This is a genomic window from Streptomyces sp. NPDC018045, from assembly GCF_044327445.1.
GTDB lineage: Bacteria > Actinomycetota > Actinomycetes > Streptomycetales > Streptomycetaceae > Streptomyces.
Genome location: NZ_JBIRFL010000013.1, coordinates 1 through 56298, shown reverse-complemented (window position 1 = coordinate 56298; position 56298 = coordinate 1). Strand labels below are relative to the sequence as shown.

The 56298-nt window shown below is 71.8% G+C and carries 50 protein-coding genes, 2 tRNA genes and 1 riboswitch (1 of these 53 only partly in view); of the genes, 24 read left to right on the top strand and 28 right to left on the bottom strand.

The window, feature by feature from the left end:
• Window positions 1-3, bottom strand: partial view of an SIS domain-containing protein gene (locus tag ACH4EB_RS25580; protein WP_398350013.1) — the 5' portion only. It extends 1107 nt beyond the left edge of the window; only the first 3 of its 1110 coding nucleotides appear in the window; the start codon lies at window positions 1-3; its stop codon lies off the left edge, out of view.
• A gap of 807 nt (window positions 4-810) precedes the next feature.
• On the opposite strand from ACH4EB_RS25580, the gene nagB reads away from it, so the two are divergent.
• On the top strand, window positions 811-1593 hold the full coding sequence (nagB, locus tag ACH4EB_RS25575) for a glucosamine-6-phosphate deaminase (protein ID WP_398350012.1): 783 nt from the start codon (window positions 811-813) through the stop codon (window positions 1591-1593).
• A 159-nt stretch (window positions 1594-1752) separates the two neighbouring features.
• Here nagB and ACH4EB_RS25570 read toward each other — a convergent pair whose 3' ends face one another.
• The 4 genes from ACH4EB_RS25570 to ACH4EB_RS25555 form a co-directional block, all read right to left on the bottom strand.
• Complete coding sequence (locus ACH4EB_RS25570) at window positions 1753-3300, bottom strand: glycoside hydrolase family 3 protein (RefSeq protein ID WP_398350011.1); 1548 nt, start codon at window positions 3298-3300, stop codon at window positions 1753-1755.
• An 8-nt stretch (window positions 3301-3308) separates the two neighbouring features.
• On the bottom strand, window positions 3309-4139 hold the full coding sequence (locus ACH4EB_RS25565) for a carbohydrate ABC transporter permease (RefSeq protein ID WP_398350010.1): 831 nt from the start codon (window positions 4137-4139) through the stop codon (window positions 3309-3311).
• Window positions 4136-5119, bottom strand: a complete 984-nt coding sequence (locus ACH4EB_RS25560) for a carbohydrate ABC transporter permease (RefSeq protein WP_398350009.1) — start codon at window positions 5117-5119, stop codon at window positions 4136-4138. Before ACH4EB_RS25560 ends, ACH4EB_RS25565 begins: the two co-directional genes overlap by 4 nt.
• 190 nt (window positions 5120-5309) lie before the next feature.
• Window positions 5310-6581: an extracellular solute-binding protein gene (locus ACH4EB_RS25555; protein ID WP_398350008.1), complete on the bottom strand. Its 1272-nt coding sequence runs from the start codon at window positions 6579-6581 to the stop codon at window positions 5310-5312.
• A 470-nt stretch (window positions 6582-7051) separates the two neighbouring features.
• On the opposite strand from ACH4EB_RS25555, the gene ACH4EB_RS25550 reads away from it, so the two are divergent.
• The 6 genes from ACH4EB_RS25550 (at window position 7052) to ACH4EB_RS25525 (ending at window position 13099) form a co-directional block, all read left to right on the top strand.
• Entirely contained in the window at window positions 7052-7810 is a 759-nt protein-coding gene (locus tag ACH4EB_RS25550; protein WP_398350134.1) for a GntR family transcriptional regulator, read from the top strand.
• A 291-nt stretch (window positions 7811-8101) separates the two neighbouring features.
• Window positions 8102-10258, top strand: a complete 2157-nt coding sequence (locus ACH4EB_RS25545) for a carbon starvation CstA family protein (protein ID WP_398350007.1) — start codon at window positions 8102-8104, stop codon at window positions 10256-10258.
• Entirely contained in the window at window positions 10255-10470 is a 216-nt protein-coding gene (locus tag ACH4EB_RS25540) for a YbdD/YjiX family protein (protein WP_398350005.1), read from the top strand. Before ACH4EB_RS25545 ends, ACH4EB_RS25540 begins: the two co-directional genes overlap by 4 nt.
• A 158-nt stretch (window positions 10471-10628) precedes the next feature.
• The gene (locus ACH4EB_RS25535) at window positions 10629-10904 is read left to right on the top strand and encodes a DUF3311 domain-containing protein (protein ID WP_398350003.1); all 276 of its coding nucleotides are present in this window, start codon (window positions 10629-10631) and stop codon (window positions 10902-10904) included.
• Window positions 10901-12535 (top strand): monocarboxylate uptake permease MctP, encoded by a 1635-nt coding sequence (gene mctP / locus ACH4EB_RS25530; RefSeq protein ID WP_398350001.1) that lies wholly within the window; start codon window positions 10901-10903, stop codon window positions 12533-12535. Before ACH4EB_RS25535 ends, mctP begins: the two co-directional genes overlap by 4 nt.
• A gap of 54 nt (window positions 12536-12589) precedes the next feature.
• A complete protein-coding gene (locus ACH4EB_RS25525) occupies window positions 12590-13099 on the top strand; it encodes a GNAT family N-acetyltransferase (RefSeq protein WP_398350000.1) in 510 nt (169 codons plus the stop codon).
• A gap of 24 nt (window positions 13100-13123) precedes the next feature.
• Here ACH4EB_RS25525 and ACH4EB_RS25520 read toward each other — a convergent pair whose 3' ends face one another.
• Together ACH4EB_RS25520 and ACH4EB_RS25515 are read right to left on the bottom strand one after the other, a co-directional pair.
• Window positions 13124-14482: a TolB family protein gene (locus ACH4EB_RS25520; RefSeq protein ID WP_398349998.1), complete on the bottom strand. Its 1359-nt coding sequence runs from the start codon at window positions 14480-14482 to the stop codon at window positions 13124-13126.
• 90 nt (window positions 14483-14572) lie between these two features.
• Window positions 14573-15715, bottom strand: coding sequence for a TolB family protein (locus ACH4EB_RS25515; RefSeq protein ID WP_398349996.1), 1143 nt, complete (start codon window positions 15713-15715; stop codon window positions 14573-14575).
• 524 nt (window positions 15716-16239) lie between these two features.
• Window positions 16240-16380: riboswitch (cobalamin riboswitch) on the top strand.
• Between the two features lie 157 nt (window positions 16381-16537).
• Between ACH4EB_RS25515 and ACH4EB_RS25510 the strand changes: the two genes are divergently transcribed.
• The 3 genes from ACH4EB_RS25510 (at window position 16538) to ACH4EB_RS25500 (ending at window position 22078) form a co-directional block, all read left to right on the top strand.
• Window positions 16538-18976 carry a ribonucleoside-diphosphate reductase subunit alpha gene (locus ACH4EB_RS25510; protein WP_398349995.1) on the top strand — a complete coding sequence of 813 codons (2439 nt, stop codon included), beginning with the start codon at window positions 16538-16540 and terminating at the stop codon, window positions 18974-18976.
• A gap of 2 nt (window positions 18977-18978) precedes the next feature.
• Window positions 18979-20052, top strand: a complete 1074-nt coding sequence (locus ACH4EB_RS25505) for a ribonucleotide-diphosphate reductase subunit beta (RefSeq protein ID WP_398349994.1) — start codon at window positions 18979-18981, stop codon at window positions 20050-20052.
• 139 nt (window positions 20053-20191) lie between these two features.
• The gene (locus tag ACH4EB_RS25500) at window positions 20192-22078 is read left to right on the top strand and encodes a transglycosylase domain-containing protein (RefSeq protein WP_398349993.1); all 1887 of its coding nucleotides are present in this window, start codon (window positions 20192-20194) and stop codon (window positions 22076-22078) included.
• 22 nt (window positions 22079-22100) lie between these two features.
• On the opposite strand, the gene def is transcribed toward ACH4EB_RS25500, so the two are convergent.
• From def to ACH4EB_RS25480, 4 genes are all read right to left on the bottom strand, one after another.
• Window positions 22101-22742, bottom strand: coding sequence for a peptide deformylase (gene def / locus ACH4EB_RS25495; RefSeq protein WP_398349991.1), 642 nt, complete (start codon window positions 22740-22742; stop codon window positions 22101-22103).
• Between the two features lie 192 nt (window positions 22743-22934).
• Entirely contained in the window at window positions 22935-23921 is a 987-nt protein-coding gene (locus tag ACH4EB_RS25490) for a tetratricopeptide repeat protein (RefSeq protein ID WP_398349990.1), read from the bottom strand.
• Between the two features lie 832 nt (window positions 23922-24753).
• Window positions 24754-25161 (bottom strand): mycothiol system anti-sigma-R factor, encoded by a 408-nt coding sequence (gene rsrA / locus ACH4EB_RS25485; protein WP_398349989.1) that lies wholly within the window; start codon window positions 25159-25161, stop codon window positions 24754-24756.
• Window positions 25158-25856: a sigma-70 family RNA polymerase sigma factor gene (locus tag ACH4EB_RS25480; RefSeq protein ID WP_398350133.1), complete on the bottom strand. Its 699-nt coding sequence runs from the start codon at window positions 25854-25856 to the stop codon at window positions 25158-25160. The genes rsrA and ACH4EB_RS25480 overlap by 4 nt, the downstream gene beginning before the upstream one ends.
• Before the next feature lie 345 nt (window positions 25857-26201).
• Here ACH4EB_RS25480 and ACH4EB_RS25475 point away from each other — a divergent pair, with 345 nt between their 5' ends.
• Window positions 26202-26795, top strand: a complete 594-nt coding sequence (locus tag ACH4EB_RS25475; RefSeq protein WP_398349988.1) for a helix-turn-helix domain-containing protein — start codon at window positions 26202-26204, stop codon at window positions 26793-26795.
• A 145-nt stretch (window positions 26796-26940) separates the two neighbouring features.
• Here the strand turns inward: ACH4EB_RS25475 and ACH4EB_RS25470 are convergent, their stop codons facing one another.
• Together ACH4EB_RS25470 and ACH4EB_RS25465 are read right to left on the bottom strand one after the other, a co-directional pair.
• The gene (locus tag ACH4EB_RS25470; RefSeq protein WP_398349987.1) at window positions 26941-27567 is read right to left on the bottom strand and encodes an alpha/beta family hydrolase; all 627 of its coding nucleotides are present in this window, start codon (window positions 27565-27567) and stop codon (window positions 26941-26943) included.
• Window positions 27568-27658: 91 nt separating this feature from the next.
• Window positions 27659-28477: an SOS response-associated peptidase gene (locus ACH4EB_RS25465; protein WP_398349986.1), complete on the bottom strand. Its 819-nt coding sequence runs from the start codon at window positions 28475-28477 to the stop codon at window positions 27659-27661.
• Between the two features lie 35 nt (window positions 28478-28512).
• Between ACH4EB_RS25465 and ACH4EB_RS25460 the strand changes: the two genes are divergently transcribed.
• From ACH4EB_RS25460 to ACH4EB_RS25445, 4 genes are all read left to right on the top strand, one after another.
• A complete protein-coding gene (locus tag ACH4EB_RS25460) occupies window positions 28513-29226 on the top strand; it encodes a M50 family metallopeptidase (RefSeq protein ID WP_398349985.1) in 714 nt (237 codons plus the stop codon).
• A gap of 266 nt (window positions 29227-29492) precedes the next feature.
• On the top strand, window positions 29493-30860 hold the full coding sequence (aroA, locus tag ACH4EB_RS25455; protein ID WP_398349984.1) for a 3-phosphoshikimate 1-carboxyvinyltransferase: 1368 nt from the start codon (window positions 29493-29495) through the stop codon (window positions 30858-30860).
• Between the two features lie 13 nt (window positions 30861-30873).
• The gene (gene rsgA, locus ACH4EB_RS25450) at window positions 30874-31881 is read left to right on the top strand and encodes a ribosome small subunit-dependent GTPase A (RefSeq protein WP_398349983.1); all 1008 of its coding nucleotides are present in this window, start codon (window positions 30874-30876) and stop codon (window positions 31879-31881) included.
• Between the two features lie 90 nt (window positions 31882-31971).
• Window positions 31972-32295 carry a DMT family transporter gene (locus tag ACH4EB_RS25445; RefSeq protein ID WP_398349981.1) on the top strand — a complete coding sequence of 108 codons (324 nt, stop codon included), beginning with the start codon at window positions 31972-31974 and terminating at the stop codon, window positions 32293-32295.
• Between the two features lie 46 nt (window positions 32296-32341).
• On the opposite strand, the gene ACH4EB_RS25440 is transcribed toward ACH4EB_RS25445, so the two are convergent.
• Complete coding sequence (locus ACH4EB_RS25440; protein ID WP_398349980.1) at window positions 32342-32992, bottom strand: TetR/AcrR family transcriptional regulator; 651 nt, start codon at window positions 32990-32992, stop codon at window positions 32342-32344.
• Window positions 32993-33133: 141 nt separating this feature from the next.
• On the opposite strand from ACH4EB_RS25440, the gene hisN reads away from it, so the two are divergent.
• Window positions 33134-33937, top strand: coding sequence for a histidinol-phosphatase (gene hisN / locus ACH4EB_RS25435; RefSeq protein WP_398349979.1), 804 nt, complete (start codon window positions 33134-33136; stop codon window positions 33935-33937).
• Window positions 33938-34125: 188 nt separating this feature from the next.
• A complete protein-coding gene (locus tag ACH4EB_RS25430; protein ID WP_398350132.1) occupies window positions 34126-34539 on the top strand; it encodes a cyclic nucleotide-binding/CBS domain-containing protein in 414 nt (137 codons plus the stop codon).
• 232 nt (window positions 34540-34771) lie between these two features.
• Here ACH4EB_RS25430 and ACH4EB_RS25425 read toward each other — a convergent pair whose 3' ends face one another.
• Window positions 34772-36235: a catalase gene (locus tag ACH4EB_RS25425; protein ID WP_398349977.1), complete on the bottom strand. Its 1464-nt coding sequence runs from the start codon at window positions 36233-36235 to the stop codon at window positions 34772-34774.
• A 155-nt stretch (window positions 36236-36390) separates the two neighbouring features.
• Between ACH4EB_RS25425 and ACH4EB_RS25420 the strand changes: the two genes are divergently transcribed.
• Both ACH4EB_RS25420 and ACH4EB_RS25415 read left to right on the top strand, forming a co-directional pair.
• Entirely contained in the window at window positions 36391-36810 is a 420-nt protein-coding gene (locus ACH4EB_RS25420) for a Fur family transcriptional regulator (protein WP_398349975.1), read from the top strand.
• 168 nt (window positions 36811-36978) lie between these two features.
• Window positions 36979-37173: a hypothetical protein gene (locus ACH4EB_RS25415; protein ID WP_398349974.1), complete on the top strand. Its 195-nt coding sequence runs from the start codon at window positions 36979-36981 to the stop codon at window positions 37171-37173.
• A gap of 76 nt (window positions 37174-37249) precedes the next feature.
• Here the strand turns inward: ACH4EB_RS25415 and ACH4EB_RS25410 are convergent.
• The 4 genes from ACH4EB_RS25410 to ACH4EB_RS25395 all read right to left on the bottom strand — a co-directional run bounded on the left by ACH4EB_RS25410 (window position 37250) and on the right by ACH4EB_RS25395 (window position 42592).
• Window positions 37250-37323 (bottom strand) — tRNA-Met (locus ACH4EB_RS25410).
• A gap of 121 nt (window positions 37324-37444) precedes the next feature.
• Window positions 37445-39307: a tetratricopeptide repeat protein gene (locus ACH4EB_RS25405; RefSeq protein WP_398349972.1), complete on the bottom strand. Its 1863-nt coding sequence runs from the start codon at window positions 39305-39307 to the stop codon at window positions 37445-37447.
• 208 nt (window positions 39308-39515) lie between these two features.
• A tRNA-Met gene (locus ACH4EB_RS25400) sits at window positions 39516-39589 on the bottom strand.
• 78 nt (window positions 39590-39667) lie between these two features.
• Window positions 39668-42592 (bottom strand): UPF0182 family protein, encoded by a 2925-nt coding sequence (locus tag ACH4EB_RS25395; RefSeq protein ID WP_398350130.1) that lies wholly within the window; start codon window positions 42590-42592, stop codon window positions 39668-39670.
• A 136-nt stretch (window positions 42593-42728) separates the two neighbouring features.
• Here ACH4EB_RS25395 and ACH4EB_RS25390 point away from each other — a divergent pair, with 136 nt between their 5' ends.
• Entirely contained in the window at window positions 42729-43283 is a 555-nt protein-coding gene (locus ACH4EB_RS25390) for a PPA1309 family protein (RefSeq protein WP_398349970.1), read from the top strand.
• Between the two features lie 223 nt (window positions 43284-43506).
• On the opposite strand, the gene ACH4EB_RS25385 is transcribed toward ACH4EB_RS25390, so the two are convergent.
• The 4 genes from ACH4EB_RS25385 to ACH4EB_RS25370 all read right to left on the bottom strand — a co-directional run bounded on the left by ACH4EB_RS25385 (window position 43507) and on the right by ACH4EB_RS25370 (window position 46859).
• Window positions 43507-44598: a PDZ domain-containing protein gene (locus ACH4EB_RS25385; RefSeq protein WP_398349968.1), complete on the bottom strand. Its 1092-nt coding sequence runs from the start codon at window positions 44596-44598 to the stop codon at window positions 43507-43509.
• A gap of 152 nt (window positions 44599-44750) precedes the next feature.
• Window positions 44751-44930: a hypothetical protein gene (locus ACH4EB_RS25380; RefSeq protein WP_365836013.1), complete on the bottom strand. Its 180-nt coding sequence runs from the start codon at window positions 44928-44930 to the stop codon at window positions 44751-44753.
• Window positions 44931-45099: 169 nt separating this feature from the next.
• A complete protein-coding gene (locus ACH4EB_RS25375) occupies window positions 45100-45561 on the bottom strand; it encodes a molybdenum cofactor biosynthesis protein MoaE (protein ID WP_398349966.1) in 462 nt (153 codons plus the stop codon).
• 146 nt (window positions 45562-45707) lie between these two features.
• Window positions 45708-46859: an SDR family oxidoreductase gene (locus tag ACH4EB_RS25370; RefSeq protein ID WP_398349965.1), complete on the bottom strand. Its 1152-nt coding sequence runs from the start codon at window positions 46857-46859 to the stop codon at window positions 45708-45710.
• A 192-nt stretch (window positions 46860-47051) separates the two neighbouring features.
• On the opposite strand from ACH4EB_RS25370, the gene ACH4EB_RS25365 reads away from it, so the two are divergent.
• Complete coding sequence (locus ACH4EB_RS25365) at window positions 47052-48539, top strand: zinc-dependent metalloprotease (protein WP_398349963.1); 1488 nt, start codon at window positions 47052-47054, stop codon at window positions 48537-48539.
• A complete protein-coding gene (locus ACH4EB_RS25360; RefSeq protein WP_398349962.1) occupies window positions 48536-49063 on the top strand; it encodes an NUDIX hydrolase in 528 nt (175 codons plus the stop codon). The genes ACH4EB_RS25365 and ACH4EB_RS25360 overlap by 4 nt, the downstream gene beginning before the upstream one ends.
• A 66-nt stretch (window positions 49064-49129) precedes the next feature.
• On the opposite strand, the gene ACH4EB_RS25355 is transcribed toward ACH4EB_RS25360, so the two are convergent.
• The 4 genes from ACH4EB_RS25355 to ACH4EB_RS25340 all read right to left on the bottom strand — a co-directional run bounded on the left by ACH4EB_RS25355 (window position 49130) and on the right by ACH4EB_RS25340 (window position 52992).
• Window positions 49130-49888: an AIM24 family protein gene (locus ACH4EB_RS25355; RefSeq protein WP_398349961.1), complete on the bottom strand. Its 759-nt coding sequence runs from the start codon at window positions 49886-49888 to the stop codon at window positions 49130-49132.
• A gap of 21 nt (window positions 49889-49909) precedes the next feature.
• Window positions 49910-50593, bottom strand: a complete 684-nt coding sequence (locus ACH4EB_RS25350; protein WP_398349959.1) for an AIM24 family protein — start codon at window positions 50591-50593, stop codon at window positions 49910-49912.
• A gap of 11 nt (window positions 50594-50604) precedes the next feature.
• Complete coding sequence (locus tag ACH4EB_RS25345) at window positions 50605-52278, bottom strand: TerD family protein (protein ID WP_398349958.1); 1674 nt, start codon at window positions 52276-52278, stop codon at window positions 50605-50607.
• 114 nt (window positions 52279-52392) lie between these two features.
• Window positions 52393-52992: a M48 family metallopeptidase gene (locus ACH4EB_RS25340; RefSeq protein ID WP_398349957.1), complete on the bottom strand. Its 600-nt coding sequence runs from the start codon at window positions 52990-52992 to the stop codon at window positions 52393-52395.
• 190 nt (window positions 52993-53182) lie between these two features.
• On the opposite strand from ACH4EB_RS25340, the gene ACH4EB_RS25335 reads away from it, so the two are divergent.
• Both ACH4EB_RS25335 and ACH4EB_RS25330 read left to right on the top strand, forming a co-directional pair.
• On the top strand, window positions 53183-54319 hold the full coding sequence (locus tag ACH4EB_RS25335; RefSeq protein WP_398349956.1) for a TOMM precursor leader peptide-binding protein: 1137 nt from the start codon (window positions 53183-53185) through the stop codon (window positions 54317-54319).
• Between the two features lie 34 nt (window positions 54320-54353).
• Window positions 54354-55754 carry an ABC1 kinase family protein gene (locus tag ACH4EB_RS25330; protein WP_398349955.1) on the top strand — a complete coding sequence of 467 codons (1401 nt, stop codon included), beginning with the start codon at window positions 54354-54356 and terminating at the stop codon, window positions 55752-55754.
• Window positions 55755-55869: 115 nt separating this feature from the next.
• On the opposite strand, the gene ACH4EB_RS25325 is transcribed toward ACH4EB_RS25330, so the two are convergent.
• On the bottom strand, window positions 55870-56070 hold the full coding sequence (locus ACH4EB_RS25325) for a hypothetical protein (protein WP_398349954.1): 201 nt from the start codon (window positions 56068-56070) through the stop codon (window positions 55870-55872).
• Window positions 56071-56298: the final 228 nt, after the last annotated feature.

Genomic DNA, 56298 nt, shown 5'->3' with positions numbered 1-56298 from the left:
CATCCTGACCGCCTTTCGAGGACCTGCCGTGCCCGCGTACCGTGCCCGCGACGCCCGGCGGAACACCGATCGGTGCGCGTCCGTCGCGCACCCGTCACGTAGTACCCGTAACAGCCGAAGTAGCCGCGGGGCCGAAACGGCCGCGCAGCCACACATCCGTACAGCCGCGGTAGCCGTGCGGCCCTGAGCCCGTGGCGCCCGCGCCGTGCTCCGCCGCCCCTCGTGGCGCCCATGCGAGCCCCGCCGCACCCCCGTGGCGCCCCGTGCGGCCCCGTCGTACGGCAGCAGACGGCGAGATATCTCCGCGCGCCCGCACTCCGGGGACATCCGGTCGCCGCCGGGCCTCCCCCAGTCGACCACGCGTGCCCCCGCCCTCGCCACCGCGCCCAACCGAGCACTGAGCCGAAGAGCCGAGGACCCGGCCGAGGACCGGCCGAGCCGAAAACCCCGGCCGAGCCAAGCCCCGGCCAACCCGAGCACCCGGCCGAGCCAAGCCCCGGCCAACCCGAGCGCCGGTCCAACCGAGGACCCGAACCAACCGAGCGCCCATCCAACCGAGGATCCGGACCAGCCGAGCACCCGGCCAGCCGAGCCCTCGGCCAAGCCGAGCCCCCCTCCCCGCCGAGCCCCCTCCCCGCCGAGCGCCCCACCCCGTCCAGCCCCGCTTCAGTCCCAGCCCCTCCCCCACCCCGCCCCGATTTACCGCCCTGTTCAGCCCCGGGTCACCTGATGTCACCGGGGGCAATGGGGCGGGCTCTGGTAGATTGGTCTATACCACACGGGTCCATTCTCCAGATCGGCAGGCAAAGCGTGGAAGTTGTCATCGTCCCGGACGCCAAGGCAGGCGGCGAGCTGATCGCGGAGGCCATGGCCGCCCTGGTGCGCCGCAAGCCCGAGGCGCTGTTGGGTGTGGCCACTGGATCGACTCCGCTGCCCGTCTACGAAGCGCTGGCGGCCACGGTCCGCGGCGGGGGCGTGGACGTCTCGCGTGCCCGCATCTGCCAGCTCGACGAGTACGTGGGGCTGCCGGCCGGGCACCCCGAGTCGTACCGCTCCGTGGTGCTGCGCGAGGTCGTCGAGCCGCTGGGGCTCGGCGAGGACGCCTTCATGGGCCCCGACGGCACCGCCGAGGACGTGCAGGCGGCCTGCGAGGCGTACGACCGTGCGCTGAGCGAGGCCGGCGGCGTGGACCTCCAGTTGCTGGGCATCGGCACCGACGGGCACATCGGCTTCAACGAGCCGTGCTCCTCGCTCGCGTCCCGTACCCGCATCAAGACGCTGACGCGGCAGACCCGGGAGGACAACGCCCGGTTCTTCGACAGCCTGGACGAGGTGCCCCACCACGTCATCACCCAGGGCATCGGCACCATCCTGGAGGCCCGCCACCTGGTGCTGCTGGCCACCGGCGAGGGCAAGGCGGACGCCGTCGCGCAGTCCGTCGAGGGCCCGGTCTCGGCGCTGGTCCCGGCCTCCGCGCTCCAGTTGCACCCGCACGCCACGGTCGTGGTGGACGAGGCCGCCGCGTCCAAGCTCAAGCTGGCCGACTACTTCCGCGCCACGTACGCGGCCAAGCCGGAGTGGCAGGGCCTGTAGGCGGACCGCTGCCGTGCGCTGCGCGACTCGGCCGGGGCGCCCCGTGAGGGTGCCCCGGCCGAGTCGTGCCGATTCGTGCCAGGTCGTGCCGGGTCGTGTCATCGGCAGGACAGGTGTGCCCGCCGGGCCGCGGCTCCCCTTCCGCGGCCCGGCGGGGGCTCAGCGGCCACCCGCGATGACCTCCGCGGCGGCGCGGCCGCAGACGCGGGCGGCGCCGTGGGTGGCGATGTGCAGGGCCCCGCGCGGGGGCGCCTGCGGGAGGCCCATCTCGACGACGATCGTGTCCGGCCGGGCGTCGAGCAGGGCGTCGAGGGCGCCGGCCATCCAGGCGTGCCGGTGCGCGTCACGGACGACGGCGACGATCCGCCGCTCCCCCGCCGCCCGCAGGATCTCCGCGGCCTGGCCGGGCGTGCCCGTCCCGGTCGCGAGGGCGTTGCCGTACGTGCCGGTCTCGGTGCCGGGGACGAGGCGGGCCAGCTCCGCGGCGACGCCCCAGGGGGTCTCGTCGCCGACGGCGATGTTGGCGACGGGGGTGAAGGCCGCGACGTAGGCGGGCGCGGTGAGCGGCTCGTACGGGCCGTTGCGGGTGACGCGCAGCGCGCGGCGGGCCGCGACGAGGCCGGCCTCGGGTGCGGGCGCGACCCCTCGCTCCCCAGGGAGGGCCCCCGGTGTCGCGCCCGCACTCCGGGTCCACCGCGCCAGCGCGCGGACCCGCGCCGCCGCGTCGGCGAGCCGCTTCTCCGACAGCTCTCCGTCGCGTACCGCCCGCACCAGGGCGTCGCGCAGCCGCAGCACGGTGGCTTCGTCGGCCAGTCCCCCGCCGACGCAGATGGCGTCCGCGCCGGCGGCGATGGCCAGGACGCTGCCCCGCTCGATGCCGTACGTCGCGGAGATGGCCCGCATCTCCATGCCGTCGGTGACGATCAGGCCGTCGAAGCCGAGGCCTCCTTCGGAGGCGGGGGCGCGCAGCAGTCCGGTGAGCACGTTGCGGCTCAGGGTGGCGGGCAGGGTGTTGTCCAGGGCCGGGAGCAGGATGTGCGCGCTCATGACGGCCTTGGTGCCGGCGGCGATGGCGGCCCGGAAGGGCACCAGTTCGCGTTCCTGGAGGGTGCGCAGTCCGGCGGCGATGTGCGGCACGTCGTGGTGGGAGTCGACGGCGGTGTCGCCGTGGCCGGGGAAGTGTTTGGCGCAGGCGGCGACGCCGGCGGACTGGAGTCCTTCGACGTACGCGGCGGTGTGCCGGGCGACCAGGTGGGGGTCGGCGCCGAAGGAGCGTACGCCGATGACCGGGTTGGACGGGTTGGAGTTGACGTCGGCGGACGGCGCCCAGTTCAGGTTGACGCCGCACTCGGCGAGCCGGCGGCCCAGTTCGCGGGCCACGTCGTGGGTGAGCCGGGGGTCGTCGACCGCGCCCAGGGCGAGGTTGCCGGGGAAGGAGGAGCCGCCGTGTACTTCGAGGCGGGTGACGTCGCCGCCCTCCTCGTCGATGGCGACGAGGATGTCCGCGCGCTCGGCCCGCAGCTCGGCGGTGAGCGCGGCGAGCTGGTCGGGCGAGGCGACGTTGCGTCCGAACAGGCCCACCGAGGCGAGGCCCTCGCCGAGGCGGCGCAGCAGCCAGTCGGGCGCCGAGGTGCCGGTGAAGCCGGGCTGGAGGACGGTGAGCGCGTCGCGGGTGAGGGTGTCGGCCGGGTGCAGGAGTGTCGTCATGGCGCGCGTCATCCCTTCACTGCGCCGGCGGTCAGTCCGCCGACCGCCTTGCGCTGCAGGAACAGGAACAGGACCAGGATCGGTACGGCGAAAATGGAGGCGGCGGCCATCGTGGCGCCCCAGTCGTCGCCGAACTGGCTCTGGAACTGCGAGAGCCACAGCGGCAGGGTGCCCTTGTCCGGCTCCTTGTTGAGAACCAGCACCATCGGGAATTCGTTCCACGCGGTGATGAAGCCGAACAGCGAGGTGGCCATCAGGCCGGGCGCCAGCAGCGGGAAGATGACCTTCACGAACGCCTGCCGGCGGGTGCAGCCGTCGACCATCGCCGACTCCTCCAGCTCCTTGGGTACGGCGGCGACGTAGCCGCGCAGCGTCAGGAGGGTGAAGGGCAGCACCATGAGCATGTAGAAGAAGGTCAGCGGCACCAGGCTGTTGAGCATGTCGGCGTCGCGCACGATCATGTAGACCGAGATGACCAGGACCTCCCAGGGCGCCATCTGGGCGACCATGAAGGTCAGGATGATCCCCTTGCGGCCCTTGAAGCGCATCCGGGCGATGGCGAAGGAGCCGCACAGGGCGATCAGCAGCGAGAGCCCGACCGCCAGCACGGTGACGGTGACGGAGTTGCCCACCAGCGTCCAGAAGTTCGGGGCGTTCACGGCGGTCGAGAAGTGTTCGAAGGTGCCGTGGAACGGGAACCACACCGGGTCCTCGGTGATGATGTCGCTGTTCGGCTTGAAGGCCGTGGTGAACATCCAGTACACGGGGAAGACGAATCCGAGGGCGAGCACGATCGCCGTCGCGTTGGGCCAGACGCGGCCGAGCAGTGCGCGGTTCACAGCTCGTCCTCCTCTTGCTTCAGGGTCAGTCGCAGGTAGTACGCGGTCATGGCGAGCAGCACGGCGATGGTCAGCAGCGAGATGGCCGCGCCCATGCCGAAGTGGAGGTTGCCGACGCCTTCGGTGAAGGCGTAGATCGGCAGGGTCTCGGTGAGCCGGTCGGGGCCGCCCTCGTTGATCGCGAAGATCTGCGGGAACGCCTTGAAGACCCAGATGACCTCAAGGAACGTCGTCGCCAGGAAAAACGGCTTGAGGAAGGGGAAGGTGACGCTGGTGAAGACCTTCCAGGTGCCGGCACCGTCCATCCGGGCGGCTTCGTACAGCTCCTTGGGGATGGTCGTGGTCGCGGCGTAGAGATTCAGGGCCACGAACGGCAGCGACTGCCACACGATCAGTACGGTGATGACGAAGAAGGTGGAGAGCTGGGTGCCGACCCAGTCGTAGTGCGCCATCGCATGCCAGCCCAGCGCGTCCAGCACCCAGTTGACGACGCCGTAGCGGGAGTCGAACAGCCACTGGAAGACGGTGGTGGCGGCGATGGCGGGCATGGCCCAGGTCAGGACGAGCGCGATGGACAGCACCAGGCGCATCTTCTTGCCGAGCCGGGCCAGCAGGAGGCCGATCAGCACGCCGAGCACCATGATCAGGGTGACGTTGACGGCGGTGAAGACGATGGTGCGGAGGGTGACCCGCCAGAACTGCTCGCCGCCCAGGACCTCCAGGTAGTTGCCCAGTCCGCGCCACTCGGTGAGGTGCTGGATGAGCTGCTTCATGTTCAGGTTCTGGAACGAGATGATCAGGTTCCGCACCATGGGCCAGCCCAGGAGGACCGCGGTGGCGGCCAGGGCCGGGATCAGCAGCAGGTAGGGGGCGCTTCTGGCGGCCCGGCCGGGCCGCCGGCCGCGCCGGGGCGGCGGGGCGCCGCCCTTGCCGATCCGCGGCGCGGGGTCTCGAACCGCGTCCTCGATCTGCACTGACATGTCCCGCTCTCCCCATCACCTGGTCGTGCTCACGCTGGTGGTTCCGTACGGGGGCCGGGACGGCCGGCTCCCGTACGGAACCCGTTCGGTGGCGGTCCCCGCGGCTGGCGCCGCCGCGGGGACCGCGTTCACTGGTGCCGGGGCGCGTCGTACGGACCGGTCCGGGCCGGTCCGCAGGGCGCGCCGTCGGTCACTGCTTCTGTGCGAGCCGCTTGTTGATCTCGCCCTCGACGTCCTTGGCGGCGTCCGCGGGGGCCTTGCCGCCCAGAACCGCGGTCATGTAGCTCTTGATCGGGTTCGGGGTGTTCTCGACCTGGGCCCATTCGGGGATCAGCGGGGTGGTGCCGCTGGACTTGGCGGCGCCGGGCGCGGCGGCCGCGGCGGCCGGGTTGTTCTTGGCGGCGTCCTGAAGGTCGGGGGACTTCGGGCTCCAGCCGACCTCCTTGACCATCTGTGCGTCGTTCTTCTTGGACAGCGCGACCCGCAGGAACTCCTTGGCCAGTTCCTGCTTCTGGCCGCCGCCGGCGACGGCGAAGTTGGAGCCGCCGAGGAAGACGCCCTCGGGCTTTTCGGCGGTCTCGCCCGGGATGGGGAAGAAGCCGATGTCGTCCTTGATGGCGGGGTTGGCCTTGACGGCGGTGGGGGCCTCGTAGCCCATGGCGATGATCGCGCCGGTCTTGCCCTTGGAGAAGATCTCGGCCTGCTGCGGGGTGGCCTCGTCCTTGTTCTTGGGGGCGGTGCTGAACGCCTGGTACTGCTTGTAGATGTCCATGGCCTTGGCGACCTTGGGGTCACCGAGGTTGGAGACCCACTTGCCGCCTTCCTGCTTGACCAGGTCGGCGCCGGTCCCGATGGTCAGGCCGTCGAAGAAGTACCAGTTCTGGCCGGGGAGGTAGAGCGGCTCGGCGTCGGTCTTCTGCTTGATGGTGTCGAGCGCCTTGAAGAGTTCCGAGCGGGTCTTCGGCACGCTCTTGATGCCGGCCTCGGCCCAGATCTTCTTGTTGTACATCACCACGCGGTTGCCCGCGTACCAGGGGAGGGCGTACTGCTTGCCGTCGGCCATGGCCGCCTTGTTGAAGGAGTCGTTCCAGTCGGCGCCGATCTCCTTCTTCAGGTCGCCCAGTTCCGCGAGCGCGCCGGCCTTGGCGTACGCGGCGGTCTGGGTGTTGCCGATCTCGACGACGTCCGGCGGGTTCTCCTCGGAGAGGGCGGTGGTCAGCTTCTGCTGGATGCCGTTCCACTGCTGGACGCGGAACTCGACCGTGGCGCCGGTCTTCTTCTTGAAGTCCTCGGAGACCTGCTTGGTCCACTGCGTCGGGTTGGAGCCGTCCATCACCCAGACGACGAGCTTCTTGCCCTTGAAGTCCCCGGCCCCCGCCGACTTGCTGTCGCCGGACCCACAGGCAGCGACACTCACCAACATTCCCGCGACCGCCGTCGCCGCTATGAGTCCACGCTTCATTGCGCTCTCCCCTGAAAACCGTGAGTGGTCTTTAATGGTTTAGACCAGTGCCCGCAGCTTGGCCTAGACCTTTTGGGGTGTCAAGGGTGTATAAGAGTCGCTGTCAGGTCCGTTACCGGACCGACATCTGGGGCCTGTCGCCGCGGCAGGGCGTGTCTTCCGGGTCGGCCTGGAGCAGCCCGCGGCGTCCGGTGCGGTACGTCGCAAGGCGGAGCAGTGCCCTCGGACCGGGCGTCCGTGGGTGAGGCGACAACGCCGCGCGAAGCCGCGCCGGGCGCCACGGGCCCAGGCCGACCCGGAAGACACGCCCGAGTGGCGTCCGTCCGCAGGGCGGACGCTACGTTGGCGTCAGGCCCCGCGAACGGGCACGGACCAGCAAGGGAGCATCGGGACCCCACCCGTGCCACGATGAGCCGCTACGTACGGAGGAGCCGGTGACGGCAGCGCGACAGGAGTCGGAGAGGCGGGTCATGGAGACCGACGGGGGCAGCAGCGCGGACAACGGCGGCGCACGCACGGCCCGCGTGCCCAAGTACTACCGCCTCAAGCGCCACTTGCTGGAGATCACCGAGACGCTGCCTCCGGGCACGCCGGTCCCGCCGGAGCGCACCCTGGCGGCGGAGTTCGACACGTCCCGTACCACGGTACGCCAGGCACTCCAGGAACTGGTCGTCGAAGGGCGGCTGGAACGCATCCAGGGCAAGGGCACGTTCGTCGCCAAACCCAAGGTCTCGCAGGCCCTGCAACTGACCTCCTACACCGAGGACATGCGGGCCCAGGGACTGGAGCCGGCCTCGCAACTGCTGGACATCGGCTATGTCACCGCGGACGACCGGCTCGCCGGGCTGCTGGACATAGCGGCCGGCGGCCGGGTGCTGCGCATCGAACGGCTGCGGCTGGCCAGCGGCGAGCCGATGGCCATCGAGACCACCCACCTGTCGGCGAAGCGCTTCCCCGCACTGCGCCGCAACCTCGTCAAGTACACCTCGCTCTACACGGCGCTGTCCGAGGTCTACGACGTCCGGCCCGCCGAGGCGGAGGAGACCATCGAGACGTCGCTGGCCACGCCGCGTGAGGCGGGGCTGCTCGGCACGGACGTGGGCCTGCCGATGCTGATGCTCTCCCGGCACTCCCTCGACGCCGAGGGCGCGCCGGTGGAGTGGGTGCGCTCGGTCTACCGCGGCGACCGCTACAAGTTCGTGGCCCGGCTGCGGCGCCCGGCGGACTGATCCGGAAACGGCGGGGCGCGGGCCCGGCGGACTGACTCGGAGCGGCGGGGCGCGGGCCCCTACGCGGCGGGGTGGGGCCCGGCCAACTGACACCCATACGCGGCGGGGCGCGGCCCGGCTCCGGCGTCCCGCCACCCGTCCGGCACATGGCGCGCCCCGCCCCACGTCCCGGGGCATGGCGACCCACCGCTCCCCCAGGTGTCGCGCCCGCCGCTCCCACGGGGGTATGGCGCGACCCGCCCTGTTGGCTCTACGGTCCTTCCGTCGTCGCGTCGACAGGAGGACGTACAGGTGCGCCCAGCAGGCCGGCCGCGAGCCGCCGCCCAACCCCGCAAGATCGCCCTGTGGACGGTCGTGGCGCTGGTCGGCGCCGCCGGCTGGACGCTGCTCGCGCTGGCCCGCGGCGAGGAGGTCTCGGCCGCCTGGATGGTGGCCGCCGCCCTCGGCTCGTACGCCATCGGCTACCGCTTCTACGCCCGCTTCATCGCGACCCGCGTGCTGAGGTTCGACCGGACCCGGGCCACGCCCGCCGAGCGGCTGAACGACGGCGTCGACTTCCACCCCACCGACCGCCGGGTGCTGCTCGGCCACCATTTCGCGGCCATCGCGGGGGCCGGACCGCTGGTCGGGCCGGTGCTCGCCGCCCAGATGGGGTATCTGCCCGGCACCATCTGGATCATCGTCGGAGTCGTCTTCGCGGGCGCCGTGCAGGACATGGTCGTGCTGTTCTTCTCGACCCGGCGCGACGGCCGGTCGCTGGGGCAGATGGCGCGCGAGGAGATCGGCGTGGTCGGCGGGGCCGCCGCGCTGCTCGCCGCCTTCGCCATCATGATCATCCTGCTGGGTGTGCTGGCGCTGATCATCGTCAACGCGCTGGCGGAGTCCCCCTGGGGCACCTTCTCCATCGGCATGACGATCCCCATCGCCCTACTGATGGGCTTCTACCTGCGGGTACTGCGCCCCGGCCGGGTCACCGAGGTCTCCCTGATCGGCGTCGCGCTGCTGCTGCTCGCGCTGGTCGCCGGCCGCTGGGTCGCCGACTCGTCCTGGGCCGACACCTTCACGCTGGAGCCGGGGACACTGGTCGTCTGGCTGGTGGCGTACGGGTTCATCGCCTCCGTCCTGCCGGTGTGGACGCTGCTGGCGCCGCGCGACTATCTCTCCACCTTCATGAAGATCGGCACGATCGCGCTGCTGGCGGTCGGCGTGCTGGTCACGCTGCCGAACCTGAGGATGGACGCGGTCACGGACTTCGCCGGGCGCGGCGACGGCCCGGTCTTCGCCGGGTCGCTCTTCCCGTTCGTCTTCATCACCATCGCCTGCGGCGCGCTCTCCGGCTTCCACGCCCTGATCTCCTCCGGCACCACGCCCAAGATGGTGCAGAAGGAGACCCAGATCCGCATGATCGGCTACGGCTCGATGCTCATGGAGTCGTTCGTCGCGGTGATGGCGCTGGTGGCGGCCTCGATCATCGACCCGGGGCTGTACTTCGCGATGAACGCGCCGGCCGGCGTCATCGGCGACACCGTCCGGTCGGCCTCGCAGGCCGTCGCGCACTTCGGATACAGCATCTCCCCCGACCAGTTGGCGGCCGCGGCCAAGGCGGTGGAGGAGCACACCCTGCTGTCCCGTACGGGCGGTGCGCCCACCCTCGCCGTGGGGGTGGCGGACATCTTCTCGCAGGTGTTCGGCGGCGCCGGGATGAAGGCGTTCTGGTACCACTTCGCCATCATGTTCGAGGCGCTGTTCATCCTCACGGCGCTGGACGCGGGCACCCGGGTGGGCCGCTTCATGCTCCAGGACATGCTGGGCAACGTCTACAAGCCGTTCCGCAGGGTGAGTTGGAAGCCGGGACTGGTGCTGTGCAGCGCGGCCGTGGTCGCGCTGTGGGGCTACTTCCTGTGGGTCGGCGTGCACGAGCCGCTCGGCGGCATCAACCAGCTCTTCCCGGTCTTCGGCATCGCCAACCAGCTCCTGGCGGCGGTCGCGCTGACCGTCTGCACGACCCTGCTGGTCAAGTCCGGCCGCCTCAAGTGGGCCTGGATCACCGGCCTCCCGCTCGCCTGGGATGTCACCGTGACCCTGACCGCGAGCTGGCAGAAGGTCTTCTCCGGCGACCCCAAGGTCGGCTTCTTCACCCAGCGTGCGGTCTACCAGGACGCCGTCGACGCCGGGAAGGTGCTGCCGCCCGCCAAGAACATGGCCGACATGCACACGGTCATCACCAACTCCACGGTGGACGGCGTGCTGTCGGCGGTCCTCGCCCTGCTGATCGTCGTGGTGGTCGCGGACGCGGCCCGGGTGTGCGTACGCCACCTGCGCGACCCGGCCGCCTCCCGGCTCAGCGAGGCCCCGTACGTGAAGTCGGCGATCGTCGCGCCTGCCGGACTGGTGGCCTCCAAGGAGGAGAAGGCGGAGGCGGCCGCGGCGGGACGGAGCGGGCCGTGACGGAGGCACGGGCGGCGGCCTCGGCGCGGCGGGTACTGGGCGCGATCCGTTGGTATGTACGGGAATTGACCGGCGAGAGCGCGTACGAGCGTTACGTCGCACAGGTCCGGCAGCACACCCCCGACGCGCCGGTGCCCAGCCGCCGTCAGTTCGAGCGGCAGCGGGCCGCCGCGCGCGAGCGCGACCCCCGCTCCGGCTTCCGCTGCTGCTGAGGCCCGGTGTCGGCGGGGGCGCCGGCGGCCGAGGCGGCCGGCGTCGTTGCCGTACCGATATGCGGACAGGTAGTGACGCGTACAACTTCCCTGGCTTAGATTTCCTGCCCATTGCACGCGTGATCACCAAGGGACCGCCAGGGAACGGAGCCACGGCCATGCCAGAGCCGTCCGAATCAGCCGGAACACCAGCGGGCAGAGCCGCCCCGGTCGTCACGCCCAGCCGCGTGATCGCCGGACTGTGCCTGGCCGCGCCCTTCGTGGCGATGCTGTGGGTGAGCTCGTACGCCAAGGTGGAGCCGACCCTCGTCGGCATCCCGTTCTTCTACTGGTACCAGATGCTGTGGGTGCTGATCTCGACCGCGCTCACCACGGTCGCCTACAAGCTGGTCCAGCGTGAGAAGCGGCTGCGCAAGGGGGGTGCGTCGCGATGAAGGACGGCGTGAACGGCGTCGCGCTCGCCGTCTTCATCTTCTTCTTCGTGGCCGTCACGGTCATGGGCTTCCTGGCGGCGCGCTGGCGCAAGGCCGCGCAGTCCGACAACCTCGACGAATGGGGCCTGGGCGGCCGGAGCTTCGGCACCTGGGTGACCTGGTTCCTGCTGGGCGGCGACCTCTACACCGCGTACACCTTCGTCGCCGTGCCCGCGGCGATCTACGCGGCGGGCGCGGCCGGGTTCTTCGCCGTGCCGTACACGATCCTCGTCTACCCGCTGATCTTCACCTTCCTGCCCCGCCTGTGGTCGGTCTCGCACAAGCACGGGTACGTCACCACGTCCGACTTCGTGCGCGGCCGGTTCGGCTCCAAGAGCCTGTCGCTGGCCGTGGCGCTCACCGGCATCCTCGCCACGATGCCGTACATCGCACTGCAACTCGTCGGTATCCAGGCCGTACTGGACGTGATGGGCGTCGGCGGCGGCGAGACCACCCACTGGTTCGTCAAGGACCTGCCGCTGCTGATCGCCTTCGGTGTGCTGGCGGCGTACACGTACTCGTCCGGGCTGCGGGCGCCCGCGCTGATCGCGTTCGTCAAGGACGGGCTGATCTACCTGGTCATCGTCGTCGCGATCATCTACATACCGATCAAACTGGGCGGCTTCGACCACATCTTCGCGGTGGCCCAGGACGCCTTCGCGCAGAAGAACCCGGCGACCGGCAGGCCCCGCGGGGAACTGGCCAGCGGGCCGGACGCGCAGTGGGCGTACGCGACCCTGGCCCTCGGCTCGGCGCTCGCGCTGTTCATGTACCCGCACTCGATCACCGCGACGCTGTCCTCCCGCAGCCGCAACGTGATCCGCCGCAACACCACCATCCTGCCGCTCTACTCCCTGATGCTCGGACTGCTCGCGCTGCTCGGCTTCATGGCGGTGGCGGCCGGGATCACGGTGCGGAACGGCCAGCTTGCCATCCCGCAGCTCTTCGAGGACATGTTCCCCGACTGGTTCACCGGCGTGGCGTTCGCCGCGATCGGGATCGGCGCGCTGGTGCCGGCCGCCATCATGTCCATCGCCGCGGCGAACCTGTTCACCCGCAACATCTACAAGGACTTCCTCAGGCCCGGCGCCACCCCCGCGCAGGAGCACAAGGTTGCCAAGCTGGTGTCGCTGCTGGTCAAGGTCGGTGCGCTGATCTTCGTGCTGACCATGGACAAGACCGTGGCGATCAACTTCCAGCTCCTGGGCGGCATCTGGATCCTGCAGACCATGCCCGCTCTGGTCGGCGGGCTGTTCACCCGCTGGTTCCACCGGTGGGCGCTGCTGGCCGGCTGGGCGGCCGGCATGGTCTACGGCACGGTCGCGGCGTACGGGGTGGCCAGTCCCACGCAGAAGCACTTCGGCGGCTCCAGCACGGAGATCCCCGGCATCGGCGAGATCGGCTATGTCGGCCTGACCGCGTTCGTCCTGAACGTCCTGGTCACCGTCGTCCTCACGGTCGTCCTGCGCGCCACGAAGGCCCCGGACGGCATCGACGAGACGTCCCCGGAGGACTACACGGCGGACGCGGGCGACAAGGGCGTCCAGGCCGAGCTGCCCCCGGCCACGGTGGGGGTGCCGGCGGGGCGCTGAGGGGCCGGTGCGCTGCCGGGGGCCGTTGTCACACCCCCGGTGCACACTTGCCTCATGGATATCACGATCAGGCCCGCGCGGCCGACGGAGTTCGAGCGGATCGGCGACCTCCTCGTGGCGGCCTACGCGGCGGACGGGCTGCTGGCGTTCGGGGCCGACGACCCGTATGCGGGCAAGCTGCGCGAGGTCGCGCACCGGGCGGAGCACGCCGAGGTGCTGGCGGCGGTCGACGCGGACGGCGCGGTGCTGGGGGCGGTGACCTTCGCCGCCCCCGGCAGTCCGTACGCCGAGACGGCCCGGCCGGACGAGGGCGAGTTCCGGATGCTGGCCGTCGCCCCCGACGGCCGCGGGCGCGGGATCGGTGAAGCGCTGGTGCGCGCCTGTATGGACCGCGCCCGCTCGCTCGGCCTGTCCCGCATGATGCTCTCCGCCATGCCGCACATCCTGACCGCCCACCGCATGTACGAACGCATCGGGTTCACGCGCATACCCGAGCGGGACTGGTCTCCCGTACCGGGCATCACGCTGTGGGCGTTCACCTGCGACCTCGACCGGGCCGCTTAGCGGCGGCCGGGCCGGTCGTCCGCGTTACCGTCCCATCCGCCGGACGAACACGTCCGCCACTCCGTTCGTGTCCCCGGGGACCAGGTTCGCCGCGTCGGAGTCGAAGGCGAGGACGCGGCCCGTGGCGTCGGTGGAGGCGTTGAAGGACCAGGCCTGGGCCGGGGAGCCGTCGGCGGCGACGCTGACCCGCTCGACGGTGCCGGTCCGCATGTCGCGCGCGAAGACGTCCTGCGCGCCGTTGGTGTCGTCGGGCACCAGGTCCGGGACCGAGGACTGGAAGTACAGCCGGCGGTTGTCGGCGGACAGCACGCCGTGGCCGGAGGAGCCCGACTGCGGCTGCTTGCCGTCGTGGGTGTACGTCATCTGTTCCGTCGTGCCCTTGACCAGGTCGCGTACGAACAGATCAGCGCGGCCGGCCGGATGGCCGGGCACCACCTCGCCGTACTGACTGGAGAAGACCGCGTGGCGGCCGTCGGGGCTGAGCGAGGCGTTCCAGGCGCCGACCGTCTCGCCGGTCGAGCTGAGGCTCGCCACGCTCGTGCGGCCGGTGTCCAGGTCGTGCAGGAAGAACGGGTAGCTGTGCGGCTTGCGCAGGTCGGATTCGCCGCGAGCGGGCCGCGCGGCGGCCGGGGGCAGGTTCTGTGCCTTGGAGGTGAAGCCGACCTTGCGGCCGTCGTAGCTGAGCACCGGGCCGGCGGACGGGCCGGTGGCCTGCTCACCGGTGACGGAGACGCTCACCCGCCGCACGGCGCCCGTCCCGCGGTCGCGGACGAAGATGTCCTGGGCCTTGTTCGTGTCGCCGGGCACCAGGTCCTCGCGGCTGGAGGCGAACGCCACGGACCGGCCGTCGGCGCTGATCACCGGCATCTGGGAGCCCTGCTTGCCCTGCGGGGGGCGCCCGTCGACGGTGACGCTCCCGGTCCGCCCGGTGCGGCGGTCGTGGACGAAGATGTCGGTGTCGGCGTTGGTGTCGCCCGGCACCAGGTTCGTCGCGTCGGACTGGAAGGCGATGTAGCGGCCGTCGGCGCTGATGGTGGGTGTGGACGACCAGGAGTCGGCCTGGGCCCCGTCGCTCGCCACATCGACCCGTTCGACGGCGCCCGACCTCAGGTCCTTGACGAAGATGTCCGACTGCCCGTTGGTGTCGCCGGGCACCAGGTTGGTCGCGGCGGAGTCGAAGGTGACGTACCGGCCGTCGGCGCTGAGCGCCGAGCCGGACGAGCCGCCGTTGCCCTGGGTGCCGTCGGCGGCGACGCTGGCCCGCTCGGTGCCGGGCGGCGGCGCGGACCGGGCGCCGGCCGTCGTGGCGGGCAGCAGCGCGGCGAGCGCGCACACGCCCGTCACTGCGGTGAGTCTTCGTGCGGTGGTGCGGGTGGGCCTCATGGTCGGTTCCCCTCCTGGTCGGTGCGTTGGGTGCGGCCCGTGCCCGCGCGCCGGTGTCGCGGCACGCGGGCGCGTCGGCGGGCCGGTACGTCAGTGCCGGAGCCGGCGGACGAAGACGTCGCCCGTCCCGTTCGTGTCCCCGGGCACCAGCCCGGCGTCGCGTGAGTCGAACGCGGCCAGCCGCCCGGTGGCGTCGGGTGCCGCGGTGTTCGTCCAGGACGCCGACTGGCCGCCGCCCGCACCGACGTTGATCCGCTCGACGCGCCCGGTCCGCAGGTCGCGGACGAAGCCGTCGACCTGGCCGTTGGTGTCGCCGGGCACCAGGTTGGTGGCGGCGGAGGTGAAGAAGAGCCGCCGGTTGTCCGCGCTGAGCCGCCCGTCGGAGGACCAGCCGTTGCCCTGGGAGCCGTCGTGCGCGCGGGACAGCAGCCGGGTGGTGCCCTGCTCCAGGTCGCGGGCGAAGAGGTCGTACGTGCCGTTGGTGTCGTCCGGCACCACGTCCGCGGCCAGGGCGGAGAAGACCGCGTACCGGCCGTCGGGGCTGAGCCCCGGGGACGGCGACACGCCGACGACGGCGTCCGTGGTGCTCAGGCTCGCCGGCCGGGTCCGTCCGGTGTCCAGGTCGTGGACGTACATGGGGTCCTGCGGCGGCGGCCGGCGGAAGCCGGGCCCGGCGGGGGTGAGGTTCCGCGCCTTCGAGGTGAACGCGATCCGGCGGCCGTCGGCGCTGATCGACGGGAAGGCGGACGCGGCGTCGGCCTGGGTGCCGTCACTCGCCGCGCTCACCCGTCGTACCGTTCCCGCCCGCACATCGTGAACGAAGATGTCCAGGCTCTCGTTGGTGTCGCCGGGCACCAGGTCCGGGCGGTGAGAGCCGAAGGCGAGCCGGTGGCCGCTGCCGCTGAGGGCGAAGTTCTGCACCCCGTACCCGTACGGGGACTTCCCGGCGCCCGCGGTGGGGCTGGTGGTGCGCCCGGTGCGGCGGTCGTGGACGAAGACGTCGCCCTCGTCGTTGGTGTCGCCGCTGACCAGGTTCGCCGCGCTGGAGTAGAAGGCGACGTACCGGCCGTCGGCGCTGATCTCGGGCGAGCCGGACAGGCCGTCGCCGAGCGTGCCGTCGCTGCCGACGCTGACCAGGTCGACCTTTCCCGTCCGTAAATCCTTGACGTAGACGTCCTGGTGGCCGTTGGTGTCCGTGGGCCCCAGATTGGTGGCTTCCGAGGTGAATGCCACGAACCGCCCGTTCGCGCTGAGCTTCGGATCCCCGGAAAAACCGTTTCCTTGCGTTCCGTCCGCGGCCACGCTGACCCGCTCGGTGACCCCGGCCGCAGGCGAAGCGGCCGCCCCGGACGCGGGCAGCACCCCCGCCACGGCACACGCTCCCGCCACCAGACCCACGACGCGCACGGCGCCACGCGCCCCACCCGTTCTTCGCATGTTTCCCCCCTCACACAAGGCCCCCACCCGCCCCGCCGGCCGACGGAGCAGACAAGGAGCCAATACGCTTCAGGGGGCCCGGTCAACGCATCAGGGACGTTCCGCGCCACCAATACGCCCCCTGCATCAGCCGCTGTCCAGGCCGTTCGGAACGGCCGGGCAACGGCTTCGGAACCCCCCGGGAACGGCCTCGCAGCCGCCTCGTGACACCCTCTCGGAGGTCCCGGCCCACCCCCGGAGCGCGCCCCGAACGGCCGCCGAATACCACGGCTTCGGACAACCCCGCGCCAACGCGACACAAGATATGGGGGTGGGTGCACGAGGCAGCACAAGATGTATGCTCGTGCTCGCTGTCGTCGCAGGGGAATCCGGTGCGAATCCGGAACTGTCCCGCAACGGTGTACGAAGTGCGTAAACCGCACCCGTGAGTCCGAAGACCTGCCCACAGCACGTCCACGCCGGAACCGGCGCGGACGTCGATACGTCCGGGTCTCGCGGGTTGGACCGGTGGACGCTGCGCGGTGTGCCCGCGCGCCCCTTGCCGTGCCGGGGGCGCCGCACGCCCGCACGCGCCGCCGTGCCCTCCCCGGACCCTCGCCGAGTGAGGGAGAGCAGCACGTGACCATCGCGCCAACGGAGCCCGCAGCAGCCGAGCAGGTCGCGCAGCCCGCGAAGGACACGCAGCCCCGGCAGGGCACCGGCGGCCGGGCCGAGGACGGCCCCGGCGCCGCCCTGCTGCGCACGCTGACCGACCTCACCGCCGACCTGCCCGCCACCGACCCGGGCAAGATCGCCGCCGCCGCGCTGCGCGGCCGCCACCCCGGCTCCGACGAGGCCGAGCTGCGCTCGCTGGCCATGGAGGCCGCGGCCGGCCTGATCGGCGACGAGCCGCAGTACTCCAAGCTCGCCGCCCGCCTGCTGACCCGCGCCATCGCCGAGGAGGCGGCCGCGGAGGGGGCGACCGCCTTCTCGGCCTCCGTCGCCGTCGGCCACCGCGAGGGCCTGATCGCCGACAGCACGGCGGAGTTCGTACGGACCCACGCGGCCCGCCTGGACGAGTTGGTGGAGCGCGCCCTGGCGGACGGCGCGGACGACCGGTTCGGCTACTTCGGCCTGCGCACCCTGCACTCCCGCTACCTGCTGCGCCACCCGATCTCCCGCCAGGTGATCGAGACCCCGCAGCACTTCCTGCTGCGGGTGGCCTGTGGCCTGGCCGAGGACCACAGCGAGCGGGCCCTGGCCGACGTCGCCGAGCTGTACCGGCTGACCAGCACACTGTCGTACCTGCCCTCCTCGCCGACGCTGTTCAACTCCGGCACCCGGCACCCGCAGATGTCCTCCTGCTACCTGCTGGACTCCCCGCTGGACGAGCTGGACTCGATCTACGACCGCTACCACCAGGTGGCGCGGCTGTCGAAGCACGCCGGCGGCATCGGCCTGTCGTACTCCCGGGTCCGCGCCCGCGGCTCGCTGATCCGCGGCACCAACGGCCATTCCAACGGCATCGTGCCGTTCCTGCGCACCCTGGACGCCTCGGTCGCGGCCGTGAACCAGGGCGGCCGGCGCAAGGGCGCCGCCTGCGTCTACCTGGAGACCTGGCACGCGGACCTGGAGGAGTTCCTGGAGCTGCGCGACAACACGGGCGAGGAGGCCCGGCGCACCCACAACCTGAACATCGCGCACTGGATCCCCGACGAGTTCATGCGCCGCGTGGAGGCCGACGCCGACTGGTCGCTGTTCTCCCCCAGCGACGCGCCCGAACTGGTGGACCTGTACGGCGACGAGTTCGACGCCGCGTACCGCAAGGCCGAGGCCGAGGGCCGCGCCGTCAAGCAGGTCCCGGCCCGCGTCCTGTACTCGCGGATGATGCGCACCCTCGCGCAGACCGGCAACGGCTGGATGACCTTCAAGGACGCCGCCAACCGCACCGCGAACCAGACCGCCGAGCCCGGCAAGGTCGTGCACTCCTCGAACCTGTGCACCGAGATCCTGGAGGTCACTGACGACGGCGAGACCGCCGTCTGCAACCTCGGCTCGGTCAACCTCGCCGCCCACCTGGGTGACGACGGTGAGATGGACTGGGAGCGGCTGGACGCCACGGTCCGCACCGCCGTGACCTTCCTGGACCGCGTGGTGGACATCAACTTCTACCCGACCGAGCAGGCCGGCGCCTCCAACTCCCGCTGGCGCCCGGTGGGCCTGGGCCTGATGGGCCTCCAGGACGTCTTCTTCCGGCTGCGGCTGGGCTTCGACTCGCCCGAGGCGCGGGAGCTGTCCACCCGCATCTCCGAGCGGATCATGCTCGCGGCGTACGAGGCGTCCGCCGACCTCGCCGAGCGGCACGGCCCGCACCCGGCCTGGTCCGCGACCCGTACGGCCCGCGGCGTGCTGCACCCCGACCACTACCCGAACGCCGAGCCGCGCTGGGCGGACCGGTGGGCGGCGCTGCGCGCCCGTATCGCGGCGACCGGGATGCGCAACTCGCTGCTGCTGGCCATCGCGCCGACCGCCACCATCGCCTCCATCGCGGGCGTGTACGAGTGCATCGAGCCGCAGGTCTCGAACCTGTTCAAGCGCGAGACGCTGTCGGGCGAATTCCTCCAGGTCAACGCGTACCTGATCGAGGAGCTGAAGGCGCTGGGCCTGTGGGACGCGCGCACTCGTGACGCGCTGCGCGAGGCCAACGGCTCGGTGCAGGAGCTGGACTGGATTCCCGCCGGCATCCGCGAGCTGTACCGCACGGCCTGGGAGATCCCGCAGCGCGCGCTGATCGACATGGCGGCGGACCGTACGCCCTACCTCGACCAGAGCCAGTCGCTGAACCTGTTCATGGCCTCCCCGACCATCGGCAAGCTCAGCTCGATGTACGCGTACGCCTGGAAGCGCGGCATCAAGACCACGTACTACCTCCGCTCGCGTCCGGCGACCCGTATCGCCCAGTCCGCGCGCGGCACCGGCGGGGGCGCGCAGCCCGCTCCCGTCCCCGCTCAGGCGGCCGATCCCGAGGCCGTCGCCTGCTCCCTGGAAAACCCCGAGTCCTGCGAGGCATGCCAGTAACCATGACTACCGCACCCGAGAAGAACGACACCCCCGAGACGTCCGCGGCCGCCTCGCACACCGCCACCACCGGCAGCAAGAACCTCCTCGACCCGGGCTTCGAGCTGACCCTGCGCCCGATGCGCTACCCGGACTTCTACGACCGCTACCGGGACGCGATCAAGAACACCTGGACCGTGGAGGAGGTCGACCTCCACTCCGACGTGGCCGACCTCGCCAAGCTGTCGCCCGGCGAGCAGCACATGATCGGCCGGCTCGTCGCGTTCTTCGCGACCGGCGACTCGATCGTGGCGAACAACCTGGTCCTGACGCTCTACAAGCACATCAACTCCCCCGAGGCGCGGCTCTACCTGAGCCGGCAGCTCTTCGAGGAGGCCGTGCACGTCCAGTTCTATCTGACGCTGCTGGACACCTACCTGCCCGATCCGGACGACCGCGCGGCCGCGTTCGCCGCGGTGGAGAACATCCCCTCCATCCGCGAGAAGGCCGAGTTCTGCTTCAAGTGGATGGACTCGGTCGAGTCCATCGACCGGCTGGAGTCGAAGGCCGACCGCCGCCGCTTCCTGCTGAACCTGATCTGCTTCGCGGCCTGCATCGAGGGCCTCTTCTTCTACGGCGCCTTCGCGTACGTGTACTGGTTCCGCTCGCGCGGCCTGCTGCACGGCCTGGCGACCGGCACCAACTGGGTCTTCCGCGACGAGACCATGCACATGAACTTCGCGTTCTCGGTCGTGGACACGGTGCGCGAGGAGGAGCCGGACCTCTTCGACGACGAGCTGGAGCGCCAGGTCGTCGACATGCTCAAGGAGGCCGTCGAGGCCGAGCTGCAGTTCGGCCGCGACCTGTGCGGCGACGGCCTGCCGGGCATGAACACCGAGTCGATGCGCGAGTACCTCCAGTGCGTCGCCGACCAGCGCCTCCAGCGCCTCGGCTTCGCGCCGGTGTACGGCTCGGAGAACCCGTTCTCCTTCATGGAGCTGCAGAACGTCCAGGAGCTGACCAACTTCTTCGAGCGGCGCGCCTCGGCCTACCAGGTCGCCGTCGAGGGCTCGGTCTCCTTCGACGACGAGTTCTGACCGGACCGGAGGGGGCCGGCCCGCACGGACCGGCCCCCTCCGCTTCTTTGTGTCCGACGAATCCGGACCGCATTTGATGAGTCGATGACAACGTGCGGGCAACGGCAACCCTGCCCCGGCCCGCCCGCTCTCCCCTTGCATGAAGGGCAGCGAGCAACCGAGGAAACGGTTCATCGACTATCCCCGCCGAGGCCGTGGCGGCCGGCGCCGCTGGCTGCCGTCCTGGAGACAGCAGCTCGGCGCCGCCGCCGTCGGCACGGCCGGGCTCGCCGGTCTCTTCGCCTTCGTGTACGCACAGGTCGACATCCCGGACGAGAACGCCGCCGCACGCCGGGAAGCCACCGTCTACTACTGGGCGGACGGCAGCCAGATGGTGAGCGAGGGCGCCGTCAACCGGCAGAACGTCACCCTCGCCCAGGTGCCCGACTCCGTCGAACACGCCGTCATCGCCGCCGAGAACGCAAGTTTCTACTCCGATTCCGGCGTCTCGCTCTCCGGTATCGCCCGCGCCGGATGGAACATGGTCAAGGGCCAGGAGGCCCAGGGCGGTTCCACCATCACCCAGCAGTTCGTGAAGAACACCTATCTCTCGCAGGACCAGACGCTCAAGCGCAAGGTGAAGGAATTCTTCATCGCGCTGAAGCTGGATCACCGCAAGTCCAAGACGGACATCCTTCAGGGCTATCTCAACACCAGCTATTTCGGGCGGCATTCCTTCGGCATCCAGGCCGCCGCGAACGCGTACTACGGCGTGCCGGCCAAGAGCCTCGACCCCAGCCAGGGCGCGGCGCTGGCCGCGCTGCTCAAAGGCGCCGAGCAGTACGATCCGGCACTGAGCGACGCCCACCACCGCCGTGCGGTGGAGCGCTGGAAGTGGATTCTGGACCGTGAGGTGGAAACCGGCCTGATGAGCCGGGAAGAACGGGCCCGCTACACGACGTTCCCGGAGCCTCGCCAACCCGTCACCCCGACCAGCCAGAAAGGCCAGACCGGCTATCTCGTCGACGCCGCGAAGAAATACCTCCGCAGCCGTACGGACCTGACCGACCGCGATCTGGCCCGCGGCGGCTATCGCATCCACACCACCTTCGAGAAGGACAAGGTGGCGCGGCTGACGAAAGCGGTGGAGGACGAGCGGCGCCGCGGCATCGATCCGAAGAAGCGCGCCGCCGACACGTACGTGGAATGCGGTGCCGCGTCCGTGCGGGCCCGGGACGGCGCGGTCGTCGCGCTCTACGGCGGCCCGGACGCGACGAAGCACTTCGTGAACAACGCCGACACCGCGGGCGTGCCGGCCGGCTCGGCCTTCAAACCGTTCGTGGTGGCCGCCGCCCTCCGCGAGGAGAGCGCCACGCCCTCGGAGGACGCCGCCGCTCCGTCCCCGGCGCCGGCGGACGCCGCGCTGCCCGCGCTGTACGAGGGCCTGGTGACCTCCGCCCACCCGCCGTTCGTCGGCGCGGGCCGGCGCCTGGGCCTGGCGAGGATCCGGGACCTGGCCGTCGCGGCGGGCCTGCGCGAGGAGAGCCTGGCCCGCCTGGAGCAGACGTTTCCGCTCGGCACCTCCACGCCCAGCGCGATCCGGCTGGCCGGCGCGTACTCGCTGTTCGGCAACGACGGCAGCCGGACCGAACCGTACTCGGTGACCGGGGTCGTGCACGACGGCAAGCCGCTGCCGGGCCTGGAGCCGCCGGCCCCCCGCCAGGTCCTGACCCCGGAGGCGGCCCGCGCCATCAGCCGGCCGCTGGGCGCCTTCGCCTGGAAGTCGCTGCCCCAGGAGACCACCGCCCGGCTGCCGCAGGGCATCATCGCGGGCGGCACCGGCCCGGACGACCGCATGCGGTCGGCGTGGTTCATCGGCAACGACGGCTCCCCCGGGGGCGGGCTGACCACCGCCGTCACCGTCTTCCGCGCCAAGCCGGGGACGCCGCGGCTGCTGCCCATGGAGGGCGTGGGCGGCGACACCCGGTTCGGCAGCGGCATACCGCCCCGGATCTGGGGCGCGTACGCCACCGGCACGGCGAAGTGACCGCGGCCGGGGCGGGCCGGGCTCAGTCGTTGGCGACGACGGGGTAGCGCGGCTCGCGCTCGGCCATCTGCTTCAGCGCGTCCTTGCGGTCGCGCTTGGAGAGCCGGTCGATGTACAGGTAGCCGTACAGGTGGTCGGTCTCGTGCTGGAGGCAGCGCGCGAAGTAGCCGGTGCCCTCGACCGCGATCGGGTTGCCCTCGGTGTCCTGGCCGCGGACGACCGCGTAGTCCGGGCGGGCCAGCTCCGCGTACGCGCCGGGCACCGACAGGCAGCCCTCGTTCGAGTCGTCCAGCACCCGCCGCTCGACCGGCAGCTCGTCCAGGACCGGGTTGCAGACCGCGCCGACGTGCCGGACGCCCTCGTCGTCCATGCAGTCGTAGACGAAGACCTTCAGGTCCACGCCGATCTGGTTGGCGGCCAGGCCCACGCCCTCGGCCGTGCGCTGGCTGGCGAACATGTCGTCGACGAGCTGGGCCAGCTTGTCGTCGAACTCGGTGACGTCCTTGCACTCCTTGTGCAGCACCGGGTTGCCGACGACGGTGATCGGGCGGGACGTACCGCGCTCGCGGTGCGCCTCCTCCCGCTCCGCCGCGCCGGTCACGTCGTCGACGAAGCCCTCCGCCGCCCGCTCCTCGTTGTGGTCAAAAACAGGCTGTTGCGCCATGTCCGCCGTAAGCCTTCCTGGAAACCCGAAATATTCGCCCTCCAGCCTACGCGGGGCGTCCTGCGGGCTCTCGGATACCGCGTCCGGTCACCGTCGCGCACCGGGAGTGCGCCGGACGCCGTGCGCCGGTCCGGGCCGTGTCCCGGGCACCGGTCCGGGCCGTGTCCCGGGCACCGTCTCGGCCCGCGGCCGTCAGCAGACCTCTTCGAGGTCCCGCCACTCGCGGGTGTCCGGGCTGTCCGCGACCCAGCCGTCCAGCAGGCCGCGCACCAGCCCGGCGGGGGCCGCGATGCCGCACTCGCGCTCCGGCACCCACAGCGAGCCGGAGCCCGCCGTACGGTGGCCCAGCGGCCCCGGGTGGCCCGGTTCGCTGTGGTCGTGCGGGTCCAGGTGCTCGCCCTCGCCCTCGTCGCTGGGCATCCGGCTCTCCGAGCAGGTACGGCACAGCAGGCGCACGGAGGACGACCAGTCCTCGGCGGCGAAGCCCGCGTCGGCGGCCAGCCGCTCCAGGGCGTCCCGGTCGGTCTCCGTGGCGGCCTCCAGGAGCACCACCCAGGTCGGCACCGGGGAGGGCGCCCACAGCTCGATCTCGTCGAACACCGGGAAGGACGGGCCGGCGGCGGTCGTGCGCTCGCCGTTGGGCACGCCGTCGTGCAGCACCACCTCGCCCCAGCGCCGCCCGGAGGACGGCAGCGGGATGGAGAGCACCTCGATGCGCGCCGGGTCCAGCCGGCGGCCCCAGACCACCTCCGCCTCGCCCTCCGGCGACAGGCGTACGGCGGCGCTGCCCAGCTCCATGCCGACCGGTTCGGCGGACGGCGAGCCCTCACCGGGGACCTTCAGGCCGTACGCCTGCCAGGCCCGCCGGGCCAGCGGCCAGTCCTGCAGGGCGGTGGCCGCGATGCCCACGTTCCACCAGTCGGGGGCCCCGGCCTCGCGGTCCAGCAGGGCGACCGCGCGCAGTCCGGCGGCGCGCGCCTGCTCCCAGTCGTGCCGGAACTTGTGCAGCAGCGCGAGGTTGAACCAGGACTCCGACAGCCACGGCTCCATGTCGGCCGCCCGCGTCAGCAGGGCGCCCGCGTCCTCGTAACGGCCGTCACCGATCAGCGTGAAAGCGCGGTCGGTCGCCTGCCGCCACGAGGCGGAGGGCCGGTGCCGTACCTTGCCGAAGATCTTCACGATTCCCGCCTGCTGGTTGCTTCCTGGATGCCGCCCCGGGCCAAGGCCGGGGGTCCTGCGAGGGCCCACTCGACAACCTGCCACAGATTGCCGCCGGGCTCAGCCCGGTTGCCGCGCCGCCCGCGGCCCGCCACCGACCCCCTCACCGGCTCCTTGCCTTTCGCCGACCCCCTGAATCCCCGTTCGTGGGGGTTCCTTCGCATCCAACCATGCCCATCTCCGGGGCCGCTCATTACCCATCGGTTCCATGACCTTGCGCGGGCCTTTGCGTAGATCTGTGCGGGAGCGCCGGGCCGGGAAGCCGCCGGGCCGGGCGGCTCTTCGGATGGCTCTTCCGGGGGACCGCCGTCCGGTTCCTGTACGACTGCGGCCCGTCCGCCCGGGGGCGTGCCGACCCGGCTCGTATCGCGGTCTCGCCGGGGCGGGGTCCGCTGCCGACGGCCGAGCGGCGGCACGGCGCGGCGCGCGGCCGTACGCGCCGTTTCGCGGCACGGCCCTCGTCAACGCGGCCGTGCCGAACGCCAGATGAGCCCCCAGCGGCCGTGCCGGCGGCCCACGCCAGGCGGCCCGAGGCCCGTACCGCTCGGTGGCGACGAAGACGGCGCCTTCCGAGGCCGTCGGAACGCGGCAGGAGACGCCGGGCGCCGCCGCAGCGGCAGCAGGGCGTTACGGGAACGGTGATCCGCCGTGCGGGAGTTGACCCCCATAGGGGCGCGCTCCCGCCAGGAGGAGGAGCGAGAAGGAGAACCGGCCGCTCTCGCCGGGTACGGCGGATCTGTGGATCGGGCAGGGCGAGCCGCCCCGCCCTCACCCCGTGGGGTGATACGCCGCGCTATTCGGCTCGCGCGGTCTCACCACGCGCGTCGAGCGGGGTGTCCGAGCCCGGCCCGGACGCCTGCTCGGGGGCCTTGGCGGCCGCGGCGGCGCGGGCCTCTGCCTGCTCCTGCTTGGCCTGTTCGAGCACGCTCTGCTCGGGCACCGCCTCGCCCGCGCGGATCAGGTCGATCCGGCCCATCACCTTCGACCGCAGGTCGACCGGAACGTCGTCGTGGCCGCAGCAGCGCTTGACCAGCTTCTTGACGGCCTGCTCCAGCCCGTACTTCTCCAGGCAGGGCGAGCATTCGTCGAAGTGCTCCTGGAACTTCTCGCACTCACCGGCCGGCATCTCCCGGTCGAGGTACTCGTACAGGTGGTCGAGGACCTCTGAGCAGTCCTTCTCGTGCGGCTCTCCGCAGCTCATGATCCCGAGCCTTTCCGATCGTGCGGCTGCGACGACTGCGCGGTCGCAGCGCCTGCCCCGGCGGGGACCAGCCCACGCTCACGGGCGTAATCCTCCAGCATGCCGCGCAGTTGGCGCCGGCCGCGGTGCAGACGGGACATCACCGTGCCGATGGGTGTACCCATGATGTCGGCGATCTCCTTGTACGCAAAGCCCTCGACGTCCGCGAGGTAGACCGCGATGCGGAATTCCTCCGGGATGGCCTGAAGGGCCGCCTTCACATCGGAGTCGGGCAGGTGGTCCAGCGCCTGGGACTCGGCGGACCGCAGGCCCGTGGACATGTGCGACTCGGCGCGCGCGAGCTGCCAGTCCTCGATCTCCTCGGCGGCGCTGCGCTGGGGTTCGCGCTGCTTCTTGCGGTAGGAGTTGATGAAGGTGTTCGTGAGAATGCGGTACAGCCACGCCTTGAGGTTCGTTCCCTCACGGAACTGGTGGAAGGACGCATACGCCTTCGCATACGTCTCCTGAACCAGGTCCTCCGCATCGGCCGGGTTGCGCGTCATGCGCAGCGCGGCCGAATACATCTGGTCCAGGAAGGTGAGGGCGTCCCGCTCGAAGCGCGCGTTGCGCTCCGCGTCGGTCTCCCGCTTCCCGTTACCAGCGTGTACCTCTGCCGTACCGTCGGTCCCTGCGTCGGTACCGGTGACCGGACCCACCTCCTCCAACACCGTGACGGATCCGGACGCGGACCCGCTCGATTCGGAGAATAGACGACGATCCGGTGCCGCCGCCGCTCCAGCCATGGCGGTCTGGGCGCCCCTCAGCGTTGACCACTGCAGGTCAGCGGCCTGCGGGCGGGCTGGGCAAGCGATTCCCATGCGGCGGACTCCACTTCTTCGAAGATTCCTTCAGCGTTCCTACAACCGGCACAACAGCCGCACCCCGCACGTCATTCCCGCCCCACGGGGCCGGCCCGTGAGCAGGGTCACGGGGCCCGGCGGACCGGCCCGGGCACCCGGGTGGCGCTTGACAAACAGGCTTGCCGCTTCAGCAATGAAGAGATGGACGACAAGGCGTACGAACGGGTGCTGACGAACGTGGGGCCGCGGCTGCGGCGGCTGCGGCAGGACAGAGGGGTGACGCTGACCGCCCTCGCGGAGACGACGGGCATCTCGGTGAGCACCCTCTCCCGCCTCGAATCGGGCGGCCGCAAGGCCACGCTCGAACTGCTGCTGCCGCTCGCCCAGGCCCATCAGGTGCCGCTGGACGAGCTGGTCGGGGCGCCCGAGGTGGGCGACCCACGGGTGCGCGCCGCGCCGCAGCGCAGGGGGCACATGACGTTCGTGCCGCTGACCCGGCAGCCCGGCGGGCTCCAGGCGTACAAGATGATCATCGATCCGGTGCCGGGCCCGCCCGAGCAGCGCACCCACGAGGGCTACGAGTGGGTGTACGTGCTCTCCGGGCGGCTGCGGCTGCTGCTCGCGGACCGGGACGTGGTGCTGCGCTCCGGCGAGGCGGCGGAGTTCGACACCCGGCTGCCGCACTGGTTCGGCCCGGCGGGCGACGAACCGGTGGAGCTGCTCAGCCTCTTCGGGCGACAGGGCGAGCGGATGCACGTACGCGCCAGGCCGCGGGGCAAGGGGGACGGGGACTGAGGGGAGCGGACGGGCGGGCCGGGGCGTGGCTGGGGGGGGGCGGAGCGGAGCGGGCGCGGTGGACGGTACGGCGTGGCCGGGCGGGCGCGGTGGCCGGGCGGGCGCGGTGGCCGGGCGGGCGCGGCCCGTCAGACGGAGGAGCCCGTCAGCCGAAAAGGCCGTCCAGCCACTCCCCCGCCGCGTCCGTGATCACGGCCATCGCCGCCGACTCGTCGAGATCCGCCTTCTTCGGTACGGCGAAACCGTGGTCCCCGTACGGCACCTCGACGACGCGGGTGCCCGCCGGGAACTCCGACGGGCGGCCGAACGGGTCCCGGCCGCCCTGCACCACCAGCGTCGGCAGCCCGGCCCCGGTCAGCTCGTCGGCGCGCGACGTGTCCGGCTTGCCCGGCGGGTGCAGCGGGAAGCTCAGCGCCAGTACGCCGTGCGCGCCCAGGTCGCGCGCCGTGCGGCAGGCCACCCGCGCCCCCGCGCTGCGCCCGCCCGCGACGACCGGCAGGCCCGGCTTCTCCAGCGCCGGCCACAGCGCGGTCCAGGCGGTGTCCAGCGTCTTGGGGGCCGGTGCGAGCTTCTTGCCGGCCACCCGCCACGGCTGCTCGACCAGCGCCACGGTGTATCCGCGCGCGGGCAGCTCCGCCGCCAGCGCGCGCAGATCGCGTGCTTCGATGCCGCCGCCGGCGCCGTGGCTGACGGCGAGGACGGCGCGCGCGTCCCCGGCCGGGTGCCAGGTGATACGCGCCTCACCCACGGGAGTCTCAACTGTTTCGCTCACGCCCTCATCCTGCCGCCCCGCGCGCCCGGAGCGGTGCCGGGGCGCGCGACGGGCGGGCAGCCGAGCGCTCGGCGCGTCAGCGGCCAGGGCCTCAGAACAGCGTGCCCACCTCCGGGGCCGCCAGCTCCTCGACCAGCTCCGGCCCGTTGTTACGGACGTTGCTCACCTCGGACGGGACCGGGTACGCGCGCATCAGCCCGGCGGGCGGCGGCGCGAGCAGCGGCAGCAGGTCGTCCACGTCCGTACGCGCCGGGTCGAGCCAGGCGTCCCACTTGTCGGGCGTCATGACCAGTGGCATCCGCGGGTGGATGTCGGCGAGCGCCTGCGGCCCCGCGCCGCCGTCCGCGTTCGCCAGCGGGGTGGTCTCGGCCTCGGTGGTGACGACCGTGCAGGTCACCCACCAGGCCCGCGGGTGGTCGTCGGGCAGCGTACGGTCGCGCCAGAACTCGTACAGCCCGGCCATCGCCATCACCTGGCCGTCCGCCGGCGTGACGAAGTACGGCTGCTTGCGGGGGCGCTTCTTCCTGCCCTGCTCCTCCAGCTTCCGCTCGCCGGCGGCGGTGACCCACTCGTAATAGCCGTCGCCGGGCAGCAGGCAGCGGCGGGCCGCGAACGGCCGCCGGAACGAGGGCTTCTCGTGCACCGTCTCCGCCCGCGCGTTGATCATCTTCACTCCGACATCGGCCGATTTCGCCCAGGACGGGACCAGCCCCCAGGTCAGTCTGCGCAACTGGCGAACCGGACGGCGGTCTTCCGCGTCTTTAAGGGGACGTTCGAGCACCGCGTGGACGTTCTTCGTCGGGGCGATGTTCCAGTCGGGCGCCAGGGTCTCCTCCGGCTCCCACTTCTCGACCTCGAAGAGCCCCGCCAGGTCCTCGGGGCCGCGACTCGCTGCATACCGTCCGCACATGTATGCCACAGTGCCACGCCACACCAAGGGGAGAGATGGACACCGGTCATATCACCGACGTATGGGACAGGGTTTTCGGCCTCCAGCCCGACCCGCCGCCCTGGCTCGTCGTCGTCACCGCGGTGCTCGCCCTGGGTGCCATCGCCCCGTACCGCGCCTGGCGGCTGTCCCGTAATGCCATCACCATCGCGCACGAGGGCGGGCACGGGCTCGTCGCCCTGCTCAGCGGCCGCCGGCTGGCCGGCATCCGGCTGCACTCGGACACCTCGGGGCTGACGGTCTCCCGCGGCAAGCCGACCGGCCTCGGCATGATCCTCACCGCGGCCGCCGGGTATGTCACCCCGTCCCTGCTGGGGCTCCTGGGCGCCTGGCTGCTGGCCTCCGGGCACATCACGGCGCTGCTGTGGGGCGCCACCGCGCTGCTCGCCGCGATGCTGCTGATGATCCGTAACGCGTACGGCGTGCTGACCGTCGTGCTCGCCGGGGCGGCGTTCTTCCTCGTCTCCTGGCTGACCAGCGCCGATGTGCAGGCGGCGTTCGCGTACGCGGTGGTGTGGTTCCTGCTGCTGGGCGGCGTACGGCCGCCCTTCGAGCTCCAGGGCAAACGGCGCCGCGGCCGGGCCGGGGACTCCGACCCCGACGAGTTGGCCCGGCTCACCCGCGTACCGGCGGCCGTCTGGCTGGGACTCTTCCACCTCGTGACGCTGTGCTCGCTGGCCGGCGGCGGGCGCTGGCTGCTGGACCTCTGAGCCGGCGCCGGCCGCGCGCCGCGCCCGTACCGAGCCGGTACGGTCCGCACGCCGCACCCCGGGCCGCGCGCCGCGCCGTGCGCCGGCACCCGCCACCAGCCGGTACGGGCCGCGCTCGGGTGCCCGCCGGACGCGCCCCGGAGCGCGGGACCGGGCGTACGGCACCGGACGGTGACCCGTCCCGCACTATCAGTGCCGTGTTTCCTCCAGGTTGCGCCACTTCTGATCAAGATTTGCACCCCGGCCCAGCCATTAAAGTGAGGGACATGACCGAGAGCCCCGCGCATCCCGCCCTCTGGCCCGCCCCCGCCGCTGCCGGAGCGGTCGACGCCACCGTCACCGTGCCCGGCTCCAAATCGGTCACCAACCGTGGCCTCGTCCTCGCCGCCCTGTCCTCCGAACCCGGCTGGCTGCGCCGCCCGCTGCGCTCCCGGGACACCCTGCTGATGGCCGAGGCGCTGCGCACGATGGGCGTCGGCATCGAGGAGACCGCCCCCTCCAGTGCCGCCTCGACGGCCGGCGCGGACGGCGGCGGCGGGGAGGCGTGGCGGGTGATCCCGGCCGGTCTGCACGGCCCGGCCACGGTCGACGTCGGCAACGCCGGTACGGTCATGCGCTTCCTGCCCCCGGTCGCGGCCCTCGCCGACGGCGCCATCCGCTTCGACGGCGACCCGCGTTCCTACGAGCGCCCGCTCGACGGCGTGATCAACGCGCTGCGCTCGCTCGGCGCCCGGATCGACGACGACGGCCGCGGCGCGCTGCCCATGACGGTGTTCGGCGGCGGTGCCCTGGAGGGCGGCGCCGTGGAGATCGACGCCTCCTCCTCGTCGCAGTTCGTCAGCGCGCTGCTGCTGTCCGCGCCGCGCTTCAACCAGGGCGTCGAGGTCCGGCACGTCGGTTCGGCCCTGCCCTCCATGCCGCACATCCGGATGACCGTCGACATGCTGCGCAGCGTCGGCGCCCAGGTGGACACCCCCGAGTCCGGCGGCGAGCCGAACGTCTGGCGGGTCACCCCCGGTGCCCTGCTGGGCCGCGACCTGATCGTCGAGCCGGACCTGTCCAACGCCCAGCCGTTCCTGGCGGCGGCGCTGGTCACCGGCGGCCGGGTCACCATCCCCGACTGGCCCGAGCGCACCACCCAGCCCGGTGACGCGCTGCGCGAGATCTTCACCGCCATGGGCGGTTCCTGCGAACTGACCGAGCGCGGTCTGACCTTCACCGGCACCGGCCGCGTCCACGGCATCGACGTCGACCTCGGCGAGGTCGGCGAGCTGACCCCCGGCATCGCCGCGGTGGCCGCCCTCGCCGACTCCCCCTCGACCCTGCGCGGCGTCGCCCACCTGCGCCTGCACGAGACCGACCGGCTGGCGGCGCTCACCAAGGAGATCAACGAGCTGGGCGGCGACGTCACCGAGACCGAGGACGGTCTGCACATCCGGCCGCGCGCGTTGCACGGCGGCATCTTCCACACGTACGAGGACCACCGGCTGGCCACCGCCGCCGCGATCATCGGCCTGACCGTGCCGGGCGTGCAGGTGGAGAACGTGGCGACGACCGCCAAGACGCTCCCCGACTTCCCCGCCCTGTGGACCGGGATGCTGGGCGAGGCGGCGACCCCCGCCCGGAGAGGCTGAGGCTCCTTCGACCATGCGCCGCTACGGCAAGAACCCCGACGAGGACGACATCCGCGTCCGCCCCAACCGCAAGGGCAACCGCCCCCGTACGAACATCCGGCCCAAGCACGAGGACGCCAGCGAGGGCCTGGTCCTGACCGTCGACCGGGGCCGGACCACCTGCCTCATCGAGGACCGCACCGTCATCGCGATGAAGGCCCGCGAACTGGGCCGCAAGTCCGTCGTCGTCGGTGACCGGGTCGCGGTCGTCGGTGACCTGACCGGGGCGAAGGACACCCTCGCCCGGATCGTCCGGGTCGAGCCGCGCAGCTCCACCCTGCGGCGGACTGCGGACGACGACGACCCGTTCGAGCGGGTGGTCGTCGCCAACGCCGATCAGCTCGCGATCGTCACCGCGCTCGCCGACCCGGAGCCGCGGCCGCGGCTGATCGACCGCTGCCTGGTCGCCGCGTACGACGCGGGCCTGGACCCGCTGCTGGTGCTGACCAAGTCCGACCTCGCCTCCCCCGACGCGCTCCTGGAGTCCTACGGCGCGCTCGGCGTCCCGTACATCGTCACCAGCCGCGACGAACTCGCCGACGGCGCCGCGGCCGACCGCGTCCGCGAACGGCTGCGCGGCCACATGACCGCCTTCGTCGGGCACTCCGGCGTCGGCAAGACCACCCTCGTCAACGCGCTGGTGCCGGACCGCAAGCGGGCCACCGGCCACGTCAACGCGGTCACCGGCCGCGGCCGGCACACCACGACCTCCGCCCTCGCGCTCCCCCTGCCAAACGCCTCGGGCTGGGTCATCGACACCCCCGGCGTGCGCTCCTTCGGCCTCCACCACGTGGATCCCGGCCGGGTCATCCTCGCCTTCCCGGACCTGGTCCCCGGCACCGCCGGCTGCCCCCGCGCGTGCAGCCACGACGAGCCGGACTGCGCCCTGGACCAGTGGGTGGCCGACGGCCACGCGGACCCGGCCCGCCTCTACTCGCTCCGTCGGCTGCTGGCCACCCGGGAGCGACGCGAGGGGGACTGATCGCTCACGTTTGCTGCCCCGTGACCGAGGTAAAGGCATAATCACACCGAGGCTGGCGAAGCGGTCACGGACCGTACGGAGGCAATGGACATGGCGTGGCTGCTCGTCGTGGTGGCGGGGCTCCTGGAGACCGGGTTCGCGGTCTGTCTCAAGCTCTCCCACGGCTTCACCCGGCTCTGGCCCACCATCGCCTTCGCCTGCTTCGCCCTCGGCAGCTTCGGCCTGCTCACCCTCTCCCTGAAGAAGCTCGACGTGGGCCCGGCCTACGCGGTGTGGACCGGTATCGGCGCCGCCGGCACCGCCATCTACGGCATGGTCTTCCTCGGCGACCTCGTCTCCACTCTCAAACTCGTCTCCATCGCCTTCGTCATCGTCGGCGTCGTCGGCCTCCAACTGTCGGGGTCGGCCCACTAGATCGGTCGTGGACCGGCTGGCCCACGACCGGGGCCGCCGGTGGCGGTCAGGAACGAGGGGTGGCGTGGGCGAAGGCCCGGTGGAGCTGGCGGGTGAGGTCCTCCGGTTCGGCGGGGGCGACGACGTACGACAGGGTGAGGCGGGCCGCGGTGGCGCAGGCGGTGCCCAGTTCGGGCAGGTCCTCCTTGGGCCAGTCGGCCTCCAGCGCCGCCATCGCGCAGTCGCAGAACCGGCTCACCAGATCGGTCGGCGCCGGCGGCGGCCCGTCGGCGCGCGCCCCCGGCGGGGTGACCGCGCCGCCGGAGTGCGCCGCGCGCCGCCCCGGCACTCCGCCCGCCGGTGCCGGCAACCGCTCGCTCCAGCAACCCGTCAGGGCCGCGCGTATCAGGGGATTGGTCCGCGCGGCCCGTACGGTCCAGGCGGCCGCGGCCACCACCCGGGCCTCCACGTCCGCGCCCGCGCCTCCCGGTGCCGGGCCCGGCTCCGCCAGGGCCCGGGTCACCCCGGCGATGTAGCCTTCCGTCTCCCGTCGCACCAGGGCCCTGGCCAGCCCCTCCTTGCTGCCGAACTCGTTGTAGAGGGTCTGCCGGGACACCCCGGCCTCGGCCGCGACATCGACCATCCGGACGCCTGCCCACGGCCTGGCCGCGAGCGCCGCGTAGGCGGCGTCCAGCAGGGACTCACGCGCTGTAGGCATCGTCGCCTCCCGGGCCGCCGGCCCAGATGGCCGGTGTGCCGCACAGAATTGACGCGCCGCCAGGGGCTGTCAAGGGTCCGTACGCGCCGGGGATTCGTGGTCATGTGGCTCGGGTCGTATACCAATCGATACTGTTCGCACATGCCCGACTATCACGATGACCTCCGCCTCGGCCACGTCCTGGCGGACGCCGCCGACGCCGCGACCATGGAGCGGTTCAAGGCACTCGACCTCAAGGTCGAGACCAAACCGGACATGACTCCGGTGAGCGAGGCCGACAAGGCGGCCGAGGAACTGATCCGTGGTCATCTGCAGCGCGCCCGTCCGCGCGACGCCGTCCTGGGCGAGGAGTTCGGCAGCGAGGGCTCCGGCCCGCGCCGCTGGATCATCGACCCCATCGACGGCACCAAGAACTATGTGCGCGGGGTGCCGGTCTGGGCCACGCTCATCGCCCTGATGGAGCGCGGGGAGGGCGGCGACCGCCCGGTCGTCGGCGTCGTCTCGGCGCCCGCGCTCAACCGCCGCTGGTGGGCGGCGGAGGGCCTCGGCGCGTACACGGGCCGCAGCCTGACCTCCGCCTCCCGGCTCCAGGCGTCGCAGGTGGGGCGCATCCAGGACGCGTCGTTCGCGTACTCCTCCCTGACCGGCTGGGAGGAGCAGGGCCGGCTGCCCGGCTTCCTCGAACTGTCCCGGGACTGCTGGCGCACCCGTGGCTACGGCGACTTCTGGCCGTACATGATGGTCGCCGAGGGCTCGGTGGACATCTGCGCCGAGCCGGAGCTGTCGCTGTGGGACATGGCGGCCTGCGCTGTCGTCGTACAGGAGTCGGGCGGCCGGTTCACCGGTCTGGACGGCGTCCCGGGGCCGCACAGCGGGAACGCCGCGGCCTCCAACGGCCTGCTGCACGAGGAGCTGCTCAACTACATCGGCGACGGACGCCGCTGAGGCACCACCCGGCTCGTACGCGCCTACGCGACCACACCCTGGGGCGCGCGAACGGAAACCACCCGTTCCGCGCCCCTTGTTGCGCCCCCGGACGCATGTGAACATGAGAACACCGAAGCTTGTGAACTTGTGAATCGATTCGCAAGGTGCACACGCAAGCGTCAAGGAGGTGGCTCCATTCCATGCCCATGTACGTGCGCAACGCCATGAGCACGGTGGTCCTCACCATCGGGCCCGCCCACACCCTGCGCCAGGCAGCCCACCTGATGGCGGCGCGGCGCGTCGGCGCGGCCGTCGTCCTGGACACCGACACCAGCGGGCTCGGCATCCTCACCGAGCGCGACATCCTCAACTCCCTGGGCGCGGGTGAGGACCCGGACCGGGAGACCGCGCAGGCCCACACGACATCGGACGTGGTCTTCGCCGCTCCCGAGTGGACGCTCGACGAGGCCGCCGACGCCATGGTGCGCGGCGGTTTCCGGCACCTCATCGTGCTCGACGACCTGGAGCCGGTGGGCATCGTGTCGGTCCGCGACATCATCCGGTGCCGGGCCACGGTCTCGGAGCGGCGCGCGGAGCCGGTCGGCGCCGTACCGGCGTGACCCCCGCGCGGACGTGACGGCGGGCGGGAACCACGGCACCCGCCCGCGCCGGACCGCGGCCCTGCGGCAGCCGGCGCGGGCGGCACTGCCGCACCCGAGGCGGCGCCCGGCCCTGCCCGGGCCGGCGCGCGGCCGTACGGCGGAAGGCGCGGCCGAACGGCGTCCCGCGCGCACGCGAAGAGGCCGGAGCCCACTGGCGTCCGGCCTCTTCGGTTTTACGACAAGGGATGGGTCAGCCGCGCAGGGCCTGGACCGCGGCCTCCAGCCGCTTGCCGTAGTCGGGGTCCGCCTTGCGGAAGTTCTCGATCGCGCGCTGGGCGATGTCGTCGCGCGAGACCTTCGAGATGAAGCCGGCCAGATTGTCGATCAGGCGCTCCTTCTCCTCTTCCGTCATCAGGCGGTACAGGTTGCCGGCCTGCACGTAGTCGTTGTCCTCCGCGTGCGCGGGTGCGGCCTCCTGACCGGTCGTGCCGCTCACCGCGATCGGCTGCCACAGCGGGCGGTCGGTCTGCACCGGGCCGTCGAAGCTGTTCGGCTCGTAGTTCTTCGCGCGGCCGTGCCGGCCGTCGTAGAGCGAGCCGTCCCGGCCGTGCGAGCGCGCCTCGGTGGCGTGCGGGCGGTTGACCGGCAGGTGGTCGGCGTTGATGCCGACGCGGTAGCGGTGGGCGTCGGCGTACGCGAACAGGCGGCCCTGGAGCATCTTGTCGGGCGAGGGGCCGATGCCCGGCACGAAGTGGTGCGGGGAGAAGATCGACTGCTCGACCTCGGCGAAGATGTTCTCCGGATTGCGGTTGAGCTCCAGCTTGCCGATCTCGATCGGCGGGTAGTCCGCGTGCGGCCAGACCTTGGTCAGGTCGAACGGGTTGAAGCGGTACGTCGCGGCGTCGGCGGCCGGCATGATCTGCACCTGCACGGTCCAGCTCGGGAACTCGCCGCGCTCGATGGACTCGCGCAGGTCACGCTGGTGGCTGTCGGGGTCCTCACCGGCGAGCTTGTCGGCCTCGGCCTGGGTGAGGGTCTTGATGCCCTGGTCGGTCTTGAAGTGGTACTTGACCCAGAAGACCTCGCCGGCCTCGTTGTTCCACTGGTAGGTGTGCGAGCCGAAGCCGTCCATGTGGCGGTAGGACGCCGGGATGCCGCGGTCACCGAACAGCCAGGTCACCTGGTGGGTGGACTCGGGCGACAGACCCCAGAAGTCCCAGACGTTGTCCGCCTCCGTCGAGCCGGTGTACGGGTCGCGCTTCTGGGTGTGGATGAAGTCGGGGAACTTGATGGCGTCCTTGATGAAGAACACCGGGGTGTTGTTGCCGACGAGGTCGTAGTTGCCGTCTTCGGTGTAGAACTTCAGCGCGAAGCCGCGCGGGTCGCGCACCGCGTCGGCGGCGCCGAGGTTGCCGGCGACGGTGGAGAACCGCAGGAACGTCTCGGTCTGCTTGCCGACCTCGGAGAGGAACGCGGCGCGGGTGTACCGCGTGACGTCGGCGGTCACCGTGAAGGTGCCGTACGCACCGGCGCCTCGGGCGTGCACCACGCGCTCCGGGATGCGCTCACGGTTGAAGTGCGCGAGCTTCTCGATCAGGAGCTGGTCCTGGATGAGTCCGGGACCGCCGATGCCGGCCGTCTCGCTGTTCTGGTTGTCCGCGACCGGAGCCCCGGCCTCCGTGGTCAGCGGTCCGGTGCTGCTCTGTACCGACACGTGCGCCTCCTGAGTCTGAACCTGCCCTTGGCTTGCGCCGAAACCGATCCTACATTGGACAATGTCTAAGTCAAGAAGAACCCGAAAGTCGTACCGAATCCGGTGATGGACGAGCCACTGCTACTCTGGCCTTATCTGACTGATAGGTGATTGGCATGAGTGACCTGCTGGAACGACTCCGGGGACGCGGCTGGCGGCTGACCGCGCAGCGACGCGTCGTCGCCGAGGTCCTCGACGGGGACCACGTCCACTACACCGCTGACGAAGTGCACGCGCGGGCGACCGAGCGCCTGCCGGAGATCTCGCGCGCGACCGTGTACAACACCCTCGGCGAGCTGGTTTCGCTCGGCGAGGTGATCGAGGTCAGCACGGACGGCCGCGCCAAGCGGTACGACCCCAACGCCCACCACGACCACCAGCACCTGGTGTGCTCGCGGTGCGGGACGATAAGGGACGTGCATCTGGACAGCGACCCGCTCGCCGCCCTGCCGGTGCCGGAGCGCTTCGGCTTCCAGGTCTCCGAGGTGTCGGTGACCTACCGGGGCATCTGTCCCAACTGCCACTCGCACCACTGAGCCCGGCGGCGGCTGCGCCGCCGCCCCCAGGAAGAGCCCGCCCTCCGACCCGGCGCGGGCTCTTCGGCATGGGCGGCCATACTCCGGGGCCGGCGCATCCCGGTATGTCTGATACAGGCGTTTTCACCCGACTCGCCGGGGCACTCAGGGGCCCAGGAGGTGGTCACCGTGCCCGAGCCCGGCAGCAAGAAGTACGACACCCGCCGCGCGCGGCTCCGCAAGGACGCCGAGAACAGCGGGATCAGCGGCCAGCAGGCCAACGAGGAAGCCAACGAGACGCTCCAGGACGAAGAGGGCCTGCGCAGCCGGGGCCCGCGAACGGAGCGCGGCCGGGGCCCGAAGGGCGAACGCCCCGGCGAGTGAGCCGGGCGGCGGCCCTGCCGCACCCGCACACACGACGAAGGCCCGGATTCCTGGGAATCCGGGCCTTGGTCTTCAGTAGCGGGGACAGGATTTGAACCTGCGACCTCTGGGTTATGAGCCCAGCGAGCTACCGAGCTGCTCCACCCCGCGCCGTTGTGTGTCTACTGTAACCTCACCGCGCCGACCAGCGCAAATCACGTTCCGTTGCCCTGAGGCCAGCGGCGTCCGGGCGCGCCGTACGGGGCACCCCGCGCACCCCGTACGCCGTCGCCTACGCCGTCAGCTCCTCCTGGAGCGCCTCGCGCAGCCGCGCCGCGCGCTCCGCGACCTCCGGCGGCCCGAGCTCCACGGCCCGCCGGCACCACTGGTGCCCCTCGGCGAGCGCGCCGCGCCGGGCGGCGAGCAGGGCCAGGCGCAGGGCGGCGCGCCCGTGCCCGTCCTCGGCCGCGCGGGTCCACCACAGCGCCGCTTCGGGCAGGCTGCCCTCCCGGGCCAGCAGCAGGCCGAGGTTGAAGGCGCCGTTGCGGCTGCCCGCCTCGGCCGCGGCGCGGTACCAGCGCGCGGCCTCGACCACATCGCCTCGCGCTGCCGCGAACATGCCAACCCGGACCTGGGCGCGCCGGTGCCCCTGCTGCGCGGCGTGCTCGTACCACCGGGTGCACTCGTCGCCCTGTCGCCGCTCGACCGCACCGCCGTCGCGGCGGTCCAGCAGGTCGGCGAGGCGGAACGCGGCCTCGGCGCTGCCGCCCTCCGCCGCGCGGCGCAGGTTCCGCTCGGCGGCCGCCGTGTCGCCGTCGCGCAGTTGGACGATGGCGACCTGGAGGGCGGCCTCGGTGTGACCGGCCGCCGCGGCGCGCTCGTACCACTCGTGCGCCATCCGCTCCGCGCCGCGCTCCGCGTACAGGATGCCGAGGTTGAAGGCGGCGTCCACGCTGCCCGCCTCGGCGGCCTTGGAGAACCATGGTTCGGCGCCGGCCGAGTCGCCGCGCTGGAGCAGCATGATGGCGAGCGCGTTGGCGGCCTCGCGGTGCCCGGCGTAGGCGGCGCGGCGGTACCACTGCTCGCCGCGGCCGTCCCGGCCCTGCTCGGCGCAGAGCAGGCCGATGTTGTACGCGCCGTTGACGTCGCCCGCGTCCAGCGCGGCGCGGTACCAGCGCTCGGCGGTCTGCGTCTCGCCGCGGTCGGCGTGCAGCGCGCCCAGCGCGTTGGCGGCGTTGCCGTCGCCGTCCTGGGCGGCGCGGCGCCACCACTCGGCGGCGCTGTCCTCGTCGCCCGCGTCGCGCAGCAGGAAGCCCAGCGCGCAGGCGGCCCGCGCCTCGCCGCCCTTGGCGGCGGTCAGGTACCAGCGGCCGGCCTCCTGGGTCTCACCGCGCTCCTCCAGGAGCGTGCCCAGGTGCAGGGCGGCACGGCGGTGCCCGCGCGCGGCGGCCTGGCGGTACCACTGCTCGGCCTCGGCGTCCGGAGTGCCGTCGCCGCCCACGGCGTTGGCGCGCTCGTCCAGCAGACGGGCGAGGCGGTACGCGGCCTCGCGGTGCCCGCGCTCGGCGGCGGCCCGGAACCAGCGCTCGGCCCCCACGTCGCCGCGGTGCTCCAGAAGGTCGGCGAGGGCGTACGCGCCCAGGCAGTGTCCCGACTCGGCGGACTGGCGCAGCCAGTACTCGGCGGCGGGCTCGTCGCCGCGTTCACGGTAGAAGCGGCCGAGCGCGTGGGCGGCCGCGGCGGATCCGGCGACGGCGGCGATCCGCCACCAGCCCGCCGCCTCGTCCGCGTAACCGCGCTGGTGCAGCAGGACGCCCAGGTTGTTGGCGGCCGCGCGGTCGCCCGCCGCGGTGGCGGAGCGCAGGTACGGTTCGGCGCCGTCCAGGTCGCCGCGGCGCAGCAGCATCGCGCCCAGCACGCTCATGGCTCCGGTGTCGCCGGCTTCGGCGGCGCGGCGGTGGCCGGCTTCGGTCACGGCTTCGGACGCCTCGGTGGCGGCGTCGGCCTCGATCACGTCCAGCGGCATGTCGGCATCACGCTGGTCCGGAAGCACGGTGTCCCGTCCGCCCGGTGTCCCGGATTCGCGCCCGTCGTCGGGCGCGTGCACAAACCGGCCTGTCTCCAACAACCTTGCCTTGTCCCCCATGAGGGCCATCGTCGCACCACCCGCAACCCGCGTACACCTGGTATACCGCAGCCAGTGAGGTCACTACAGCGTTTTGTCGACTTCCCGATACAGAGACATGCCAAACTCCGTTCCCCTCCGCTTCCGTTCACATCTGGAAAAGGCGTACCCGTCCGGGCGTGTCGCACCACACATGACGAAGGCCCGGATCCCAAGGATCCGGGCCTTCGTTCTTCAGTAGCGGGGACAGGATTTGAACCTGCGACCTCTGGGTTATGAGCCCAGCGAGCTACCGAGCTGCTCCACCCCGCGCCGTTGTGTATCCAAGGTACCACGGCACGGAGGTGGTGCCCGACCCGCCGCTCAGGAGCTGGGGGCCGGGCCGCGGTGTCAGCCTCCGCCGGCGCCGCCGTTCTTGCCGGCGTCACCCTTCTGCGCGGACTTCTTCTCCGCCTCGGCCGCCCGGTCCAGGGCCGCCTTCAGCTTCTTCTGGGCCTCGCCGTAGCCGCCCCAGTCGCCGTCCCTGCGGGCCTTCTCGCCCTCCTCGTACGCCTTCACGGCGTCGTCGAGGGCCTGTTGGACCGTCTGGTCGGCAGGCGGCTGCTGACCCGTGTCGCCGCCGTCGGACGGCGGCTGCTCCGTGCCGGAGCCCGGCGGCTTCTTGCCGAACACGACGTCCAGCGCCTCGGCCAGGTTGTTGCCCAGCACGGGGTCGTTCTCGCCGTAGCTGACCAGCACCTTCTTCAGCAGCGGGTAGTTGGTGCCCGCGCCGCGCAGGTAGACCGGCTCCACGTACAGCAGGCCGCCGTTCATCGGGACCGTCAGCAGGTTGCCGTACTCGATCTCGGAGTCACCGAGTTTCTTCAGGATGTTCAGCTCATTGGCGATCTTTGGATCGGAGTTGAACTTCGACTGGACCTGCTGCGGACCCGGCACCGGTGTCTGGGACGGCAGTTTCAGCACTCTGATCTTGCCGTAGTCACCACTGGTGGCGTTGGCGTCGACGGCCATGAACGCACCCAGGTTGTCCCGCTTGTTGGGGGTGAACGTCGTGGTGAGCGCGAAGGTCTGGGCCTTTTGGTCCGGCATCTTCAGGCTCTGGTAGTACGGCGGCACCGAGTTGCCCGACTTGTTCGTCGGGTCGTTCGGCACCTGCCAGCGCTCGCTGCCCGTGTAGAAGGTGTTCGGGTCGGTGACGTGGTACGTCGTCAGGAGCTGGCGCTGCACCTTGAAGAGGTCCTGCGGGTAGCGCATGTGCTCCATCAGGGACTTGCTGATGGAACTCTTCTTCTCGACCGTGCCCGGGAACGACTTCATCCAGGTCTTCAGGACCGGGTCCTTGGTGTCCCACTGGTAGAGCTTGACCGAGCCGTCATAGGCGTCGACCGTGGCCTTGACCGAGTTGCGGATGTAGTTGACCTGATTCTGCTGGGCGACGACCGCCCGCTGACCATCGGTGAGCGAGTCGGCCGTGGTGTCGCCGAGCGTGGTGCGCGAGGCGTACGGATAGCCGTTGCTCGTCGTGTAGGCGTCGACGATCCACTTGATCCGGCCGTCGATGACCGCCGGGTAGGCGTCGCCGTCGATGGTCAGCCAGGGGGCGACCGCCTCCACGCGCTCCTTGGGCGTGCGGTTGTACAGGATCCGCGAGTTCTTGCCGATGGCGCCCGAGTAGAGGATCTGCGGCTCACCGAACGCGACCGCGTAGGCGGCCCGGTTGATCGGGTTGGCGAGGTTCACCCCGCTCTTGCCCGTGTAGCTGTAGCTCTTCTCGCCGCTCTTGTCGGAGGAGTAGTCCAGCTCCTTCTGCGGCCCGCCCACGATCGAGTACTGCGTGGTCTTCTCGCCGTAGTAGACGCGCTGCTCGTACGGCCCGAACTGGCCCTTCGAGGGCAGCTCGCTCTCGGTGTAGGCTGGCTCGCCGCCCTCGGCGAACGTGGTGCCCTTGGCCGCCACGGCGCCGTACCCGTGGGTGTACTTGAAGTGGTCGTTGATCCAGTTCCGCTCGGAGACGCCGTTGAGGTTCAGCTCACGCAGACCGATGACGGTGTCCTGGTCCTTGCCGTCCTTGTCCTTGTAGCGGTCGACGTCGAGGGTGGACGGGAACTGGTAGTAGCTGCGGACCTGCTGGCGCTGCTGGAAGGCCGGGGAGACCACGTTCGGGTCGAGCAGCCGCACGCTCGCCGTGGTGTCGGCGGCGTCCCGCAGCTTCTGCCGTTCGGTGTCGTCCTTCGGCTTGTAGTTGCCCTCGTAGCTCTGCACGTCGACACCGTTGATGTCGTACGCGTCGCGGGTCGCCTTGATGTTCTGCTTGATGTACGGCGCTTCCTTGGCCTGCTCGTTCGGCTGGACCTGGAACTTCTGCACGATGGCCGGGTACAGACCGCCGATGAGGACCGCGGAGAGCACCATCAGACCGAAGCCGATGACCGGCAACTGCCAGGTACGGCGCCACAGCGTCGCGAAGAAGAGCACCGCGCAGATCGCCGCGATGAAGAACAGGATCGTCTTGGCAGGCAGGTAGGCGTTGGCGTCCACATAGCGCAGGCCGGTCCAGCCGTCGGCGGACTTCAGCCCGCTGGACTTCACCGCCAGGCCGTACCGGTCGAGCCAGTACGCGATGGCCTTGAGCGACACGAAGATGCCCAGCAGCACGGACAGGTGGCCGGTGGCGGCGGCCGTCGCGCGCGAGCCGGGGCTCGTGACGCGCAGCCCGCCGTACAGATAGTGCGTGAGCGCCGCGGCGATCAGGCACAGCACCGCGCACGCGAAGCCGAAGCTGAGCAGGAAGCGGTACCAGGGCAGGTCGAAGGCGTAGAACGAGACGTCCTTGCCGAACTGCGGGTCCTGCTGGCCGAACGGCACGCCGTTCACCCACTGGAGCCACGTACGCCACTGACCGGAGGCCGAGGCACCGGCGATCAGGCCCACCACCGCGGTGACCGCGAGCAGCGCCCACTTCTTGTACGGGGCGATGCCCATGCGGTAGCGGTCCAGGCTCTGCTGCTCCATGGACATCGCACTCAGCGGCGGCCGCAATCGGTGCGCCAGCCAGATGTTGATGCCGACCGCGGCGGCCATCAGGACGCCGAAGGCGAGAAACAGTCCGATCTTCGTCCACAGGGTGGTGGTGAAGACCGAGGAGTACTTGACCGACCGGAACCAGAGCCAGTCGGTCCAGAACCCGGAGAACATGACGAAGAGCATGGCCAGCACGGCCAGCACGCCCAGTGTCATGAGCAGGGTCCGGACCCGCCGGGACGGTCGGCCGACTCTGATCCGTGGCCCTGTCGGGCCTCCGCCGCGGTCCGGCATCTGGAAAGCCAAGGTGCGCACCTCGAAGTTCGCTGTCGTGTTGAGCAGGCCCGGCGATAGTAGGACCCACTGTTGCAACTTACTAAGGCTTTACTCGGTTCCCGTTTTCCGGGGTCCGCAAGGCACGATATTGAGCATGAACAACCTTCCCGTCGACGGCACCCCCCTCGCCGCCAGCCCGCTGACCCGCGCCGTACTCGAAATCGACGAGTACGCCGCCGGGCTCGGCTGGGACCAGCCCGCCCGCCTCTTCGCCCTCGTGGACACCGCACAGCTCCGTGAGCAGGAACCCTCGCTCGCCGAACAGCTCGGCATCGACGACTCCACCACCGCCTCGCTGACCCCGGTCGAGCAGGACGAGGTCCCCGCCGACGCGCCGCTGGACGAGTTCCTGGCGACCATCGGCTGGCCGGACGCGGTGGCCGGCTGCGCGATGACCGTGGAGCGGCTGATGCTGCCGCCGTCCGCGGAGGACTCCGTACCGGAGGGCATGGACGAGGCCCAGCTCGCGAAGTGGGTCGCCGACCACCCGGACCGCCAGGAGGTGCGGATGACGGTGGCGGTGCTGCGGGACGGCACGCGCGAGTCGGCGCTGCGGCTGCGGGAGAAGGACGCCACGTCCGAGGTGCTGACCGGCTCGGCGCTGGTGCCGGGGCTGGCGGACGCGCTGGCCGCCACCTTCGAGGGCTGACACGGCGGCCGGTCCGGAGCCGGGGCGGGTGCCCCGGCACGGCCGGTGGCGGGGCTCTCAGCGCCTCTCACGGGCCCTCTTGCGGGCGGGGCGGGCAGTCGGCTCGTACGGACGCCCGGCAGCCCGGGGCTCTCGTACGGGCGGAGCGGGCGCCGGGCCCGCTTCCGGGGCGGCAGTGCCGGGCCCGTCGGGCGCGGCAGTGCCGGGCCCGGAAGCGGGCCGCCTACTTGTTCGCGGGGCAGCTCGGCAAGGCGGCCGTGTCGCCCTTGCGGATCTTCTCCAGGGACGTCAGCGCGTCCTGGATGGTGTCCACCTTGACCAGGCGCAGGCCCTCCGGGTGGTCGTCGACGACGGTCGCGCAGTTGTCCTTGGGCGTGAGGAAATACTCGGCGCCCTTGTTGCGCGCGCCGACGACCTTCATCGCGATGCCGCCGATCGGCCCGACCTTGCCCTCGGCGTCGATCGTGCCCGTACCGGCGATGAACTTGCCGCCGGTCAGGTCCTCGGGCGTGAGCTTGTCGATGATCCCGAGGGCGAACATCAGCCCGGCGCTGGGGCCGCTGACGTCGGCCAGCTTGATGTCGACGTTGAACGGGAACGTGTAGTCGATACCGGCCTGGATGCCGACGACGGACCGGCCGTCCTTGGCCTTCGCGGTCGTGACGGCGACGTCCTTGGTGGGGCCCTCGGGCCGCTTGCCCTTCTTCTGGGCCGCGGCCGCCTCCTTGGCCGGGATCACCGTGAAGACCGCCCGCTCACCGGGCTTGTGCCGGGTGACGAGCTTGGCGACGTCGGTGTTGGCCTTGATCGCCGTACCGTCCACGGCCTTGATCACGTCTCCGGCGTGCAGCTTGCCGTCCGCGGGGGCGTCCTTGACGACGGATGCCACCACCGTCTGGGAACCCACCGGGATCTTGAGCTGCTTGAACGCCGCGACCTTGGCGCTCTCCAGGGACTGGGAGAACTCCTCGGCGTTCTGCTGATCGGACTGCTCCGCCGTCTGGCCCTCCGGGTAGAGGGTCTTGTGCGGCACCACGAGGCTGTCGTGCTTCAGCCAGCCGACGACCGCCTCGAAGAGGTTCATCCGGTATTCGGCGCCGGTGACCCGGACCGTGACCATGTTGAGGTTGCCGGAGGTCGGGTACGTCTTGTGCCCGGATATCTGCAGCACCGGATCGCCCTTGTGCTCACCCAGGGTGTTGGTCGTGGGCCCCGGATACATCTCCGAATACGGAACGGGAATCACCATCCCGGCGCAGATCAGCGCAATCAGCATCACGAGAGAGGCGAGCAGCGTCGCGGTGCGGCGTGGCATGGAACGACAGTACGGGACGCCTCCGACACCCGGTCCCCGGGGCCGTCCGTCCGGAGGCGGGCGGAAACGGGCGAGGGCACCGGGCAACCGGAACCACGACGGCCGCTTGCGGCCGCGTACGCCCGCCACGCCGTCGATTCAGCTCGTCGTGCTCATGCCGCGTCAGAACCGGAATGCGCCTTCTCGGGCTTCTCCATCGCCTCCCGGAAGCGCGCGTAGCCCGCCAGTTCCGCGACGTCCCCGGTCCGGCGGTTGCGCGATGCCCAACTGCTCCACACGACGGCGGCGATGACGGCGAGAACCGGAATCAGCAACCAGAGAAGCGCTCCCACAGCGGCCTCCCGACCCCTTGTACAACCGCAACGACGAATAAGACGAATAAGCAGATTAACCATCTGCCAGGTCAACGCTTACGCCAGGGGCCGGGTTACGCAACCGGAGCGCGCGTAAAGGCTTTGCCGCACGCCTCCCGGAACGGGCGCCACCGCCGGGAACCGGCCGTCAGCAGGCGCCGACCCACTCCTGCGTACCGTCCGAAAATCGCTGGTGCTTCCATATCGGCACCTCGTGCTTGAGGTCGTCGATCAGCCGCCGGCAGGCCGCGAACGCCTCCGCCCGGTGCGGGCAGGAGACCGCCACGACGACGGCGAGGTCACCGATGGACAGCTCGCCCACGCGGTGCACCGCGGCCAGCGCGCGTACGGGAAAGTCGGCGGCCACCTTCTCGGCGACGCGGCGCAGTTCGGCCTCGGCGCTCGGGTGCGCCGAGTAGCCGAGGGCGTCGACGTCGGCGCCGCCGTCGTGGGAACGGACCGTGCCGACGAACAGGGCCGTGCCGCCGGCGGCCGGGTCACCGACGGCCGCGAAGACCTCGTCCAAGGACAGCGGGGTGTCACGGACCGCGAGAAGGCGGATCGCGTCCGCCGCACCCTGCTCGCCCGGGTGGTCATACGTGCCTGGCATGGCTCCATCGTGCCGTACGCGGCGGCGCCACGGGGCATGGCCTTTCCACCGGTCCTGTAACAGGGCGCATTGGAGGCTCCTACAGGCGCACGGACAGCGCGCCCGTATCGACCCGCGAAGGCCACCCCGCGGCCGGTCCGCGGGCCTCAGATGCGCCGTCGGGCCTTGCGGGCCCGGCGTACCAGGGCGGCGGTGCCCAGGAGGGCGACCGTCGCGCCGGCCGCGCCGGCCGCGGTGGCGTCCTTGCGGCCCAGGCGGCGGCCCGCGACCGTGTGCCGGCCCGCGACCTCCTCCAGCAGCTCGGCCAGCACCTCTTCGTTCGTCCACCGGGGGCGCCAGCCCGCCTCGTGCAGCCGGCTGCCGCTGACGACCCACGGATGCATCGTGTATGCCAGGTCACCGGCGGGCGACGGCGTGAGGCCGATGCGGTGCAGCCGGGCGGCGGCGCCGAGCGCCACCGAGGACGGCAGCTCCATGCGCCGGATACCGGACAGCTCCTCGACCTCCTCCTGCTCCAGCCACCCGTCGCAGCCCACCGCCAGCTCGCCGTCGACCTTCTCCAGCGCGGCGTACCGCAGGGCGCTGACCAGGTCCTCCACGTGGCAGAACTGCCAGGCGGGGCGGGAACCGGCGACGACCAGCAGCCGCGGCGACTCGAAGTAGCGGGTCAGCGCGGTGTCCGTACCGCCCACCAGGACGGTGGGGCGCAGGACGGTGACGTTCAGGCCGGGGTGCGCGCGGGGCGCGCGATGCGCCAGGCGCTCGATCTCCAAAAGGTCGCCGACCCCGGTGGCGTCGGCGGTGGCCCGCAGCTCGGCGTCCTCGGCCAGCGGCACGTCGTTGTCCGGGAGCGCGCCGTAGACCATGGCGGAGGTGCAGAGCACGACCCGGTGCACGCCGGCGGCCGCGGCGGCCGTGAGGACCGTCTGCGTACCGCGCACGTTGTACGCCGTACGGGCCGCGGCGTCGGTCTCCAGGTCGAGGTCGACGGCGAGGTGCACGACGACGTCGGCGCCGCGCAGCTTGTCGGCGATGGCCGGGTCCCGGACGTCCAGGACGTGCCAGTGCGCCTCGGCGGCCTCGCCGCGCCGCTCGTCGATGGCCACGACCCGCTTGACCTCGTCGGACTCGGTCAGCGCCTGGGTCAGCAGGGCGCCCACCCCGGAGGCGGCGCCGGTGACCGCGACGACGGGGCGGCGCAGCGGCCGGGCGGGCGCGCCGGCCACCTGTTTTCCTGCGGTCTCGGAATCGGCCGCAGCGTTTCGCGCTGCGCGAACGGTCGGATCTGGGGAACTCACCGGGCGTCTCCAGCGGTTGTCTTCAGTGCGTAGGCGTGCTGACGCGTACGTACCAGGTGGCGTCCATCCTGCCGCAGGCGCCGGGACGGCGAAGCACCGAGCCCCGAAGCGGGGCGGGTGTCTAGGCTGGAAGAGAATGTCGGGCAGCCGCCGCCGGCCCCGGGCCGGCGGCCCTACGAGCCGAGGAAACCCGTGAGTGACACCCCATTTGGATTCGGCCTTCCGCCGGAGGAGCCGGAGGACGGCGACAACGGCAAGAAGAAGGGCGGCCAGGGAGGTAGCCAGGGCCCCGCGAACCCGTTCGGATTCGGCGGCGGGAGCGGCGGCGCGGACAACCCGTTCGCGGCGCTCTTCGGCGGCATGGGCGGCCCTGGTGGCGAGATGAACCCTGGCGATCTTGGCGCCGCCTTCCAGAAGCTGGGCCAGATGCTCTCGTACGAGGGCGGCCCGGTGAACTGGGACATGGCCAAGGACATCGCGCGGCAGACCGTCGCGCAGGGCACCGAGGACGGCACCAAGGACGCGAGCGTCTCCCCCGGTGAGCGGGCGGCCGTCGAGGAGGCCGTGCGCCTCGCCGACCTGTGGCTGGACGGCGTGACGTCGTTGCCGTCGGGCGCGAGCACGGTGCTGTCGTGGAGCCGCGCCGAGTGGGTCGAGGAGACCCTGCCGGTGTGGAAGGACCTGGTGGACCCGGTCGCGGAGCGCGTCGGAGCGGCCATGGGCGATGTCCTGCCCGAGGAGATGCAGGCCATGGCGGGCCCGCTGCTCGGCATGATGCGCTCCATGGGCGGCGCCATGTTCGGCACGCAGATCGGACAGGCGCTGGGCGTCCTGGCCGGCGAGGTCGTCGGCTCCACGGACGTCGGGCTGCCCCTGGGGCCGGCCGGCAAGGCCGCGCTGCTGCCGGGCAACATCGCGAGCTTCGGCTCCGGCCTCGGCGTGCCCGAGGAGGAGGTGCGACTCTACCTGGCCCTGCGCGAGGCCGCCCACCAGCGGCTCTTCGCCCACGTGCCGTGGCTGCGCTCGCACCTGTTCGGCGCGGTCGAGGGGTACGCCCGCGGCATCAAGGTCGACACGACCAAGCTGGAGGACGTGGTCGGCCAGCTCGACCCGCAGCACCCCGAGGAGCTGCAGAACGCCCTCCAGCAGGGCATGTTCCAGCCGGAGGACACCCCGGAGCAGAAGGCGGCGCTGGCCCGTCTGGAGACGGCGCTGGCCCTCGTCGAGGGCTGGGTGGACGCGGTGGTGCACGCCGCCGCCTCCCCGCACCTGCCGTCGGCCGACGCGCTGCGCGAGACGCTGCGGCGGCGCCGGGCGACCGGTGGTCCGGCCGAGCAGACCTTCGCCACCCTCATCGGCCTGGAGCTGCGTCCGCGGCGCCTGCGGGACGCCTCGCGGCTGTGGGCCCTGCTGACGGACGCGCGCGGCCTGGACGGCCGGGACGCGCTCTGGGAGCACCCGGACATGCTGCCGACGGCCGCCGACCTGGACGACCCGGACGGCTTCGTCCACCACGAGCAGTTGGACTTCTCCGAGCTGGACAAGATGCTCGGGGAGGCCGCGGGCGGCGCCGGGAAGCCGGACCTGACGAAGGAGACCGGCGAGGGCGGTGCCCAGGGCGGCTCTGAGGAGGGCGGCAAGCCCGGGGCCGAAGGCGACAAGGGCGACGGCGAGAAGTGAGCCTTCACGACGACGCGGCGCGGGTCCTCAAGGAGTGGCCCGCGCCGTCCCCTGAGCAGGAGCGGCTGCGGCTCTCCTACCTGGACCATCTGGCGGCCCACCCCGACGGCATGGGCAAGCCCTGCAAGGACGGGCACATCACGGCCAGCGCCCTGGTCATCGATCCGGCGCGCGGCCGGGTCCTGCTGACGCTGCACCGCAAGCTCAAGATGTGGCTCCAGATGGGCGGGCACTGCGAGCCGGAGGACGCCACGCTCGCTGACGCGGCGCTGCGCGAGGCGCGCGAGGAGTCCGGGATCGCGTCCGGGCTGACGCTGCTGGGCGGGCCGGTGCGCCTGGACCGGCATCTGACGCCGTGCGCGTGGCATCTGGACGTGCAGTACGCGGCGCTGGCGCCCGACGGCGCCGAGGCGGTGATCAGCGACGAGTCGCTGGATCTTCGCTGGTTCCCGTACGCCGAGGTGGCGGAGGTGGCGGACGAGTCGGTCGTACGCCTCGTGGAGCGCACGCGCGCGCTTCTGTAGGGCACGCGTCGGCCGCCCGCGCACCCCTCCTGGGGAGGGGCGCGCGGGCCGCCCGTGCGGTGCGTCTCAGTTGGTGAAGATGTTGCCCTGGTTCTGGCCGTGGGCGCCTTGCTGCCCCATGCCGAACTGGGCGGCCAGGCCGGACCCGAGGACGGCGTTCTGCGGCGGCAGCAGCTCACTGGGCTGGACGAGCGCGTAGCCCTGCCCCAGGAAGCTCAGCTCCCAGCCCTCGCCCGTGCTGCCGCGGCGCCGCCAGACGCCCGAGGAGTGCGTCTGCGCCTGCATCTGGACCCGCAGCGAGGCGGACCAGGCGACCACCGCGTCCGCGTCGGCGTTGACGTACTTGTCCGGGGTGACCTGCATCATCAGCGGCTGGCCCGAGGTCATCAGCACGACCTTGCCGCGGCCGGAGATATTGAGCTGGTACTTCCCGGTTCCGGAGATCCCGTACTGGCTGTCCACCGAGATCACCTCCCAGTGGAGGCCGGAGTCAAGCGCCAGCACATAGCTGCTGTCCACGGTCAGACCGTCGTGGTCGACGTCCATGACGTGCACGTACTGCGCGAGGTTGGCCAGGTAGACGGTGCCCTGCCCGGAGACGCGCATCAGGTCCAGGCCCTCACCGGAGGCGGCGCGGGCGCGCTGCTGGCCCGGTGTCTGATGATTCCCGTCGAATTCCAGCAGTCCCTGGTAGGCGACCATGCTGCCCTTACGGGCGAGCAGGTCCTCGTGGCCCTGTAGGGCGACCCGCAGGAGCTGCGGGTTCTGCAGGGTGTACCGGTCCTGGGTCTGCGCCTCGGTATGGGCGAAAAGCGGACTCTGCATGATGGCTTGACGTCCTCCCCCTCAGCCCCGGGTCCGGAGCCGGTCGGTGCTGTCCTCACTGGGCTGTACGACGACGAAGCCCTGGCCCGAGAAGCCGAGCTGGTACGCCTCGCCGCTGCCGCGCCCGATCATCGAGGACGCCTTGAAGCTGCGCTTGCCCTTCATCTTCAGATTGGCCGACCAGGCGACGAGCGCGTCCGGATCGACGTACGTCTCGTCCTCGCCGCGCCCGCAGTCCACCACGATCGGGGTGCCGCGGGAGGTCAGCGCGACCCAGCCGGTGCCCGAGATGCCGACGTTGAAGAGGCCCTGACCGGCGAACTTCGCCATGCCCTTGACGCGCTGGACGCCCCACTGGAGGTGGGCGTCGAAGGCCAGGAGGTTGGTGCCGTTGACGGAGATCGAGTCGCCGTCGAGGTTGACGCAGACGACGTCCGCGCCGTAGTCGGCGAGGTAGAGCAGGCCGTCACCGGTGCACTTCATCAGGGGCGCGCCCTCGCCGGTCAGCCACTGGGAGGCCATCTGGCGGACCGCGGGCGGGTTGGGCTCGTACTGGACGAAGCCCTCGTAGGCGACCATCGAGCCGGTGCGGGCGAAGATGTCCTGACCGCTCTGCATGGCGATCTTCACCATCGCACTGCCGTGGTTCTCCATGCGGGCGGCGGGTGCGGTCGGGGCATGGCCCGAGAGATGCTGTTCATACATGGCGGGCTCCCTCAGACCTCGTAGGGCTGGACGACGATGAAGTTGCCGGGCGCGCCCCGGAACTGGAGGTTCACGGTCTCGCCGGAGTGACCCGGATACGCGCTGCGGCGCAGGCTCACCTGACTGGAGATGATCACCTGCGAGGCGGCCGACCAGGCGACGATGGCGTTGGCGTCCGCGAACGTCGTCGGGGTGACCGGGAGGACGACCGGGGTGCCCTGGGTCGTGACGACGACCGTGCCGGTGCCCTGGAACTGCATGGTGAACAGCGCGCCGCCCGGGATGCCGTGCCCCTCGATACGGCGGGTCTCGTGCTGCAGCGTCTCGTCGAAGGCGAGCACACTCTCGGCCGACACGCAGATCGCGTCGCCCTGGAGCTCGATGGGGTGCACATGGGCGCTGTTGTCCGCGAAGAACACCTGGCCCTGGCCCGTGCAGCGCATGAGCTGCATCTCCTGGCCGGTGGCGTTGCCCACGACGCGGCCCCGGAGGCCGGCGCCCTTGTAGGAGAAGTCGACCTTGCCCTGGTAGAGCACCATGCTGCCCTGACGGGCGAGCACCGGCTGCCCGTCGATGCCGAGGTCGGCGCGGATCAGTTTCTCGTTCTGCGGCGTCCACCGCCGGCCCGTGGGCGCTTCGCGGTACTTCTCCAGGACGACGCCGAGGCCGGGGCCGCCGCCCTTGGGCACGCCGTACGAGGCAGGGGCCGGCAGGCCGGGGAACCGGCCGCCCGGCTGGCCGTACGGGGCCTGGGGCGGGGCTTGGTGAGCCGGCTGGCCGTACGGCGGCGGTGCCTGCTGGTGCGGGGGCTGCTGTCCGGGGACCTGACCGGGTGGTGTGCCGGGGGGCGCCATCGGAGCCGCGATCGTCGGGGCGGTGTGCGCCTGCGGAGCCGGCTGCTGGGGCGGCGGGGGCTGCGGCGGCTGCGCCTGGGCCGGGACCTGCGGCTGAGGGGCTCCGTGCGGCTGCTGCCCCTCGGGAGCGCCTGGGGGCGCGCTCGGTGGCGCGCCGAAGGCCGGAGCGGGCTGCTGCTGCGGGGCGGGCTGTCCCTGGGCTCCCGGGACGGCGAAACCCGGCGGCGGCTCGGAGGTGGCGGGCGGCGCGAAACCCGGCACCGCGCCCTGCGGCGCCGGCTCGGGGGCGGCCGCGGGCTCTTCCTCGGCGACCGCACCGCCGAAGTTCTTCAGCAGCGCCTCCAGACCGCCGTCGAAGCCCTGCCCGACCGCGGCGAAGCGCCACACGTCCTTCAGATAGAAGTCGCCGAGCATCACGGCGCGCTCGGTGCTGAACTCGGCACCGTCGAACGCGTACCGCGCGACCTCCTCGCCGCCGGCGACGATGCGCAGGTAACCAGGGCCTACCTGGGACATCTGGCCCGCGCCGTCGAGCGTGGCGGTGAAGGAGAGCTTCTGGACGTGCTGCGGGATCCGGTCGAGCGTGACCCGGAAGGACTCCGTGTCGCCCGCCTGGGGGCCCAGCAACTGGATGGCCCCCTCGGGTGACGCGGGCTGGTTGAAGAAGACGAAATACCGGTCGTCGGAGAGCCGCTCGTCCGCGTCGAGACCGAAGCAACTGATGTCGAAGGACAGACCGGACCCCGCGATCCGCACGCCCACGTACAGATCCGTCCCGGCCGTCAGATCACTGATCCTGGCCTTGTGGCCCCGCTGGAATTCCCTGGCCATACGTAACGACCGTCCCCCGCTCCCGCTGTGCGCTCTGATGACGTCGCGCCAGGCTAACCGCTGCCGCCGACAGCGGGCGATGCCGGGGACAGCACGAACCGGGCACAACCGGCCCTATTCCGTACGGGCCGCGGGCAAATGCGGCAGCCGGTCCGCCGCGACCACCCCTTCGAGATAGCCGCGCGCACGCTCCGTACGCGGGTATGTCTCCAAAAGCTGCCAGAAACGCTGCCCGTGACCGGGGACGAGAAGGTGCGCCAGTTCGTGGAGGAGTACGTAGTCGACGACGTACTCCGGCATTCCCTGGAGCCGGTGCGAGAGGCGGATGCTGCCCTCCGCGGGTGTGCAGGATCCCCAGCGGGTGTTCTGGTTCGTCACCCAGCGCACGGTCGCGGGCCGCGCGCGGCCGCCCAGGTACTGCTCCGACAGGCGCTCGGCGCGTTCGGCCAGCTCGCTGTCGCCGAGTTGCCGCTTGCTCTCCTGCGCGGCGAGCTTGTCCAGCATCACCGTGACCCAGCGCCGCTCCTCGGCCTCGGACATCCGGGCCGGGATCAGGACGATGGTGCGGTCTCCCTCGCGGTAGGCGGAGACCGTACGGCGTCGCCGCGAGCTCCTGCGCACCTCGACCGCGCTTGTCGCGGAACGCCCGGTCGCGGGGCGCGCGGCGGTCCTGCGTTGGGGGTCTGCGGCTCGGCGCAAAGGGTCGGCGGGCACGCCCCGACGTTACCCGCTGCCCGTACGGGAAGTCCCGCCCCCGGCTTGCGCCACGTTCCCGAACCGCTCAGAGGCGGGTACGGCTTGTATGACTATTGCCTGTCGGCTGTGGACAACTTCCGACGCCCGCCGCGCGGGCGGGGGATGCTGAAGACCGCTGGACGAAATCCGATCGACGGGGGACGGATTCATGTATCCGATGCTCAAGCCCGCGCTGCGGCGCGGATGGCGGGACCGCGAGACGGTGCGGTTCGGGGTGGCCCCCGCGCACGCGGTGGAGCTGGGACCGGTGGACACGGCCACCGGGAGTTTTCTGGCCTTGATCGACGGCACGCGGAGCCTTGAGCAGTTGGCGGACGCCGCCGAGTCGCTGGGCCTGCCGGCCGAGCACGCGCGGCGGGTGGTGGACCGGCTGGGGCGGGCCGGCCTGCTCGACGTGCCGTCGGCGGGCGGTGCGGCGGCCGAGACGGTGCGCGCGGACGCCGCGGCCTTCGGCCGGCTCCGGGCGGATCTCGCGTCGCTGTCCGTGCGGCATCCCGAGGCCGCGGGCGGATTGGAGCGGATGGGAGCGCGGCACGCCATACGGGCGCGGGTGCGCGGCGCCGGCCGGGTGGGCGCCTCGGTCGCGGCCCTGCTCTCGGCGGCGGGCATCGGACGGGTGGAGGTGCAGGACGGCGGGAAGGTCGAGCCCTGGGACGTCGTACCGGGCGGGGTGCGGGCGGAGCAGATCGGCGCGCGCCGGGACACCGCTGCCCGCAGTCTGGTCCACCGTGCCTCACCCTGGTCGCGCAGGCTCCGGCCCGAAAGCGGGCCGTCGGACGCGGGGGAGCCGGGCCTCGGGCTGGTCGTGATCGCTCCGCGTGACGGCCTCGCCGCCTACGCCCCCGATCCGGTCCTGTGCGAGCCCTTCCTGACCGCGGGAATCCCTCATCTGTTCGCGGGGGTGGTCGAGGGGACCGGCGTGGTGGGCCCGCTGGTCCTGCCGGGCGGCTCCTCCTGCGCGGGCTGTTTGCAGCTCCGGCGTACGGACGCGGAGCCGGCCTGGCCGCGGCTGCTGGCCCAGTGGCGGTCCGGGCGCGGCGCGCCGGCCGTCCCGGCGTGCGACGCGGCGCTGGCGACGTCGGTGGCGGGGCTGGCCGCCGTGCAGGCGCTGGCGTTCCTGGACGGTCAGTTGCCACCCTGCACGGGAGCCCGGATGGAGGTCGCGCTGCCCTGTGCGGACTGGCGGACGACCAGGGTCGCGCCGCATCCGGAGTGCGGCTGCGGCGCGGCAGCGCCGGCCGGAGCCTCGGATCCGCGTCGGCGACACGTAACAATGGCGGAGTAACCCCGGTTGGGGACAGTGTGAGTTGGAGGGGCGCATGTCAGATCTTCCCCGCAAGGCGGTCACCCGTACCGCCAAGCTGGCCGCGCTGCCACTGGGATTCGCCGGCCGCGCCACCTGGGGGCTGGGCAAGCGGATCGGCGGCAGGTCGGCGGACCTCGTCGGCCGCGAGCTCCAGCAGCGGACCGCCGAGCAGCTCTTCCGGGTGCTCGGCGAGCTGAAGGGCGGTGCCATGAAGTTCGGGCAGGCGCTGTCGGTCTTCGAGTCGGCACTGCCGGAGGAGATCGCCGGTCCGTACCGCGCCGCGCTCACCAAACTTCAGGAAGCCGCGCCGCCGATGCCGACGGATTCGGTGCACGCGGTGCTGGCGGAGCGGCTGGGCGAGGGCTGGCGCGAGCTGTTCACGGAGTTCGACGACAAGCCGTCGGCGGCCGCGTCGATCGGGCAGGTCCACCGCGCGGTCTGGCACGACGGCCGCGCGGTGGCCGTCAAGGTCCAGTATCCGGGAGCGGGCGCGGCCCTGCTGTCCGACCTGTCCCAACTGGGCCGGTTCGCCCGGCTGCTCGGGCCGCTGATCCCCGGCATGGACATCAAGCCGCTGATCTCCGAGCTGCGCGACCGGGTCTCCGAGGAGCTGGACTACGCCCTGGAGGCCGAGGCCCAGCAGGCACACGCCGAGGAGTTCGCCGACGATCCCGACGTACGGGTGCCCGCCGTGGTCCATCAGGGTGACCAGGTGCTGGTGACCGAGTGGATGGACGGCGTCCCCCTCTCGGAGATCATCGCGAACGGCACCCAGGAGGAGCGCGACCGGGCCGGGCAGCTCCTCGCCCGCTTCCTCTTCTCCGGCACCGCCCGCACGGGCCTGCTGCACGCCGACCCCCACCCGGGGAACTTCCGGCTGCTGACCGGTGACGCCCCCGACGGCCCGGCGGAGAGGTGGCGGCTGGGCGTGCTCGACTTCGGCACGGTCGACCGGCTGCCGGACGGCCTGCCGCCCACGATCGGCGCCTCACTGCGCATGACGCTCGACGGCGAGGCCGACGCGGTCTACGAACTGCTGTGCGAGGAGGGCTTCGTGAAGGAGTCCATCGAGCTGGACCCCGACGCGGTGCTGGACTATCTGCTCCCGATCATCGAACCGGCCCAGGTGGACGGCTTCACCTTCACCCGCTCCTGGATGCGCACCCAGGCCGCGCGCATCGCCGACCCCCGCTCCCCCGCCTACCAACTGGGCCGCCAGCTCAACCTGCCCCCCTCCTACCTGCTGATACACCGCGTGACGCTGAGCACGATCGGCGTGCTGTGCCAGTTGGGGGCCACCGTCCGGCTGCGCGACGAGCTGGAGTCCTGGCTCCCGGGCTTCACCTCCGCCGGCACGCCCGCCGCTTCCGTACCCGAGCAGAACCACTCCACGGTGGAGGAAACGCCGGCCTGACGCATACGGCGGACCGGCCCTTGCGGCGCGTCGGCCCACCGCGGGACGACGCACCGCGCCTCCCCGCGCCTCCACCTCGTCGGCACCCCGCCTTCACCGCGGCGGCGTCCCGCCTTCACCGCGTCGGTACCGGGTCCAGGTGGGACTCGATGACGCGCAGGTGGGCGCGGGTGCAGGTGTCGCAGAGGTGGTGGCGGGTGCCGTTGGTGATGGTGCAGGTCCAGGTGGTCGGTGTGCCCTCGGCGGTGGTGCCGCACTGGGCGCATTCCGCGTTGTCGGTGGTCAACTCCGCCTGTTCGTACGTCTTCTGGTTCATCAGCCGACAATATCCCCGCCACCACCGGGAAAGGGGGCACAACGCCTCAGGGGCCGCCCAGTTGGACAGCCCCTGAGGTGTGTGGTGTGTGCGTGGTCGCCTGCTGCGGTGGCGACACCGCCGGGGGGGCCCCCCCCCCCCCCGGGCCCCCCCCCCCCCGGGGGCCGGCCCAACGCCCCCCCCCCCCCCCCCCCCCCCCCCCCCCCCCCCCCCCCCCCCCCCCCCCCC

Excerpts from the sequence above, each read along its gene's own strand:
- ACH4EB_RS25570 (WP_398350011.1), bottom strand. The coding sequence starts at position 3,300 with ATGACGACACTCCTGCACCCGGCCGACACCCTCACCCGCGACGCGCTC.
- ACH4EB_RS25560 (WP_398350009.1), bottom strand. The coding sequence starts at position 5,119 with ATGTCAGTGCAGATCGAGGACGCGGTTCGAGACCCCGCGCCGCGGATC.
- ACH4EB_RS25555 (WP_398350008.1), bottom strand. The coding sequence starts at position 6,581 with ATGAAGCGTGGACTCATAGCGGCGACGGCGGTCGCGGGAATGTTGGTG.
- ACH4EB_RS25550 (WP_398350134.1), top strand. The coding sequence starts at position 7,052 with ATGGAGACCGACGGGGGCAGCAGCGCGGACAACGGCGGCGCACGCACG.
- ACH4EB_RS25535 (WP_398350003.1), top strand. The coding sequence starts at position 10,629 with ATGCCAGAGCCGTCCGAATCAGCCGGAACACCAGCGGGCAGAGCCGCC.
- mctP (WP_398350001.1), top strand. The coding sequence starts at position 10,901 with ATGAAGGACGGCGTGAACGGCGTCGCGCTCGCCGTCTTCATCTTCTTC.
- ACH4EB_RS25525 (WP_398350000.1), top strand. The coding sequence starts at position 12,590 with ATGGATATCACGATCAGGCCCGCGCGGCCGACGGAGTTCGAGCGGATC.
- ACH4EB_RS25520 (WP_398349998.1), bottom strand. The coding sequence starts at position 14,482 with ATGAGGCCCACCCGCACCACCGCACGAAGACTCACCGCAGTGACGGGC.
- ACH4EB_RS25505 (WP_398349994.1), top strand. The coding sequence starts at position 18,979 with ATGACTACCGCACCCGAGAAGAACGACACCCCCGAGACGTCCGCGGCC.
- ACH4EB_RS25500 (WP_398349993.1), top strand. The coding sequence starts at position 20,192 with ATGAAGGGCAGCGAGCAACCGAGGAAACGGTTCATCGACTATCCCCGC.
- def (WP_398349991.1), bottom strand. The coding sequence starts at position 22,742 with ATGGCGCAACAGCCTGTTTTTGACCACAACGAGGAGCGGGCGGCGGAG.
- rsrA (WP_398349989.1), bottom strand. The coding sequence starts at position 25,161 with ATGAGCTGCGGAGAGCCGCACGAGAAGGACTGCTCAGAGGTCCTCGAC.
- ACH4EB_RS25475 (WP_398349988.1), top strand. The coding sequence starts at position 26,202 with ATGGACGACAAGGCGTACGAACGGGTGCTGACGAACGTGGGGCCGCGG.
- ACH4EB_RS25465 (WP_398349986.1), bottom strand. The coding sequence starts at position 28,477 with ATGTGCGGACGGTATGCAGCGAGTCGCGGCCCCGAGGACCTGGCGGGG.
- ACH4EB_RS25460 (WP_398349985.1), top strand. The coding sequence starts at position 28,513 with ATGGACACCGGTCATATCACCGACGTATGGGACAGGGTTTTCGGCCTC.
- aroA (WP_398349984.1), top strand. The coding sequence starts at position 29,493 with ATGACCGAGAGCCCCGCGCATCCCGCCCTCTGGCCCGCCCCCGCCGCT.
- rsgA (WP_398349983.1), top strand. The coding sequence starts at position 30,874 with ATGCGCCGCTACGGCAAGAACCCCGACGAGGACGACATCCGCGTCCGC.
- ACH4EB_RS25445 (WP_398349981.1), top strand. The coding sequence starts at position 31,972 with ATGGCGTGGCTGCTCGTCGTGGTGGCGGGGCTCCTGGAGACCGGGTTC.
- ACH4EB_RS25440 (WP_398349980.1), bottom strand. The coding sequence starts at position 32,992 with ATGCCTACAGCGCGTGAGTCCCTGCTGGACGCCGCCTACGCGGCGCTC.
- hisN (WP_398349979.1), top strand. The coding sequence starts at position 33,134 with ATGCCCGACTATCACGATGACCTCCGCCTCGGCCACGTCCTGGCGGAC.
- ACH4EB_RS25430 (WP_398350132.1), top strand. The coding sequence starts at position 34,126 with ATGTACGTGCGCAACGCCATGAGCACGGTGGTCCTCACCATCGGGCCC.
- ACH4EB_RS25420 (WP_398349975.1), top strand. The coding sequence starts at position 36,391 with ATGAGTGACCTGCTGGAACGACTCCGGGGACGCGGCTGGCGGCTGACC.
- ACH4EB_RS25405 (WP_398349972.1), bottom strand. The coding sequence starts at position 39,307 with ATGGCCCTCATGGGGGACAAGGCAAGGTTGTTGGAGACAGGCCGGTTT.
- ACH4EB_RS25395 (WP_398350130.1), bottom strand. The coding sequence starts at position 42,592 with ATGCCGGACCGCGGCGGAGGCCCGACAGGGCCACGGATCAGAGTCGGC.
- ACH4EB_RS25390 (WP_398349970.1), top strand. The coding sequence starts at position 42,729 with ATGAACAACCTTCCCGTCGACGGCACCCCCCTCGCCGCCAGCCCGCTG.
- ACH4EB_RS25385 (WP_398349968.1), bottom strand. The coding sequence starts at position 44,598 with ATGCCACGCCGCACCGCGACGCTGCTCGCCTCTCTCGTGATGCTGATT.
- ACH4EB_RS25375 (WP_398349966.1), bottom strand. The coding sequence starts at position 45,561 with ATGCCAGGCACGTATGACCACCCGGGCGAGCAGGGTGCGGCGGACGCG.
- ACH4EB_RS25355 (WP_398349961.1), bottom strand. The coding sequence starts at position 49,888 with ATGCAGAGTCCGCTTTTCGCCCATACCGAGGCGCAGACCCAGGACCGG.
- ACH4EB_RS25350 (WP_398349959.1), bottom strand. The coding sequence starts at position 50,593 with ATGTATGAACAGCATCTCTCGGGCCATGCCCCGACCGCACCCGCCGCC.
- ACH4EB_RS25345 (WP_398349958.1), bottom strand. The coding sequence starts at position 52,278 with ATGGCCAGGGAATTCCAGCGGGGCCACAAGGCCAGGATCAGTGATCTG.
- ACH4EB_RS25335 (WP_398349956.1), top strand. The coding sequence starts at position 53,183 with ATGTATCCGATGCTCAAGCCCGCGCTGCGGCGCGGATGGCGGGACCGC.
- ACH4EB_RS25330 (WP_398349955.1), top strand. The coding sequence starts at position 54,354 with ATGTCAGATCTTCCCCGCAAGGCGGTCACCCGTACCGCCAAGCTGGCC.
- ACH4EB_RS25325 (WP_398349954.1), bottom strand. The coding sequence starts at position 56,070 with ATGAACCAGAAGACGTACGAACAGGCGGAGTTGACCACCGACAACGCG.